We start from the raw sequence: 54,779 nt of genomic DNA, 5'->3' as shown, positions 1-54,779 counted from the left end.
GCGCCAGACCGGAGAGCATTGTCTGAGCGTGCAGAGCACGCGAGTTTTGCTCGCAGGTCTGGCAATAGGCGGCGGAGCGAATGAAGTACAAAATTTCACAGCATCTGCTTATTCTGTATGGTCTGACCGAACCTTCGGACTCTATTGATTATTCATTATATTGCAATTAGAATCCGCTGTTGATGATTTTCCAGTCATCGGACTTGGATTTTCTTGCTATGCTGATGTAGCGGAATGGGTTGCCGTCGCGGCGGTCGAGATTGGTCAGAACCCGGTAGATAATGATGTTGCCGGGACCGTAATCATCTTCGATACCGCTGTTATGGTACTGTGGATCTGAAGAATCTGCGGGGTAAATCTGGTCGACACCCTCAAAGGAGGTAACCTCCTCGGTAAAGTAATATTGTGCCAGTGCTTCTGTGGCGTCAAGTTCCTCCTGGGTAAGAGCTTCCAGATAAGAAGAGTCGGAGGTACTCGTCTCATTTGTGCTCATGCTGTTTCCGGAAATCTGTCCGGCAAATTCGGATGGAATCATGGAAAGGGCATTGCGGTCTGACTCGGAAAGACTGTAATAAAAATTCAGCCATTTCAAGGTGTCAGAAGAAATTTCTTTTTTCTTTTTGCAGACACCCTGGAATTCTACCGTGTCATCGGCCAGAAACAGTTCATAGGTACCAGAGGCTTCATCAGTCATAACAGCAGCAGCACCGTCAGCAAGAATGCAGTAGGCAGCTCCCTGGCAGTCAAAATTTGCTTCTTCATTTTTCTGTGGCCGGGTATTCTGAGAAGCTGTCACAGAATGGATGGTGCCGTTTGTGTGATCGGGAATGCTGAAAACAGTCCGACCTGTATCGTAGTAATAAATGTTATTGATCAGGACGATATTGGCAGGCTCTTCGTCTGTCTGCATATGGGCAGTCTGCGCGCCGGACGTAATGCTGGCCTCTTTTTCAGAGATGCCGCATCCGGTGACGGTGGCTGCAGCGGCCGTCAGAAACAGAAGAGCCAGATATTTTCGGTATTTTTGCATAATAATTCTCCAAACTTAATCGTTCTGTCATTATAGCAAGTACGGGACAAAAAAGCTTTAAGATATTTTTAATTTTAGATTACTTCTTGGATACAGGGATGGGAATTGACGAAAAATAGAAAATACGTTATCATGAAAGGACAGTAATGGGGAGGTTTTTGCAGCATGACAAAAGAAAAATCAAAGGGGAATCAGATCACGGAGGGCATCATCTGGCAGCAGCTGCTGTTCTTTTTCTTTCCGATCCTGTTTGGGACTTTTTTCCAGCAGCTTTATAATGCGGCAGATGCCATGATCGTGGGACGGTTTGTGGGAAAGGAAGCCTTGTCGGCGGTGGGAGGCTCCACCAGTATGCTGACGCAGCTGATCGTAGGCTTTTTCGTAGGCCTGTCATCCGGTGCATCAGTGATCGTTTCCCAGTATTATGGGGCAAAACGGCCGGAAATGGTGGGATATGCGGTTCATACAGCATTGATGTTCAGTATCCTTTCCGGAATTGTGCTCATGTTTGTGGGAATCGGTCTGGCACCGTTTCTGTTGGAGTCTATGGGAACGCCGGAAGATGTGCTGGGGCTTTCGGTAGTATATCTGAGAATTTACTTTGCCGGTATCATTGCCAATCTGGTTTATAATGTGGGGGCAGCCATTCTGCGTGCAGTAGGAGATTCCAAACGACCGCTGTATTTTTTGGCGGCAAGCTGTATGGTCAACATTGCTCTGGACATCGTGCTGGTCGTATTTTTCCGTCTGGGAGTTGTGGGAGCGGCCATTGCCACGATCCTGTCCCAGCTTTTCAGTGCATTTCTGGTAGTAGTCTGTCTGATCCGCACAAGGGATATGCACCGGCTTGTGTTAAGGGAACTCCGCCTGGATGGGCGGATGCTGAAGCGCATCATCCGCATAGGCCTTCCGGCGGGCATGCAGTCTGTGATGTATGGCCTTTCCAATGTCATTATCCAGTCGGGCATCAATTCGCTTGGAACCAATACGGTGGCGGCGTGGGCGGCATACAGTAAGCTGGATTCCATGTTTTGGATGATGATCAATGCCTTTGGCATATCGATTACGACCTTTGTAGGACAGAATTACGGTGCAGGAAAGATGGATCGGGTGCACCGTGGTGTGCGGACCTGCATGGTCATGACGGTACTTGCATCTCTTGGCATGTCATTTTTCATCTACCGATATGGTGTGTATGGGTATGAGCTGTTTACCACAGATCAGGATGTTATTTCTATAGGCATTGCCATGATGCGTTATCTGGCGCCCCTGTATGTGGAGTATGTGGCTATCGAGATTCTGTCAGGTTCCCTGCGTGGTGTGGGAGACTGCTGGTGTCCTATGATCATCAGCCTGCTGGGAGTTTGTGTTCTGCGGGTTGGATGGATTCTGATCGCTGTGCCGTTAAAGCGTGATATTTATACGATCATGTTCAGCTATCCGCTGACCTGGGTTACCACAACAGTACTGTTTGTGATTTACTATCTGTTCTTTGGAAAGCTGAAAAGAGAGAGAGCAGGCATAAGAAAAGCTGCTGGTGCGTAAGTTCACCAGCAGCTTTTGAAGTTTGGAGTGTTTTTTACATATCTGGAACCGGGGTCGGCCTGGATTTGTCGAAGATGTCTTCGGCGTGGAACAGATCCTCCAGCTTGCGGGATCGCCCTTCTGACTCTGCGGTCATATCTTTCCACATTCGGTAGCCATCAAGATTTCTTCGTCCCTGGCGCAGGTAATCATCGCCGAGCTGTATCCAGTACTGGCTGGAATCGACATTGCAGAAGTAGCGGAAGCCTGCGTTGTAAAGATAGCGGAAGCGCTCATTTTCCATGGTGTATGGATGCCAGTCGCCTATATCTGCCCCAAATGGGAAGAGGATGATGTCGGTGGGACCAATCAGAGATTCGACTTCGGATTCCCATTTGTCGGTGTCAGACTGGAAACGCTCCCATTCTACAGTACCGAGATCCAGGTGTCCCCAGCTGTGGGAGGCAAGCTCCCAGCCATGCTCCCGCAGACATTGGGCAACTTCTGCAGCTGCCTGGCGGTCCTGCTCATAAGTTTCAGAACCGGCATAGGAAGAGGATGTACGGTAGCCGAGAATGCCTTCATAGCCGGTAAAGGCCAATACTGCGCGTGCACCTTTGTAGGAAAAATCAGGATGTTGTTCGCAGAATTTTTCAAGGATCGGAACCAGGTCGTAGTCTCCTGTAGTGACGGTGCCGTCATCAAGGACCATCTGGCAGGTTGGCTTTCCGTCTTCACCGATAACAATACGGTCTGCGAAGCCGTCTCCGCTCATGTATGGGTAGTAGCAAAGGTCATCTTGGGACATAACAAACGGGATTTTGCCAGGCGGCAGCATGATGTCTCCTGCCTTCATGACAGTATTGCCGTTTTCATCTGTGGTTTCGTATGCCATATCATGAAGCTTTACGAGAACATATCCTTTTTCGTATAAGGTTTCCAGAATTTTATTAAATTCGTCGATGGTGGTCATGACCTGATTGTAGCCGTTCTCATCCCGGTCACCGTCGAATGATTTGGATGGATCTGCAATCAGCGTGTGAAAAAACACGTGGGTGATTTTGCTGATGGGGGTGCGAACCAGAGTTGTTTTTGTGGTTTCGTATCCGGCAATGGCAGAAACGACCTCCGGATCAGTAGCAAATTCTTCGGAACCTTTTAACAGTTCGATAGCGGCATCATAGTCATAACCGGAAGCCAGCAGATAGGCCTGGTGGAGCAGCTCTGCAGCCGGGGTCTCCGGCATTACGAATCCGTCCCCCTCAGTGGGGGCTTCGCTATTGTCTGGCTCCGTGGAGATGACAATGCCGCTGGTGCTGCCGGGTTCATGGTTTTGATGTTGTTTTTTTAGAAAAAAAAGACCGGTTCCAAGCACGCCGATCAGTACAATGCAGGCGGAAGCCGCCAGAAAGCGCGGCAACCTGGAACGGCGGTGACTGCGCCTGTAAGACTTGCCGGAATAATATAGATTCATATGGTAAACCCCTTTATATTTATGTAAATTTCTTCCTGCTTCCATCATAGCATAGAACTGGAAAAATAGCCATAGATTGCAGTGAAAGAGATTGCTGCTTGCGCAGTGATGAGGGGGGAAAAACTGTGAGAAAATTTGTGAAGCAGGCAGTAATGCCTGTGTGCGTCAGTTTGCTGGTAGATCTGACTGTTTCATCTGCCTGGGCAGGACAAAAAAACCGGGGATACATCACGGTGCAGGAAAGCTGCTGCCAGACGATGGAAAGCCGGACGAAACAGAAAATACGATATGAGACATCGGAAAGCCGAACAGAGCAGAAAATACGATATGAGACAGCGGAAAACCGGGCAGAGCAGAAAATGCGGTATCAGACAGCGGAAAGCCGGACAGAGCAGAAGAATCCGGAAGGCAGCCAGACGTTACAGATTCAGGCGCCCGGCGCGGTCTTGATGGAGGCTTCTACAGGACAGATCATTTACGAAAAGAATGCGGATGAGCGGAGAAGTCCGGCCAGCATTACCAAGATTATGACGCTGATTCTGATCTTTGATGCCATCGATGCAGGAAAAATACGGCTGGATGATGAGGTGGTGACCAGTGCTCACGCAAAATCCATGGGTGGTTCCCAGGTGTTTCTGGAGGAGGGGGAAATTCAGACGGTAGAAACACTGATCAAGTGCATTGTCATTGCTTCAGGCAACGATGCATCTGTAGCTATGGCGGAATACATATCGGGTTCGGAGGCTGCCTTTGTTCAGAGTATGAATGAGCGGGCAAAGGGACTTGGAATGACAGGCACGCACTTTGTAGACTGCTGTGGTCTGACGGAGTCGCCGGAACATCTTACTACGGCCCGGGATATTGCTGTCATGTCGCGGGAGCTGATTACGAAATATCCTCAGATTCATAATTATTCCACTATATGGATGGAGAATATTACTCATGTGACGAAGCAGGGGAGCAGGGAATTTGGGCTTTCCAATACGAACAGACTTTTGAAAATGGCAACGAACTATCGTGTGACCGGCTTAAAAACCGGTTCTACATCCATGGCAAAATACTGTCTGTCCGCTACTGCGGAGAAGGATGGCGTGCGGCTGATCGCAGTGATCATGGCGGCACCGGATTACAAGGCACGCTTCGCGGATGCCCAGATATTGTTAAATTATGGATATGCAAATTGCAGGCTCTATGAGGACCAGGAGATGCCAATGCTCCAGGCTATGGAAGTGAGGGATGGCGTGGAATCTTCAGTGCAGCTTCAGTATGCGGGAGGCTTCTCTTATCTGGGTCTTGGTGGGGAAGATTTTTCTTCGATAGAAAAAAAGCTTCTGCTGCCGGAAGCGCTGCAGGCTCCGGTTACAAAAGGTGAGAAAGCCGGAGTGCTGCGTTATGAACTGGATGGAAAGGCACTGGGCGAAGTGGATATTCTGACTGCGGGTGATGTAGAGCAGGCTGGATTTTCGGACTATCTGCAGGCTGTTTTTCGCGTCTGGAGTCTCAGGTCTGAGTAAAATAACCCGAAAACGGAAACGTGAGATGGCGGCTGTCATACAATGTAGGTATTAAGAACAGTTTCGGGAGGATTTGAAAAGTATGAAAAAAGCAATGCGGGTTCTGCTGGCAGGCTTTCTTGCGTGTGCAGCGCTGTGCGGCTGTGGGAAGGAAACATCCGGCCGGACACCGGTAACGCTGTATGAGGTGGCACATTCGATTTTTTACGCACCGCAGTATGCTGCCATCGAATTGGGATATTTTCAGGAAGAAGGGATCGATCTGACTCTGGTAAACGGGGCAGGGGCAGATAAGGTCATGACAGCCATGCTGGCAGGAGATGCGGATATCGGCTTTATGGGATCGGAAGCCAGCATCTATACCTACGCCCAGGGAGCGGAGGATTATGCAGTCAATTTTGCGCAGCTGACCCAACGGGCCGGAAACTTTCTGGTTGCACGTCAGCCGGATCCGGATTTTACCTGGCAGAAATTAAAGGGCAGCCGGGTGTTGGGCGGACGTGCAGGCGGTATGCCGCAGATGGTCTTTGAGTATATCTTAAAAAAGAACGGAATTGATCCCAAAACAGACCTGACTATGGATCAGAGTATTCAGTTTGGCCTGACAGCAGCAGCCTTTACCAGTGACCAGTCGGATTATACGGTGGAATTTGAGCCATTTGCTACAGGACTGGAATTGGAAGGAAACGGATATGTAGTCGCATCTCTGGGAACGGATTCCGGCTACGTGCCGTATACAGCTTACTGTGCGAAGAAAAGCTATCTTGCCATGCATCCGGATCTCATCCAGAGGTTTACAAGCGCGCTCCAGAAAGGAATGGATTATGTGAATTCCCACACAGCGGAAGAAATCGCAAAGACCATCCAGCCGCAGTTTTCAGATACTCCGCTGGAAAATATCACAAAAATTGTGAAACGGTATCAGGATCAGGATACCTGGAAGGAGAATCTGATCTTTGAGAGGTCCAGTTTCGAATTGCTGGAAAATATTCTGGAGGAAGCGGGAGAGCTGCAGACGCGTGTGCCGTATGAGAATCTGGTAACAACGGAATTCGCAGAGCAGGCAGTAAAATAGCATACGGGTAATTTAATACGCTAAATCACGAAAATGTCTGTGACAAACGGACATTTTCGTGGTATGATGAAAGAAGATTATTTGCATGGAGAGTAAAGATTATGAATTATAAAATGATCGTTCTGGATCTGGATGGAACCTTAACCAACAGGGACAAGGTAATCACTCCGAGAACAAAACAGAGTCTGATGGAAGCGCAGAAGCGGGGAATCAAGGTAGTTCTGGCTTCCGGCAGGCCGACCTACGGCGTAGTGCCTCTGGCGCAGGAACTTGAACTGGAGAACTATGGCGGTTATATCCTGTCATTCAATGGAGGCATGATCACGGACTGCTGCACAAGGAAAGCCATTTTCAAGCAGGAACTTCCGGTGGAGGCCAACCGCCGCATTGTCGAGCTGGCGAAAAAGGAGCAGGTAGATATTCTGACCTATCAGGATACGCAGATCCTTACCAATAATCCGGAAAACCGCTACGCCAAGCTGGAATCCAGGATCAATCATCTGAAACTGAAGCAGGTAGATAATCTGGAAGAGTATCTGGATTTTCCGGTTCCCAAATTCCTTATGCTGGATGACGGGGATTACCTTGCACTGGTAGAGGCTCGTGTGAAAGCGGCACTGGGAAAGAATTTCAGTGTATATCGTTCTGATCCGTTTTTCCTGGAAATTCTGCCGCGGAATATTGACAAGGCCCAGAGCCTGGCACAGCTGTTAAAGCTGCTTGGCATGGAACGGGAGGAGATGATTGCCTGCGGTGACGGTTATAATGATCTTTCCATGATCGAGTTTGCCGGACTTGGCGTAGCCATGGAAAATGCAGTTCGGCCGGTGCGCAGTGCGGCCGATTATGTTACCTTCTCCAACAACGATGACGGCGTGGCCCATGTAGTGGAGAAATTCTTACTGTACACGGATAGGCATTTTCTGAACTAAAAATACCGTTAGAACTATAGACTTTACAATTTTAGTGTGATAAACTGTTAAAAGTAAAACAGCAGAAGGATGCATTTTAAGAAGGGAATTATACAGAATGAACAAGAAAATCAAGACAGAGGCTGTAGATCATCTGTTTGAAGCTATTTTAACATTAAAAACGCCGGAGGAGTGCTATATCTTTTTTGAAGACGTGTGCACAGTCAATGAGCTGTTATCGTTGTCTCAGCGTTATGAGGTGGCAAAGATGCTGCGTGAAAAGCGCACTTATCTTGAAATTGCGGACAAGACCGGAGCATCTACCGCAACCATCAGCCGCGTGAACCGATCCTTAAATTACGGAAATGATGGTTATGATATGGTATTTGCCCGTATTGCAGCGGGACAGGCAGCAGACAACGGACAGACAGAAAATCAGGAAGAAACGCAGAGTGAAAACTAATATCAAAAAGCAATCAAAAAGTGATGCGCATGCGGCATCACTTTTTGATTGCTTTCTTTGTTTTGGAATCAGGGATGCTTTCCTCGCGGAGCTGATCGATCAGCATCTCGATCATGTGCTTTTTTAGATAGACATCGAAGGAAAGCTCGCTGATAAAGGCAAACAGCTGCAGATACTCCTGATCTTCGCTGTCTGTGTTCGTGAAAGTAAGACAGCTGTCTTCAAATTTTGCACGGATATCCTCTTTCAGTCGATCCATCTGAAGGGCTTCGCGGGAGAATACTTCTTCGTAGATATCGCTGAGATTCAGTCCGCTGTCGGTATGGAAATGCTGTTCGGTGACCGGACGGAAGAGCTGCTCAATGTCTCCGATGGAAAGCAGGTTTTTGTAGTAGTAGATGAACAGCAGCAGGAGAATATGCTCCTTGCTGTATTTTTTGCGGACCGGAGCGGGAAGCAGGCGGTTCTTGGCATAGTTATTGATCATGGTTTTGGTGAGGGCCTTGTCCTCCGGGCTGCGCTTGGTCTTCTTTAAGTGCTCCTCCATAAAAGAAGTTACCTGATCCATATATAAATCCACTTCGGGAATCTTCTCTGTTTTGATATAGGAGATGGAATCTAACCAGCTCAGAATATCGGATAGTCTTTCGGAATTGTTTTTCATGATGTCACCTCTTGCACTTTATTATATAGTATTGAAAACCAGATAGCAAGTGGAAAACACGGATCGAGATAAAACGAAAAGTTTTAAAACTAACAAAAAGTAATAATCGTTGCGAAAAGGGATTGAATTTTCTATCCGGAGTGTTTATAATAAGAAATTACAAAGATTAAACAAAGGAGAACGATTTCTTATGAAAAAAGTATTAGCAACAAACAATGCTCCGGCCGCAATCGGACCATACTCTCAGGCAATCCACGCAGACAAATTTGTATTTGTTTCCGGTCAGCTCCCAATCGACCCGGCTACCGGCGAGTTTGCAGGCGCAGACATTGCAGCACAGACGAAGCAGTCCTTAACCAACATCAAGAACATTCTTGAGAGCGACGGACTGAGCATGGCTAACGTAGTAAAGACCACCGTTCTGTTAAATAACATTGCTGATTTCGGCGCCATGAACGAGGTTTATGCTACCTTCTTTGAGGGTGCTTGCCCGGCAAGAGCAGCTTTTGAGGTTGCAGCACTTCCGAAGGGTGCACTGGTTGAGATCGAGGCTATTGCATACGCTGAATAATCTGAAAAGAAAAATAAGACAGGCATCGTGAACAAAGGTTTGCGGTGCCCCTTTTTTTGTGGTAAGATGTAACGAGCATTTATCAATGATTTTGAAAGGATTACAGCACAATGGCAGTTTATGATACCTTAAATGACAGACAGAAGGAGGCCGTGTTCTGCACAGAGGGACCGCTTTTAGTTCTGGCGGGAGCAGGATCCGGAAAGACCAGGGTGCTGACGCACCGCATTGCATATCTGATTGAGGAACAGGGCGTGAATCCATGGAATATCATGGCAATTACCTTTACCAATAAGGCAGCCGGAGAGATGAGGGATCGTGTAGACAATCTGGTAGGATTTGGCTCTGAGAGTGTGTGGGTCTCCACCTTTCATTCCTCCTGTGTGCGGATTCTGAGGCGTTTCATAGATCATCTCGGCTACAATACCAATTTTTCCATCTACGATACAGATGATCAGAAAACACTGATGCGGCAGATTTTAAAGAAGCTGGAGCTGGACCCGAAAGCATTCCGGGACCGTGCCATGCTGACTGCTGTATCCGGTGCGAAGAATGAACTGATGAGTCCGGAGGAATTTCGTCTCAATGCACAGGGGGACTGGCGTGCAAAAAAGATTGCAGAGGTTTACCAGTGTTATCAGGAGGAGCTAAAAAAGAACAATGCACTGGATTTCGATGATCTGATCTTTAAGACGGTTGATCTGTTCCGTACCAATGCCGATGTGCTGGAGTATTATCAGGAGCGGTTTAAGTACATTATGGTAGATGAGTACCAGGATACAAATACGGCCCAGTTCCGCCTCATTGAGCTGCTGGCAGGAAAATATAAGAACCTCTGCGTGGTGGGCGACGATGATCAGTCCATTTATAAGTTCCGAGGTGCGAACATCAGCAATATCCTGGATTTTGAGAGTGCTTTCCCGGGAGCAAAGGTGATCAAGCTGGAGCAGAACTATCGTTCTACAGGTCATATCCTTGACGCAGCTAACGCGGTTATCCGTAACAATCAGGGTCGTAAGGACAAAACACTGTGGACAGCTAACGGTGAAGGTGTTCCGGTCATCTTCCATCAGTATGAGCAGGCTTACGAGGAGGCCGATGGCATCGTGCGGGATATCCTGAAGGATGGACGGGATTATCAGGACTATGCCGTTCTTTACCGTACCAATGCCCAGTCCCGTCTGCTGGAGGAAAAATGTATTGAGCACAACGTGCCATACCGCCTTGTAGGCGGCGTAAATTTCTATCAGAGAAAAGAAATCAAGGACATATTGTCCTATTTAAAGACCGTTGCCAACGGGCAGGATGACCTGGCAGTTCAGCGTATTATCAATGTGCCGAAGCGCGGCATTGGCACGGCATCCATCGGCAAGATCACAGCCTGGGCATCGGAGCAGGGCATGAGCTTTTATGATGCCTGTGCCAGGGCAGCAGCCGTGCCTGGGTTGGGCAAGACAGCCGGCAGGGTAGCTGTGTTTACAGGTCAGATTGAAGATTTCCGGGATGCCTTAGATGGCGGTGCTTCCATTCGCGAGGTGATAGAGCAGATTCTCGCAGACACCGGTTATAAGGAGGAACTCGAGGCTGAGGGCGAAATTGAGTTTCAGACCCGTATGGAAAACATTGAGGAACTCATGAACAAGGCGGTCAGCTACAGTGAAGACGCGGAGCACCCGTCCCTGGATGAATTTCTGGAGCAGGTAGCACTGGTAGCCGATGTGGACCGGATGGATGATTCTGAAAACCGGGTTACGCTTATGACTTTGCACAGTGCTAAGGGACTGGAGTTTCCGGTGGTGTACTTAAGCGGCCTGGAGGATGGACTGTTCCCGAGCCGCATGTCCATTATGTCAGATGACCGGACAGAGCTTGAGGAGGAACGTCGTCTCTGCTATGTCGGCATCACCCGTGCGAAGGAGCGCCTGGTCATTACCGCATCCCGCATGCGCATGATCAACGGCGAGACCCATTATTCTAAAGTGAGCCGTTTTGTGGATGAGATCCCGGAAGAATTGATCCAGATGGAAAAGCTTGAGCCGAGGGTGAGCCGAAGCGTCAATCAGGATGCATATGACGATGACACACTGCCGTGGAATAAGAATCAGAGCCGTCTGGGCGTCAGCAAGTTTGGCATGAAGTCCAATTCCTACGCATCCCGGACGGCATCCTATGTGTCCGGAACCGGAGACAGTGCCTGCTCCGGCTTTGGCGGAGTGGCAGGACAGGATTTAAGCAGTATCTTTGACCGGAAACCGGCGAATGCTTCCTCTGCCGGACAGAGTGCAAAACCGGTAAGTCCGGGCTTTGGAAAGGCCTTTACCGTGCAGAAGCCGGCAGCTCTGGATTACAGTGTGGGCGACCGGGTCCGCCATATCAAGTTTGGAGAGGGGACTGTGCTCAGTGTGAAGGACGGCACGAAGGATTTTGAGGTGTCCGTGAATTTTGACACAGCCGGAGTCAAGAAAATGTTTGCGTCCTTTGCAAAGCTTCAGAAGCTGTAAGGAATACATACAAAATATATTTTTGAATAAAATAGGATAGTAAAAACAGAAAAATAATGATATAATCCAAGTAATGGTATGGCTTTGGAAACAGAGCCAGGAATATGGTAGAAAGGATGTGGCAGTATGAATCGTTTTGATAACATGAGCAAAGACGCAATGGCACGTGTGGAAGAAATCATGAATTCCACCAAATTAAATGAGTTCTTACACAGAAAAGAGGAAGAGGAGAAGAAGAAAACCTGCATTCTCTGGGTCCTTGCCATCATTGGCGTGGTAGCAGCTGTTGCAGCCATCGCATACGGTGTATACCGTTTCTTTACTCCGGATTACCTGGAGGATTTCGAAGATGATTTCGATGACGATTTTGACGATGACTTCTTTGAGGATGAGGATGACGAGAAATAATCAGCAGGATGCTTAAGCCGGCAAAGCCGGAAATCAAATCAGAAAATAATCAGAATCAGGCGTGTCTCGCAGACCGGGATACGCCTTTCTTGTATGATAGGAAATTGCGTCCTATCATACAAAAACGCTCCGCGAGGATGCGCACTCGGCGCAAAGGCAGATGGTTGCTGAAGCAACCGCGCCTCGGCGCGAGAATGTGCCTTGGCACATTCTTTTTCATTTCATAGGAAATTGCGTCCTATGAAACTTCATAAGAAATATCATTTGGGAGATAGAACGTGAAAAAGGGAGATATGTTTGAAGCGGTCGTGGAGACCATTGATTTTCCCAATAAGGGAATGTTATATGTAGATGGCGAGCGGGTCATCGTCAAGAATGCTATTCCGGGGCAGAAGATCCGGTTTGTGATAAATAAAAAGAGAAAAGGCAAATGTGAGGCACGTCTCTTAGAGGTACTGGAAAAGTCACCGCTGGAGAGAACAGAAGATGCCTGCCCGCATTTTGGAGTTTGCGGAGGCTGCCTGTATCAGAGCCTTCCGTATGAGGAACAGTTAAAAATCAAGAAAAGCCAGATAAAAGCCCTGTTAGATGAAGTCTGTGATTCCTACGAGTTTGAGGGCATCAAGGCCAGCCCGATATCCGATGGCTACCGCAATAAGATGGAGTTTTCCTTCGGGGATGAGTATAAGGACGGCCCACTGGCTCTTGGCATGCACCGCCGCGGCAGCTTTTATGATATCGTGAATACGCCGGAGTGCCAGATCGTGCATGAGGATTTCTGTAAGATTTTAACAGCCACCCTGAACTACTTTACAGAAAAGCATATCAGCTATCATAAGAAGATGCAGCACACTGGTTATCTGCGTCATCTGCTGGTGCGCCGGGCGGTAAAGACCGGGGAAATCCTGGTGGCACTGGTTACTTCCGGTCAGACAGACGATCTGGGCGTGACAGAGGAGTGTACCACGCCGCTGTCTGAGCAGGAGCTGCTGGCCGGCTGGCTCTCCTGTATGCAGGCACTAAAGCTTACGGGAACCTTTGCCGGGATCCTGCATATCCGCAATGACAGTCTGGCCGATGTGGTCCGGAGCGATGAGACCACCATCCTTTACGGACAGGATTTCTTTTATGAGGAACTGCTGGGCTTAAAATTCCGCATTACCCCGTTTTCCTTCTTCCAGACAAACTCTCTGGGAGCAGAGGTGCTTTATGAGACGGCCCGCAGCTATGTGGGTGAGACAAAAGACAAGGTGGTCTTTGATCTATACAGCGGAACAGGAACCATTGCCCAGATCATCGCGCCGGTGGCCGATAAGGTTGTAGGTGTGGAAATCGTGGAGGAGGCTGTCGAGGCAGCAAAAGAAAACGCAGCTGGAAACGGACTGGACAACTGCGAATTCATTGCCGGAGATGTGCTGAAGGTCATCGGAGAACTAAAGGATAAGCCAGATCTGATCATCCTGGACCCGCCGCGTGACGGGATTCACCCAAAGGCTCTGGAGAAGATCATTGACTTTGGCGTAGACCGCATGGTCTATATTTCCTGTAAGCCGACCAGCCTGACCAGAGATCTGGTGGTCCTGCAGGAGCATGGATATAAGCTGGAAAAGGCCTGTGCTGTGGATATGTTTCCTGCAACCGCAAACTGCGAAACAATCGGGCTTCTGACCCGCGTAAAATAAAAAAACAATGAAAAACACAGTCCCGGGTCCAAAGTCCGGGGCTGTATTTTTGCGCTGTTTTGCTTGATATTTTTTCTAAAATATGGTATTCTCTCACGTATACTATGGCAGTGTAATGCGTCGTATTTTTTTTACGCTGACGCTTTGCCACTTTAAACTGATAGAAACGAGAGTATAAGTATGAATCAGGCGGAAACATTACTGGAAATCAAAGATCTTTGTGTGGAATTTAAGACCATGGCGGGAACTGTGCGGGCGGTGGATCATTTAAGCTATAGCCTGAAAAAGGGTGAGAAGCTTGGCATTGTGGGTGAGAGCGGAAGCGGAAAGAGTGTTTCTTCCCTGGCTATGATGCAGCTGATTCCCAATCCTCCGGGAAAGGTGACAGGAGGACGGATCCTTTATCGCGGAAACGATCTGGTGCAGCTTTCTGAACGGGAAATGCAGAAAATCCGCGGAAATGAGATTTCTATGATCTTTCAGGAGCCGATGACTTCTTTAAATCCCATTATTCGCTGTGGAAAGCAGATCGCAGAATCTTTGCGTCTGCACCGGGGCATGAAAAAGAAAGAAGCCATGGAGGAAGCAATCCGCATGATGGAGGCAGTCGGCATTGCCAATCCGGCAGCTCGTGCTTATGAATATCCGCACCAGATGTCCGGCGGTATGCGTCAGAGGGTGATGATCGCAATGGCATTGGCCTGTCAGCCGCAGATCCTGATCGCAGATGAGCCGACCACGGCGCTGGATGTGACGATCCAGGCACAGATTCTGGATCTGATTCGTGATCTGAACCAGAGCATGAATACCTCTGTGGTGTTTATTACGCATGATCTGGGCGTAGTGAGTGAATTATGTGATACCGTGATGGTCATGTACAACGGCCGCATGGTTGAAAAAGCCTCTGCAGAGGATATTTTTGAAGAACCTCTGCATCCGTATACCCAGGGACTTTTAAGTGCGATCCCGCGCATCACAAAGGAGCGGGCACCGCTTTCTACCATTGAAGGCATGGTACCGAACCCAACGGAGTATATTGAGGGCTGCCGTTTCTGTCCACGCTGCCCGAAGGCGACAGAGCGCTGCAGACAGCAGGAGCCGCCGGTGTTTGAACATGGTGCGCGGCAGGTGCGCTGCTGGCTGTGCGAGACGGAAACAGCGAAAGCTGCTTCTGAAACAGAAACAATGGGAGGTGACGGCAATGGCAGATGAGAATCGCAGTGCAGGAACCGGTGCAGAGAATCCGGAAAACAAAAGGGTGCTGGTCCATGCCGACCATGTAAAAGTTTATTTTAAAGGAAAAGAAAAGAAAGCGAACGCAGTACGTGCGGTAGATGATGTTTCTTTTGATATTATGAAGGGAGAAACCTTTGGCGTGGTAGGTGAGTCTGGATGCGGGAAGAGTACTCTGGGCCGCACCCTGATCCGGCTGATCCCGGCTACAGCCGGACACATTTATCTGGACGGGGAAGATATTTCAGGCTTAAAGGGCGGAGCTCTAAAGCAGATGCGAAAGAAAGCACAGATCATCTTTCAGGATCCGTCAGCCTGCTTAAATCCGCGGCGCACAGTTCGCCAGATTTTGATGGAACCGTTTGAAATCCACCATATGACCGGGAAGCTGGATGTGAATGCCAGAATTGAGGAGCTTTTGCATCTGGTAGGGCTGGATACTTATCATTTAAGCCGTTATCCACACGAGCTTTCCGGCGGACAGAAGCAGCGGATCGGTATTGCCCGGGCCCTTGCCCTGGAGCCAGAGCTGATCATCTGTGACGAGGCGGTATCCGCACTGGACGTATCGGTGCAGGCCCAGGTGCTGAATCTTTTGCAGGAATTAAAAGAACGGCTGGGACTGACCTATTTCTTCATTTCCCATAACTTAAATGTGGTATATCAGGTCAGTGACCGGGTTGGTGTGATGTATCTGGGAAAAATGGTGGAGATCGCAGCATATGACCAGCTTTACGCAAAGCGGTACCATCCTTATACGGAAGCGTTGCTTTCCGCTATCCCACAGGTAGATGCGGCAGACCGCCGGGAGCGTATCCGGTTAACCGGTGAGGTCCCGAGTCCGTCCGATCCGCCGTCCGGATGCCGGTTCCACACCCGGTGCCCAAAGGCCTGCGACCGGTGTTCCAAAGAAGTGCCGGAGTTAAAAGAGGTAGAACCAGGACACTATGTGGCCTGTCTTTTATATGAATAAGAGGAGGAAAATATTATGAAAAAGAAAAGAATTGCAGCCATTGCCCTTTCCATGGCAGTCGCAGCAGGCCTTGTGGCATGCGGCGGCGGACAGGCAGCAGATGGCACCACTGCAGCAGGAACAACAGGAAGTGCTGAGGCAGGAACCGGCACAGACGGAAACGGCAATACCGTGATCGTAGCCATGGGCTCCGGATTTTCCACTCTTGATCCGGGACATGTGTACGAGAAATATCCACAGCTTATTGCCAATGCCTGCTATGAAAATCTTTTTAAGTTTTATGAGAACAACGGAACCCCGCAGCCATGTCTGGCTGATTCTTATGAGTTTTCTGATGGCGGTCTGACCCTGACAGTCACTTTAAAAGACGGATTGAATTTCGCCAGCGGAAACCCGATCACTTCTGCCGATGTTGCATTCAGCATCAACCGTACCAAGAACTTAAAGGGAAACCCGTCCTTTATCTGTGATACGATTGAGAGCGTTGAAACTCCGGATGACAAAACGGTAGTATTCCACTTAAATCAGCCGGACAGCGCCATCCTTTCTAAGCTGACCTACTCTTCCATGGCTGTCCTGGACAGCGCAGTGGTAAAAGAAAACGGAGGAACGGATGCGGAGGATGCTTCCAGCACCGATACCGCACAGAGCTTCCTTGACAGCACCAGCGCCGGAAGCGGCATGTATGTGCTGTCAAGCTATACTCCGGATGAGGAAGTAGTTCTGGAGAAGAATCCGAATTACTGGGGTGAGGCAACGAATGTAGACAAATATATCTTAAAGATCCAGCCGGATGCAAATACACAGATGATGACGCTGTCCACCGGCGATATCGATGTGGCATTAAACCTGACGGATGACACCATGGAGGAATTAAAGTCTGCCGATAACGTAGAGGTGGTTGACGGCACTACCAAAATGATCGGCTTCGTTATGATGAACATGGATGAGCAGTATGGCGGTCCGGTTTCTGACCCGGATGTGCAGAAAGCAATCCGCAAGGCACTGGATTACTCCGGTATCCGCATGATATGCGGCGATGGTACACTGACTCCGTATTCCATCATTCAGGATGGTTTTATGGGAAGCAAGGGTCAGCGCCCGGATGATTATACCAATTTAGATGAGGCAAAACAGCTTCTGGCAGACGCAGGTTACCCGGATGGCTTTGATGTAGATATGACCGTTTCTGACCTGGACATGGAAGGTATTCTGCTGACCGATCTGGCTCAGAAGGTAAAAGATGATTTGTCCCAGATCGGCATTAATGTGAATATCAAGACCGAGGCCTGGGCCGCAGGCTACGGTGATGAATACCGTAACGGAACCCTTGGATTTACAGTGATGTACTGGGGCGTTGACTACAGCGATCCGAACGTACAGCTCGAGTTCTTACCGGGCGGTGTGGTTGGCCAGCGTGCCGGCTGGACAGCTGAGAAGGATCCGGAGCTTGCGGCAATGTATCAGGAGGCAATGGAAGCGACAGATGATACGGCACGTGCAGACGTTCTTGGAAAAATCCAGGATGCCATGTATGAGGATGGGCCGTTCATTGTCATCGCACAGGCACCGGCTCACATTGCACACAGCACCCGTCTGGCAGGCGTAGATATCTTCGATTCCTATACCATCGACCTGACTGAAATCAATGTAAAATAACAAAGGAAAGATACCAAATGGGAGAGTTGAAATTTATTGGAAAACGCGTGGTGAATCTGATCGTCATGCTGCTTGGGGTGGCTACGCTGGTATTCATCTTGACCAAGATGATTCCCGGTGACCCGGTGGTGGCGAACTTAAGCCAGAGAGCCTTAAATGACCCGGAGATCGTAGCGGCTTACCGGGCAAGACATGGACTGGATCAGCCTCTGATCGTGCAGTATTTTTATTATATCCGCAATTTACTGCATTTTGATCTTGGTACATCCATCCGCACCAGCCGACCGGTTCTGGATGATCTGGCCCGGTGTTATCCGGCAACTCTGGAGCTTGCCCTGTTCTCCATCGTGATAGCGTCCCTGTTCGGCATCCTGTTTGGCATCATTTCTGCCATTCGCCGAAACAGCGTTATCGACCAGGCCGTCCGTGCTGTCTCCGTCACGGGTGTCAGCATTCCGGCGTTCTGGTTTGCCCTGCTGATGCTGTATTTCTTTTATTACAAATTAAAGATCTTTCCGGGGCCGGGACGCTTAAGCAACAGTTTTTCCGCGCCGCAGACCGTGACCGGTATGTATGTGCTGGACAGTCTGTTGGAGGGAAATACGGCCAAAGCTATGGATGCACTGCGCCATCTGATCCTGCCGAGTATTGTGCTGGCAGCCTTCACCATGGGCCTGATCACCAGAACGACCCGTTCCAATCTGCTGGATGCGCTTTCTACTGACTATATCCGCACGGCAAAGGCAAAGGGGTTAAGCGGTTTGGGGCTGATCATGCGCCATGCTCTGGGAAATGCCCTGATTCCGGTTATGACTGTCATTGGTCTTGGCCTCGGAAATCTTCTGGGCGGCATGGTGCTGGTTGAGACAATTTTCAAATGGCCTGGTGTGGGCCAGTTTGCCTATGAGTCCGTGATGGCGGCAGATTATCCGGCCATCATCGGCGTAGCGCTTTTGATCGCGCTGAATTATATGATCATTAATACGGTGGTAGATATTCTTTATGGAATCATCGATCCAAGAGTGAGGTGCAGCTGATGATATATTCCCTGAAAAAATTATTAAAATCCAATTATCTGTTCACGCTGGGAATTGTGATCTGCCTGGGATGGATCCTTGCAGCTGTCTTTGCTCCGGTGATCGCGCCATACGATCCGATCACCCAGGATCTGACCCTGCGTTTGAACGCACCGTCTGCCAGCCATTGGTTCGGAACGGATAATTTCGGCCGCGATATCTTCAGCCGTGTGATCTACGGTGGACGATATTCCCTGCTTGCCGGATGCCTTTCTGTGACGATCGCCGGCGTCATCGGTACTTTTTACGGAGCACTGGCTGGCTATGTGGGAGGGTGGCTGGACAATGTCATGATGCGTTTCTCGGAAATGATCCTGTCTTTCCCATCTCTGATCCTGGCAATGATCATCAATGCGGTGATGGGCTCCAATCTGTTCAACACCATGTTTGCTCTGGTCATCGTATCCTGGCCGACTTACGCAAGGCTTATGCGAAGCGTGGTTTTGAGTGTGAAGGAGAATGAGTATGTCAATGCGGCAGAAGCCCTCGGTGCTTCCCGCATGCGCATTCTGATGAAGGAAATCATACCGAACAGTGTCAGTTCCGTACTGATCATGGCAACCACAGACATCGGAAACAAGATTCTGATGTTCTCAACCCTAAGCTTTTTGGGGCTGGGTTCTGCACCGCCTACTCCGGAATGGGGCATGATGGTTTCTGACGGTGTAGACTATTTTAACAAATTCTGGGTATCCGGTTTTCCGGGACTAGCAATCTTTACCATGGCAGTGGGAGCCAATTTCATTGGTGATGGCCTGCGTGATCTGCTGGATCCGAAGCTGCGTACACAGTTTTAAAAAAGCGGCGTCGAGGACCGGAGGGTCTGCGGCGCCCCTTTTGGCAGATAGGGATTTTTGAGAAAAAACTGTCGATAGCAAAGAAAAAATGAGGAGGATTTTACCATGAACGAAGCAAGAGCAAAACGAATTCTGGATGAATTACAGAAACAGGGGGTCAGCCAGATGCTGCTGACAGATCCTATGTCTATTTACTATCTGACCGGTGTGTCCATGGCACCGATCGAGCGGTTTTATGCACTGCTGTTGCGGGCTGACGGACATCATGCTTATTTTTTAAATCATCTGTTCCATGTGCCGCAGGAGGTTGGTGTAGAGAAGGTCTGGTATTCTGATACAGATCCGGTGGCTGAGATTGTAGCAGCACATCTGGATAAGAATGCCGTGCTTGGCGTGGATAAGGACTTAAAGGCCCGGTTTCTGCTTCCGCTTATGGAGATGAACGCAGCGGCCGGTTTTGTGAATGCTTCTGCAGCGGTGGATATTACCCGCGGTGTGAAGGATGCTGAGGAACAGGAAAAGATGCGTGTGGCTTCAGACATCAATGACCAGGCCATGGCCCGGTTTAAAAGCCTGATCCATGAGGGTGTGACGGAGCAGGAGGTTGCGGACCAGATGCTTGGGATTTATCTGAGCCTTGGCGCGGACGGATATTCCTTCCCGCCTTTAGTTGCTTTCGGCGCGAATGCGGCAGATCCGCATCATGCCCCGGATGATACTGCTGTCAAACCGGGAGACTGTGTCCTGTTCGATGTGGGCTGTATCAAGGATGGCTACTGCTCCGACATGACCCGTACCTTCTATTTCAAAACGGTCAGTGAGGAGCACAGGAAGGTTTATGAGACGACAAGGGCAGCCAATGAGGCGGCCATCAGCAAAATCCGGCCGGGTGTACCGCTTCGGAATTTGGATGCGGCTGCAAGAAATCTGATTACCGAAGCAGGATGGGGACCGAATTTTAATCATCGTCTGGGTCATTTCATCGGGCTGTCCGAGCATGAGTTTGGCGATGTTTCCTCGGCAAATAACTGGGAAGCAAAGCCTGGTATGATCTTTTCGATCGAACCTGGCATCTACTTAACCGGAGATACCGGTGTCCGTGTGGAGGATCTGGTACTGGTTACTGAGGACGGAGTAGAAGTCCTCAATCATTACCCGAAGAATCTGCAGATCATTGAATAAGGGAGGAGCCGAAATATGAGACATCCCATAGCAACGCTTCATATGGAAAACGGAGCAGATATCGTGATCGAGCTTTTACCGGAATCCGCGCCGAACACGGTAAACAGCTTTCTTTTTACAGCGTCTCACGGTTACCTGGATCACCATGCCATTGAGCGCATTGTGCCGGGAAACTGGGTGGATATGAGCTACACTGCATTTGGGCACAAGGAAACTCAGTATCTGATCCCAAATGAATTTTCCTTAAATCCGGAAGTTGAGCCGCTGGATTCGCATCCGGGCTGTGTCTGCATGGGCGGCTACGGGGAGGCAGGACTGGCCAGCTGTGAATTTTTCTTCCCGCTTCGCGACTGTCCGGATCACAAGGGAGTCTATCCGGTATTCGGAAAAGTGATATCCGGCATGGACGAGATTCGGCGGATCGCCAAGGTGCCTACGGTTCCGGTGGATTTCCCAATTCCGGGCGTGGAGGTGAACTGTCCGGTAGAGCCGGAGATCCTGGATCATGTAGAACTGGAACTGTTCGGCCGGGAGTACCCGGAACCGGTACGGGTGGAAAATCCGAAACTGCCGAAATGCTGGCCGAAGCTGTAAGAAAGCGAGATATTTTTATGGAAAAACATGATATCCGAATCCGCATAGCCACAGAGGATGATGCAGAAGCATTGTTAGCTGTTTATGCGCCGTATGTGATTAAAACGGCCATCACCTTTGAGTATGAAGTTCCAACGCTGGAAGAATTCCGCGGACGGATCCGTCACACTTTACAGAAATACCCGTATCTGGTCGCAGAGCGGGACGGAACGATTCTGGGCTATGCTTATGTCGGACCGTTTCATGAGAGGGCAGCTTATGACTGGGCTGTGGAGACTTCCATTTATGTAGAGGAAAATCTGCGCCGCTGTGGTGTGGGAGGAAAACTGAACCGCGCGCTGGAGACTGTGTGCGGGGCTATGGGAATCCTGAATATGGAGGCATGCATCGGTGTGCCGGAGGTGGAAGATGAGTATCTGACCCGCAACAGCGAGAATTACCATGCACATATCGGGTATCGTCTGGTCGGTGAATTTTATAAGTGCGGTTACAAATTCGGACGCTGGTATAATATGGTCTGGATGGAAAAGATGATCGGAGAGCATCAGGACAGGATGGATATGCCGACCTGGTTTCCGGAGCTTTCTGGTGTGCAGACACTTTTAGATAATCTGTAATTGCGAGGTGGACAGTCTGAAAAATTCGGAGTATACTGAATATTAGAGTCAGGGCATAACAGAGAAAAATATGCAGTTATGTCCGGAAAGAATTCAGACGGAGGAAGAACACCATGAGTACAAAAGCAGAATACGCAATTTCATTGCATGACCAGGGGTATAATTGCGCACAGGCGGTAGCGTGTACCTTCTGTAAAGAGTTTGGGGTAGACGAGCAGGAGATGTTTCGGATTGCCGAAGGCTTTGGCCTTGGCATGGGCATGATGGAGATGTGCGGCGCCCTGTCCGGCATGATGATGGTGATCGGGCTTGCCAACAGCGTAGGAGATTTAGAGAAAGGCATGCCGACGAAAGGAAGCACCTACAAGCAGGTAAAGGAGCAGGTACAGAAATTCAAAGAAAAAAACGGTTCCTACCTGTGCCGTGAGTTAAAGGGTGTTGAGACCGGCAAGGTACTCTGCAGCTGTCCGCAGTGCATTATGGATGCAGTGGCACTGACCGAGGAATACTTAAAAAAACATCAGGCGGATAAATAAGAGGTATAAACGTGTTGGGGAAACAGACAGATCTGATTGAGGGGAATATTTTTAAGGCCCTTCTGGTTTTTGCCGTGCCGCTGCTGATCGGAAATCTTTTTCAACAGCTTTATAATACGGCAGACTCTTATGTGGTCGGAAACTTTGTGGATACGAATGCGCTGGCGGCAGTCGGCGCATCGGCATCGGTCATCCAGATGCTGGTAGGCTTTTTCATGGGACTGTCGGTTGGTGCCGGTGTAGTCATTGCCCAGTATTTTGGCGCCGGTCAGAAAGAAAAGATGAGTCAGGCTGTGCACAGTGCGCTGGCATTAACTGTGCTGCTGAGCGCCCTGTTTACCGTTGCCGGTATTGCGTTGACACGCCCGCTTCTGCGGGCTATTGGTGTACCGCAGGAGGTGCTGCCGCATTCTACCCTCTATCTGACCATTTACTTTGCCGGCATTACGTTCCTTCTGTTTTATAACATGGGCTCCGGCATTCTCAGAGCAATCGGAAATTCCAGGGATCCGCTGATCTATTTGGCAGTTGCCAGTGTTTTAAATGTGATCCTGGATGTGCTTCTGGTATGTGTGGCCCGTCTTGGCGTAGCCGGAGTGGCATTGGGAACCATGATCGCCCAGGCGGTCAGCGCTTATCTGGTCATGCGTCAGCTGATCCGGACCAGCGAGGCTTATCGCGTAGAGATGAAGAAGATACGGTTTCACCGGGAAATGATAAGACAGATCCTTATGGTCGGACTTCCGGCGGCGCTGCAGCAGAGCATTACGGCTTTTTCAAACGTTGTGGTGCAGTCATATATCAACAGCTTTGGAACGGCGGCCATTGCAGGCTACTCTACTACGATCCGGATCGATGGTTTTTTACAGCTTGTACTGCAGAGCTTTAACATGACGATCACCACCTTTGTCGGACAGAATATCGGCGCACGAAAGACTGAGCGGGTAAAACAGGGAATTTTTATTGCATGGGTCATGTGCTCGGCCATTATTCTGGCCGGAAGCGTCTGGATGAATCGGGAAGGTGCTCTGCTTGTGAGCCTGTTTACAGACGATGCGGCAGTTATTACCAATGGCGCTGCAATGCTGAAGATGTTTTCTTATGCCTACTGGAGTCTTCCGGTGGTCCAGATCCTGAGCGGTGCCCTGCGCGGGGCCGGAAAATCCAGCATTCCCATGTTCTTTATGCTTAGCTGCTTTGTTGTGATCCGGCAGATTTATCTGGCCATTACCGTACCGATGACGCACAATCTTCTTGTGGTGATCGCGGGATGGCCGTTGACCTGGGTGCTTTGCGCAGCCGGCATGGCGGTGTATTTCTTCCGCGCAGACTGGATGAAGAATGCGGAAAAGCTGGTTCAGGGACAATAGGTTTTTTATAAAATTTCATAAGTCTGGTATACAGAGTCCATTTCTCACAAAGACTAGAAACGAGTTCATGACTGTTGAAGACGGTTTGTACATGTCCGGTGCGGATTGTCATTCAGGAAAGAGAGGGTCTTATGAGTAATGTGATGAAGCCCAGAAAAGCCGCAGTCATTGGCTGCGGCTTTGTTGGTTCTGCGACAGCGTTTACGCTGATGCAGAGCAAACTGTTTTCAGAACTGGTGCTTTTGGATGTAAATGCTGACAAAGCAGACGGGGAAGCGAAGGACATTTCCCATGGTATTCCGTTTGCGGCGCCCATGAAGGTATATGCGGGTGATTATGATGATGTGGCAGACGCGGCGGTCATCATTGTGACAGCCGGAGCAAACCAGAAACCGGATGAGAGCAGACTGGATCTGGTTCATCGGAATGTGGAGATTTACAAAAGCATCATCCCCAGGATCGCATCCCGGAATTTCGCGGGCATTCTTCTCATCGTGTCAAATCCGGTGGATATTCTGACCTATGCGGCGCTTAAGCTCAGCGGGCTGCCGGAAAACCGCGTGATCGGCTCCGGCACGGTGCTGGACACGGCACGGATGAAATATGCCCTGGGGGAGCATCTGCGGGTGGACAGCCGCAGCGTGCATTCTTATATTGTAGGGGAACACGGTGACAGCGAGATCGCAGTATTAAGCAGCACCAACATTTCCGGCATTCCGCTGGATGCTTTTTGTGCGATGCGCGGCTATGACAATCCGAAAATGAAGCTGGATGAGATTGCTGAGTCCGTGAAAAACAGCGCCTACGATATCATTGAAAAAAAACAGGCCACCTACTACGGCATTGCCATGTCTGTGCGGCGCATCTGTGCCTGTATTATCCGCAATGAACGGTCAATCCTTCCGGTGTCTTCGATGATGCACGGGGAATATGGAATCTGTGATATTGCAATGAGCATGCCTGTGGTGCTGGGAGCGGAGGGCGTGGAAACTCACGTACCAATCTCATTGAATGAGGATGAAACGACAAGGCTGATCCAGTCCGCAGAGACCCTGAGGAGGATTGCGGAGGGGCTGGAGCTGTAGACTGGAGTCTCCTTCTGTGGTATAATTTTTCATTATGCGATCACAGAAGGAGGCTTTTTTCATGGCACAGCAGGATTCGAAAAAGGCGGAATGCTATCGCTGCATAGGGCTTCTGGCCCATGTAGATGCAGGGAAAACAACCCTGTCGGAAGCGATTTTATATACAACAGGAACGACAAGAAAGCTGGGGCGCGTGGACAACCGGGATGCCTATCTGGACACTTATACCCTGGAACGGGAGCGTGGCATCACGATCTTTTCCAAGCAGGCTGTATGCCGGCTTGGCGATGTCACTGTGACACTTCTGGACACGCCTGGGCATGTGGATTTCTCTGCAGAGATGGAGCGGACACTGAATGTGCTGGATTATGCAGTACTGGTCATCAGCGGAGCGGATGGTGTGCAGGGGCACACGGAAACGCTGTGGAGCCTGCTAAAGCGATACCGGGTTCCGACGTTTCTTTTCATCAATAAAATGGATCAGCCAGGCACGGTGCAGGAAGTGCTGCTTTCTGAGCTGCAAAAGCGGCTGAGTGAGTCCTGTGTGGATTTTGCGCTTCTGGACGGACAAAAAGAAAATGTGCCGGAAGAGGTCTGGGAGACCATCGCCATGTCGGAGGAGGAGCTTCTGGAGCAGTATCTGGAAAATGGCAGCATTCCGGAGCAGGAGATCCGCAGGCTGATCCGGCAGCGGAAGCTGTTTCCGTGCTATTTTGGCTCAGCGTTAAAGCTTAAGGGAGTGGAGGAACTGCTGAACGGGCTGGAACGCTGGATGGGCGAAATAAACAGCGATCAGGACGCGGCATTTGGCGCAAAGGTCTTTAAGATTTCCCGTGATGAGCAGGGAAGCCGCCTGACGCATTTGAAAATCACCTCCGGACGCCTGAAGGTCAAAGATTTTTTGCAGGAAAAAGGAAAAGAGCCGGAGAAGGTGAATCAGATCCGCATCTATTCCGGAATGAAATATGAGACTGTAAATGAAGCCATGCCGGGTATGATCTGCGCGGTGACAGGACCTTTGAACACGTATCCGGGACAGGGCATCGGGGCGGAAGCGGAGTCCGAGCTTCCGGTTCTGGAGCCGGTTCTGACTTACCGGGTGGAACTGCCGGAGGAATGCGATGCCCATAAGATGCTGGCAGATTTAAAGCAGCTGGAGGAAGAGGAACCGGAGCTTCATATCACCTGGAATGAGCAGGCACAGGAAATTCAGGTGCAGGTTATGGGTGAGGTGCAGATCGAGGTGTTAAAAAGCCTGGTGGCAGAGCGCTTTGGTGTGGATATCCGCCTGGATGCGGGCAGCATTGTGTATAAAGAGACGATTACTGCTGCCGTTGAGGGCGTGGGACACTTTGAACCGCTGCGTCACTATGCGGAGGTACATCTTTTGATGGAACCGGGAGAGCCGGGAAGCGGACTGCAGTTTTTTGCGCAGTGCAGTGAAGACTTTCTGGACCGGAACTGGCAGCGTCTGATCTTAACTCATCTGGAGGAAAAGCACCATCGCGGTGTTCTGACCGGATCTGAAATTACCGATATGCAGATTACATTGATCGCGGGTCGTGCGCATCAGAAACATACGGAGGGCGGAGATTTCCGGCAGGCAACCTACCGCGCGGTGCGGCAGGGGCTTTGTGAGGCGGCCGCGGAGGGCTGTGTGCAGCTTTTGGAGCCGTATTACGCGTTTAAGCTGGAGGTTCCGTCCGAATATGCCGGCCGTGCCATGACAGACTTAGAGCGTATGAAGGGAACATTTGAGCCGCCGGAAGTGGACGGGGAGAATATGGTCCTAAGCGGTGTTGTTCCGGTGGCCACCATGCAGAACTATCAGCGGGAAGTCGTGTCCTACACGAAAGGACGCGGCCGTGTAAGCTGTGTGCTGCAGGGGTATTTCCCCTGCCATAATGCAGTGGAGGTGGTGCAGAATACCCGTTATGAGGCAGAACTGGATCTGGCAGATCCGACCGGCTCTGTATTCTGCGCCCACGGAGCCGGATTCGTGGTGCCGTGGTATGAAGTGAAGCATTACATGCACATTCAGACCGGACTTCCGGTACTTGGGCAGGAAGCATGCGCAGCACCGGAACCGGACAGGAGTGGATGGAATGCGCACAGTGGTGGTGGAAGTACATCCGCACCTTTTGGAGCTGATGACAAGGAACTGGAGGCTATCTTTACCCGTACCTACGGCGAGAGCAAGCGTAAACTCTCCTATGACAGCGGCCCGCGCCAGGTGGTATACGATGCCGGAACATATAACCGTACAAAAAAGGAAGAACCGGTGGAAGAATATCTTCTGGTGGATGGTTATAACATTCTCTATGCCTGGGATGAACTGCGGGAGCTGATGAAGGTCACGCTGGATGGTGCCCGCCACCGCCTGATGGACATGCTCTGCAACTACCAGGGCTACAGGAGGTGCAACCTGATCGTGGTATTTGATGCCTACAAGGTTGCGGGAGGAACAGGAAGCGTACAGGATTACCACAATATTCATGTGGTCTACACGAAAGAAGCGGAGACCGCGGACCAGTATATTGAGAAATTTGCCCATGAGATGGGCAGAAAATACCGGGTAACGGTGGCAACGTCTGACGGTCTGGAACAGGTCATCATCCGGAGTCAGGGCTGTCTGCTTATGTCAGCCAGTGATCTGGCAGAAGACATGGAGCGTGTCAGCCGCCAGATAGAGGAAGACCGAGGCAATCTGGTAAAGCCGGGCAAGCATTATCTGTTTGCCGGAGTGGAGAAAGATCTGGCTGAATATCTGGAGCAGGTGAGGCTTGGAAAGATCGCGCCACCATCGGAGCAGGCTTTCCCGGAGAAATCTGAGAAAAAATCCGGGATATCAGGGAAGAAGGCATGAACGAAAAAGCTGCCTGGAAAAACTTGATGAGAATCCTTTGCAGAATCAGAATTGCACCTTGAAAAATTGTTCTGTGTGAAGTACAATGTATATGATTCGTCAATTTTTAGACAAACCCTGTCGGGATTGCAGGGAAAGAGAAGGAGATCTTATCATGGAAAAAAGACCAGTGGTATTAATGATCCTGGATGGATATGGACTGAATGACAACTGTGAGGCTAACGCAGTCTGCGAGGGCAAAACCCCGATCATGGACCAGCTTATGAGCCAGTGCCCGTTTGTAAAGGGACAGGCAAGCGGTCTGGCAGTCGGACTGCCTGACGGACAGATGGGAAACTCTGAGGTTGGTCATTTAAATATGGGTGCAGGCCGCATTGTATACCAGGAGCTGACACGTATCACCAAGTCCATCGAGGACGGAGATTTCTTCTCCAACGAGGCGCTGATGGCCGCAGTTGAGAACTGTAAGAAAAACGATTCTGCCCTCCATATGTTCGGCCTTGTTTCGGATGGAGGTGTGCACAGTCACATCACCCACATTTACGGACTGCTGGAGCTGGCCAAGAGAAACGGTCTCTCCAAAGTTTATGTACACTGCTTCCTGGATGGCCGCGATACTCCGCCGACTTCCGGCAAGGAGTTTGTAGAGGCTCTGGAGTCAAAGATGAAAGAGCTTGGCGTTGGTAAGGTGGCAGTAGTCTCCGGCCGTTACTACGCAATGGATCGTGATAAAAACTGGGATCGCGTAGAGAAGGCTTACAATGCTCTGACAAAAGGTGAGGGTAATCATGCAGAGCATGCCGCAGAGGCAATCCAGGCATCTTACGATGACGGCAAGACTGATGAGTTCATGCTGCCGACCGTGATCACGGAGAACGGCACTCCGGTGGGAACCATCAAGACCGGTGATTCCGTGATCTTCTTCAACTTCCGTCCTGATCGTGCCCGCCAGCTGACCCGTGCCTTCTGTGATGAGGAGTTTACCGGCTTTGACCGCGGTGAGCGTGTCAAGACTACATTTGTCTGCTTCACCGATTACGATGAAACAATTCAGAATAAGTTGGTAGCATTTAAGAAAGAGAGCATCACGAACACCTTCGGTGAGTTCCTGGCAGCTCATAACTTAAAGCAGGCCCGCATTGCCGAGACCGAGAAGTACGCGCATGTAACCTTCTTCTTTAACGGCGGCGTAGAAGAACCGAATCCGGGCGAGGACCGCATCCTGGTTCCGTCTCCGAAGGAAGTTGCTACCTACGATTTAAAACCGGAGATGAGTGCTCCGGCTGTCTGTGACAAGCTGGTAGACTGCATTAAGTCCGGCAAATACGATGTCATCATCACCAATTTTGCAAACCCGGATATGGTCGGCCATACCGGCGTGGAGAGCGCGGCTATCAAGGCCATTGAGGCGGTAGATGTCTGCGTGGGCAGAGCTGTAGATGCAATCAAGGAGGTCAATGGCGTTCTGTTTATCTGTGCTGATCACGGAAATGCAGAGCAGCTGGTAGACTACACCACCGGCGAACCGTGGACTGCGCACACCACTAACCCGGTACCGTTTATTCTGGTCAATGCAGATCCGTCTTACAAATTAAGAGAAGGTGGCTGCCTGGCAGACATTGCACCGACCCTGATTGAGTTAATGGGTATGGAGCAGCCGAAGGAGATGACCGGAAAGTCACTGCTCGTAAAATAAAAATTGAGTTATAAATAAGAGACTTCTGGAAAAGCCGATTATTTAACGCTTTTGGACAGCCGGTATCTGTGTCAGCAGATAACATACCGGTACCAGGTACAGGAAAAAGGCCGCGAAGAGGCTGGTCATCGGTGCGCCGACGGTGGAAAGCGGAACAGCTCCGGCAATGGACCAGGGAATGAGCGGCGCTACGACAACGGCGGAATTTTCAAGATCCAGCGCCATGCGTCCGGCATCAGGTTCTAGCTCACGGCCAAGCTGGTCTGTCAGCATGATGGATAAAGTCTGGTTGCAGGAGATCATGGAGGTGCCGACAGAAGCCAGCAAAATAGCGCCAAACGGCGTGATATGTGCGCCCAGCCTTACAAGCCCTGCTTTCAGCCCATCCAACAGCCCTGTGCGCTGGAAGATTCCGGCGTAGGAAGAAGAAATACACACAATGGCTGCAACTTTTACCATAGAACAGATGCCGCCTCCGTTTAAAAATGCTGCGGCCTCTGCATCAGCAGCATGGTAACCGGTCAGAAGCAGAGCCGGCAGCTTGCCGGGCGTGAAATGCTGGATCGAAGATCCAACCAAAAGAGAGGTTATAATACTGGCCAGCATGGCATATTTGACTGGAATCCGCATCATGGCCAGGATCAGGATCACGGCAGCTGGCAGAAGCGCTGCCGGGTGGAGCGTGACTTCTCTGGAAAACAGAGCAGTCAAATCTGTCTGGTCAGCCTGACTGTGAAACTGAAAGCCTAAAACGCCGTACAGCATGCAGGTGATCAGGAAGGGCAGCCAGGCGGAGCGGAGCATGTTTTTGATATTGTCGAAGATACTGGTTTTTGTCAGCTCGCTGACTAAGAGCGCACTGGTGGAAAAAGGGGAACAGCGGTCTCCGAAGAATGCGCCGGACAGGATGGCGCCTCCAAGGAGCAGAGGGCTTGTACCTGCGGAGATTCCCATGCTCATGCAGATGACGCCAATGGTGGCAGAGGTGCCGAAGGAGGTCCCGGTCAGCACGGAAATTCCGCAGCAGAGCAGAAAGGAAACCAGCAGAATGACCTCTGGACGCAGCAGCTTTGCCGCATGGCAGATGATATAGGGAATCGTGCCGCAGGCACGCCACAGTGCTGTCATCATGCCGATCAGGACAAATACGATCAGAATGTTTTTAGCGGTGAGGACACCGGTGCAGAGCATTGAAACGATCTGTTTTGGAGAATTTCCTTTTTTGAGTGCATAGGCGCAAAAGAGGATGAGTCCGGCAAACAGAGCATACAGGGTCGGCAGCTTCAACAGAAGGCAGGCTGTCAGAATTAGGGCAAAAAGAATAAGGGTTATGGTTTCCATATGGGGTGATCTTCCTTTGCATCATGATATCTGCGGGCCGGTCTGCAGTGGTGAGTACCGGCCCTGCTTTTTGTAATCACAGGTATTCTAACACATATTTATTTCTCTTCCAATCTTATTTTCCAATCCATTTTCCAATCCGCTGAAATAGCACTTCCCTTTCCTCTTAAAATGAGATAGAATGGAGTGTAATAATTTTGAAGCATAACCGGTACACACCGGATCAGATACCCGTGGAAGGAGAATAACATGAAAATCGCAATCGTTACGGACAGCAACAGCGGAATTACCCAGGCACAGGCGGGGGAGCTGGGAATCTTTGTGCTGCCGATGCCGTTTATGATCAATGAGGCAACCTTTGAGGAGGATATCAACCTGACTCACGAAGAATTTTACAAGCGCCAGGCAGAGGATGCTGATATTACCACTTCCCAGCCATCCCCGCAGGATGTCACCGATCTCTGGGATAAACTGTTTTCCGAAGGTTATGACCAGATCGTTCATATTCCGATGTCCAGCGGCTTAAGCGGCTCCTGCCAGACAGCGCGTATGCTGGCCGAGGATTACGAGGGAAAGGTATTTGTTGTGAACAACCAGCGTATTTCCGTGACCCAGCGCCAGTCCGTACTGGATGCGAAGGAGCTTGCGGAGGCGGGACTGAATGGAGAACAGATCTTTGAGGTCCTGGAGCGTGTAAAGATGGAATCCAGCATTTACATTACGGTTGATACGCTGAAATTCTTAAAGAAGGGCGGGCGTATCACCCCGGCGGCGGCGGCCCTTGGTACACTTTTGCGTATTAAGCCGGTGCTGCAGATCCAGGGCGAGAAGCTCGACTCTTTTTCCAAGGCTCGCACCATGAAGCAGGCCCGCACCACCATGCTGGCTGCTGTGGAGAAGGATCTGAAAGAGCGTTTTGCAGATCCGGAGGCAGAGAATACCTGGCTGTTTGTGGCCCACTCCCAGAATGATGAGATGGCAGCTGAGTTTGCAAAAGAGATCGAAGAACATTATCCGAAGGCCAAACCTGTATACGGTGCGCCGCTTTCCCTGAGTATTGCCTGCCATATCGGACCGGGTTCCCTGGCTGTGGCTATGTCAAGGAAGATTGACGCAGAGTCAGAACGGAAGCGCTATGGCTTATAAAATGAAAAAGCTGCAGATTCCCTGGCTGAAAAAGCGGGTAGTCAGCTTAAAGGTACCCATTGCCATCTGCCTGGTCCTGTTTGGTATTGTCCCCATGTTTCTGTGCACCCAGACCATCCTGAGTTCGGTGAAGCAGAACCAGATCGATGAGCGGATGGTGGAAGTGCAGAATCAGTGTCAGATCCTGAGCAGCAAGATTGCCCGTACCGGATATCTGAGCGGGGAAGATAAGAGCAGCTTAAACAGTGAGATCGAGACCATTGCGGATGTCTATAACGGACGTATTGTGGTGGTAAACCAGGATTTTAAGATCGTGCAGGATACGTTCCACATTTCGGAAAGCCGCCTGCATATTGCGGAGACCGTGATACGCAGCTTTCAGGGGGAGACCGTGAGCCGCTACAACCGGGACAAGCATTATTTTGCCCAGGCGATGCCCATATACAGTCTTTCCCCGGATAAGCACGTCGAGGGTGTTCTTGTCATGACTGCTTCTACGGAGGCCATGGCACGGCTTACAGAATCAGTAGGAGACCGTCTGGTGCTGTTCCAGGTAATTTTGGTGCTGGTCCTGGTGCTTGCTGCAGTGCTTGCTGCTGCCATGATGGTGCGACCGTTTAAAGAGTTTCAGGCAAAGCTCCACCACGTGGAGCAGGGAGCACTGGACACGGACATCAGCTCAGAGGCGTACCGTGAGACACGGGATATTTCCAACTCGGTGGCCCAGACTATCACAAAGCTGCAGGAGGCAGACCAGTCCCGCCAGGAGTTCGTATCGAATGTCTCTCATGAGTTAAAGACACCGATCACGTCTATCCGCGTGCTGGCCGATTCCCTGATGGGCATGGGGGAGGTACCGGTAGAATTGTACCGGGAGTTCATGGAGGATATTTCCAACGAGATCGATCGGGAGAGCAAGATCATAGATGATCTGTTGTCTCTGGTCAAGATGGATAAATCTGAGGCAGAGTTAAATATCAGCCAGGTCAATTTAAACGTGCTGGTGGAGCAGATCCTGAAGCGGCTCAGACCCATTGCCAACCGGCGCAAGGTGGAGCTGATCTTTGAAAGCATCCGGGAAGTAACAGCCGATGTAGATGAGATGAAGCTGTCGCTTGCCATCACAAACCTGGTGGAGAATGCCATCAAGTACAATATGGAAGAGGGATGGGTGCGGGTAACTCTGGATGCAGACCATAAATTCTTCTACTTGAAGGTACAGGATTCCGGCATTGGTATCCCGGAGGATGTCCAGGACCGTATTTTTGAGCGTTTCTACCGTGTAGATAAAGCCCGTTCCCGGGAAACCGGCGGAAGCGGACTCGGCCTTGCCATCACCCGGAATGTGGTGCTGATGCACAAGGGTGCCATCAAGCTGAGCAGCAAAGAAGGAGAGGGCAGTACCTTTACGCTGCGGATTCCGTTAAACTACATTGCCTAGCAGGAGGAACTATGAAACAAATCAGGCATAACTGCAGAGGCTTTGCATGGAGCCTTTGCGCAAAAAAACTGCTTTTTGCGGTGCTCCTGCTTTCCGGACTTTTGCTGGCCGGATGTCAGAAGCGGGAAACTCCACTGCAGGAGGGCGAATCGGAGTACCAGGTTTATTATATGAACCAGGCAGTGACAAAACTCATTGCACAGCCTTACCGTACCAGGACAACAGGCACAGAGGAACTGATTGGAGAACTGATGAAAAGTCTGATTCATGTTCCGGCAGATCTCGAGGCACAGAGTGTCTTATCTGACAAAGTTGTTTACCAGGGCTGCCGGCAGGATGACACGGTGCTCTATCTGTTTTTTGACAACAACTACACCAGTATGAATGCATGTCAGGAGATTCTCTGTCGCGCGGCCCTGGCCAGAACGCTGACTCAGGTGCCAGGAATCGAGTATATCAGCATTTATTCCGGAGACCAGCCGTTGCTGGAACGGAGCGGCATGCCGGCCGGTCCCATCTCAGCCGCAGATTTCGTGGACAGCATCACAGATGTCAATGCCTACGAGCGCACGGAGCTGATATTGTATTTTACTGATGCAAGCGGAACTGCGCTGCATCCGGAAAAGCGGAGCGTCATGCACAATGTCAATACTTCGGTAGAGCGTGTGATCGTTGAGGAACTTATCAGTGGACCGGAACAGCCTGGATTGATGCCAACATTAAATCCTGATATCAAGATCCTGAATATTTCGGTCAATGAAAACGTTTGCTACGTGAATTTTGACGCGGCGTTTTTGAACAATTCCCTGGAAGTGAAGGATTACATCCCGATTTACTCCATTGTCAATTCCCTGTCAGAGCTTTCGAATGTGAACCGTGTTCAGATTACGGTAAATGGCTCTCAGGAGGTGACATTTAGGGAAACCATTTCACTTAATACCCTGTTTGAGAGAGATCTCGATTATATAGGAGGCAACTAAAATCAAACATCCATTGCTGCTTTTGACAGGGGGATTCGTACTTGGAGAGGTCGTGATCCTGCATCAGAGCACAATGAAGGAACTGGCGCCGCTTTTTGCGGCGGCACTTATGCTGTGTGTGGCTGCTGTGTGTGCAGACCGGCGCAGACAGGTGTTTTGGGGCAGGAGCCTGGGAGTCAGGCTTCTGCCCTTTATGATTATTTTGGGGCTGGTGCGGGGACTTTGTGAGGAACAGACTGTGCTTGCGGAGCAGGGCCTGCTGTTGGAAGAGTCTGGTACTTATGCGGTTGGGACGGTCTGCGGAATGACAGAAAAGGAAAGCTGGACGGTGCTGCTGCTTAAGAATGTGCAGACTGAGAAGGGAAAGCTCAGATATCTGCAGGTGTATACGGAGCGGTCAGAAAAGGATTATCTGGCGGAGAAGAGAGACAGCCGGGCAGCAGATCATCCGCAGCAGCCGGAACAGAATGGATGCCGGATCGGTGAAGTGGTCCGGGTCTGGGGTGAGTTTACACCGTTTCAGACGGCTTCCAATCCGGGCGAGTTTGACTATGCCGCATATTACCGGGGGCAGAAGCTGGTCTGGCGGGTATTTGCGCGTACAGTACAGAGGATAGATGAAAATGGACTCAGAATCCTGTATGCACCTGCCAATATGATCCGGTATTTTCGTGCCTGGGCAGCAGAGCGTTTGAAGCTTCTGACCGGAGAGACGGATGGCAGTATCTTTGCGGCCATGCTTCTCGGAGATCGAACCGGCATGCCGGAAGAAATCCGGGAACTCTATCAGAAAAATGGGATTGCCCATCTTCTGGCAGTGAGCGGCCTGCATCTGTCGCTGGTGAGTATGGCGGCTTACGGTCTTCTGCGAAAAGCAGGAGCCGGATATGGAAAATCTGCTGTTGCAGGCAGCCTGATCCTGATGATCTACAGTGTTCTGACCGGAGCTTCTCCCTCTGTGATCCGCGCTTTTATTATGACCTTGTGCGGATTTCTGGCAGCTTATCTGGGACGTACCTATGATCTTCTGTCGGCCATGGGGCTGGCGGCTCTGATGCTTTTGTGGCATAGCCCGTATCTGATCGACCAGGCCGGCGTGCAGCTTTCGTTTGCGGCCATTGGAGGAATCGGACTGGCAAAAGAAATGGAGGAATCAGCTGTAAGCTCATCAATGGCCGAACCTTCGCCAGAAACAGAGTGCGGCGAAATCCATACGTGGGGACAGACGCTGCGCCTCTCACTTTGTATGCAGCTGCTTTCCCTTCCCATCATCCTGTGGCATTTCTTTTCCTATCCGCTTTATGGAATTGCTTTAAATCTTGTGGTGCTCCCGCTGACCGGAGTAATTGTGGGAACCGGTGCCGGAGGTATTCTTGGCAGTCTGTTTTCGATTCGTGCGGGTACATGGATAATCGGAGGCGGCCGTGCCGTGCTTGCATGGTACGAATTCTGCTGCAGGTGCTTTATGAAGCTTCCGGGCAGCAGCTTGTTGTGCGGGAGGCCAAAGCTGTGGCAGATCCTGGTATATTATATGGTGCTGGGAGTTGTCATAACATTTGTTGTCAATGGATACAGAAAGTCCGCACCGGTATGCCGGGTGCCGGGGTGGTCAGAACCGGCGGTAAAAGCTGGTTTGGGGATTCTCAGGAGCCTGTACGGAAAATCGGAGACAGTCATGGTTTTCCTTCTGCTTGCGGCCTTGACTTTTTTGCGTCCACCTGCAGTCTGCGGTCTGGAAGTGACCATTCTGGACACCGGACAGGGGGATGGTATCTGCATCCGGACAAAGAGCGAGGTGATTCTGGTGGATGGCGGCAGTACCGATCAGAAAGAACTGGGCCGATATCGTCTGGAACCGTTTTTAAAAAGCATGGGCATCCGTCAGGTTGATCTGGCTATTGTCACGCATGGGGACTGGGATCATATCAGTGGGATAAGCTGGCTGATGGAGCAGAAAGCAGCGGAGAAGGCGAGAGGAGCTTCCGATGCTGTTTTGATCAGAAAGCTGGCCATGCCGGAAATCGGAAAGGGAGAGGATGTGTATGGGCGCCTTGAACAGTTGTGCGTGCAGCAGGGGGGAGAGGTGTTGTGGATCGCGCGGGGCTATGAAGAAAGCAGGGATGCCGGGCTTCATCTTACATGCCTGTACCCGGAGTCTGCTTCCGGGCGAGGCCAATCGGCATCCGGTACGGACCGCAATGAGCATTCTCTGGTATTCTGTCTGGATTATGGAGTGTTTCATATGCTCTTAACAGGTGATATGAGTGCAGACGGAGAGAAAAAGCTGATTGCGCTGGAGTCGGAGGATGCGCAGAATGCAGGCCAGATTTGGGACAGATGGAGGGCAGCCATGCCGGAAGCAAATGAAATCCGGATATTAAAAGTCGCGCATCATGGCTCAGGATATTCCAGCAGCGAAGCTTTCCTTGGCTGGATGCATCCGGATTATGCCGTGATCTCCTGCGGAGAAAAAAACCGCTACGGCCATCCGCATCCGGATGCGCTGAAGCGTCTTTCGGACTGTGGAAGTGAGATCCTGCAGACAAAAGAAAGCGGCGCTATCATCTGGAAAACAGACGGGCACCATATAACCTGGAAAAGCTGGAAAAGATAGGAGGAGAACGATGATCGTAATGGTATGTGTAGATGATAAAAATGGAATGATGTTCAACAAACGCCGTCAGAGTCAGGATCGTGTGCTGCGTCAGCACATGCTGGAGCTGGCAGGCGATAAGAAATTGTGGATGAATGCGTACAGCCGAAAGCAGTTTCCTAAAGAAGATGAGAGCCGCATTGCAGTGGCGGAAAACGGATTTCAGAATATCCGGTCAGGCGAATACTGTTTTCTGGAGGATAAGGATCCGGCGCAGTACAAAGAACAGATTGAGGAGCTGATCCTGTTTCACTGGAACCGAACCTATCCTGCAGATCTTTGCTGTACTCTGGATCTGTCGGAGTGGAAACAGAAGACAACAGAAGAGTTCGCAGGCAGCTCTCATGAGAAGATCACACAGGAGTGGTATGTAAAGGGCTGATAAAAAGGAGGAAATCTGCAGGCGCAGGCTTCCTCCTTTTTGATACGGCAATGGATTTTTTAGAACAGAATTTCTTTTCCTTCCAGTCTCCACTGTCTGAACTCCGCAGATGCGGACAGAAGAAGATCGGATGAAGAGTTCAGTGCGGTTTCTACGGAATCCTGGATCACTCCGATGATGAATCCGACACCAACAACCTGCATGGCGATGTCATTCGGAATTCCGAATAAGGAGCAGGCCATCGGGATCAGCAGCAGGGAGCCGCCGGCTACACCGGATGCGCCGCAGGCAGACAGGGCAGCCAGAACACTTAAGATGATGGCACTTGGGATATCCACGGAAATACCGAGGGTATGCGCAGTTGCCAGAGTCATAACGGTAATGGTGATCGCGGCACCATCCATATTGATGGTCGCACCTAACGGGATGGTTACGGAGTAGGTATCCTTATCCAGTCCCATTTCCTCGCAGGTCTCCATGTTGATCGGGATGTTTGCTGCGGAGCTTCTGGTGAAGAAGGCGGTGATGGCACTTTTCTTTAAGCATTTAAAGATCAGCGGATACGGATTCCTGCGGATGCACCAGAATACCAGGATCGGGTTTGTGACAAAATAAATGAACAGCATGGAGCCGACCAGAACAGCCAGCAGCTTTCCGTATTCGGTAAAGATGGCAAGTCCGTTTTCGGAAACGGTGTTGAAGACCAGGCCCAGGATACCGAACGGAGCAAAGCTGATGATCCAGGTAACTACTCTTGCAAGTCCGTTTGAAATCTCACCAAACAGGTTCTTGGTGGTTTCGCTGGCACCGCGCAGGCCAATGCCGAAGAGTACAGCCCAAACCAGGACACCGATATAGTTGGCGCTTGCGATGGACTGAACCGGATTGCTTACCATATTCAGGAGCAGAGAACTTAATACCTCCACAATACCTTCTGGGGCAGCCAGGTCAGATGCGCCCTCGGCAAGCGTCAGGGTGATCGGGAACATCATGCTGGCAATCACGGCGATCACTGCGGCAAGGAAGGTGCTGAACATATACAGAATGATCACGGTGCGGATAACGCCGCCGTGGCTCTTACCGGAGTGGCACAGGGAACTGATGACCAGGAAGAATACCAGAAGCGGCGCGACCGCTTTTAAGGCACCTACAAAGACACTGCCGAGAATGGCGATGGCGGAGAACTGCGGAAGCGCAAGACCCAGGACAGCACCAATGATCAGGCCGGCAACGATCCGTTTGACAAGACTGATGCCGCACCAGGTTTCAAATAGCTTTTTCATAATCTTTCCTCTTTCTTTCATTGGATAGTGGATAAAAGTTCAAAGGCTATTATACACAATGTGTGTAAGTAATACAAATGTTTTTTATACACGGACATTTTGGAGAGAGTGTATTACCGCAGGATGCGTATCCTTACATCAGGCACTTGACATTTTTACACATCCCCTTTATAATGCGGTATAAGTATGTATGCAATTACACATATATCCCAGGCATAGAAGGGAACAAGTAACAGTCCGAGGTACCGCACAGAAAGCAGCCGGCAGATGAGAGGCGCGCGGGAGACGCACTGCGAATACATCCCGGAGCCGCGCATCGAACAAAACCTTTGTGGTTTTCAGTAGGCTGCGCCGGAGCACAGCATCCGTTATCAGGCTGGAACAAAGATGCGGCAGTCGGCATTCTTTCAGGGAAATCCGGCACAGCAGGCAGTTTGTTCACTGAGGCAGGCAGTGTGAGCTGTCTGTGAAGTAAGGTGGTAACACGAGACGTCCCTCGTCCTTTCTGGCTCCGGCCGGGAGGACGAGTTTTTTATTTCATAGGAAATTGCATCCTGTGAAACAATAAAAAGTAATGAAAAAAGGAGAATCAGCTATGAACTGTTACGAAGAGCTGGTAGCCCGCGGTCTTATCGCCCAGGTTACAAATGAAGAAGAAATCAAAAAAATGGTAAATGAAGGCAAAGCAACCTTTTATATCGGCTTTGACCCGACTGCGGACAGCCTGCACGTTGGTCACTTCATGGCACTTTGCCTGATGAAACGTCTGCAGATGGCAGGCAACAAGCCGATCGCCCTCATCGGTGGCGGTACCGGTATGATCGGCGATCCGTCCGGACGTACCGACATGAGAAAGATGATGACCCCGGAGATGATCCAGCATAACTGCGACTGCTTCAAAGAGCAGATGAGCCGCTTCATTGATTTCTCTGATGGAAAGGCACTCATGGTAAATAATGCAGAATGGCTGTTGAAGTTAAATTATGTGGAGCTGCTGCGTGAGGTTGGCGCATGCTTCTCCGTCAACAATATGCTGCGCGCAGAGTGCTATAAGCAGCGCATGGAGAAAGGCTTAAGCTTCTTAGAGTTCAACTACATGATCATGCAGAGCTATGATTTCTATATGTTATACCAGAAATATGGCTGCAACATGCAGTTCGGCGGCGATGACCAGTGGAGCAACATGTTAGGAGGTACTGAGCTGATCCGCCGTAAATTAGGTAAGGATGCGCATGCGATGACCATCACCCTGCTGTTAAACTCTGAAGGCAAGAAGATGGGCAAGACCCAGTCCGGAGCTGTATGGTTAGATCCGAATAAGACCACCCCGTTTGAATTCTACCAGTACTGGAGAAATGTGGCAGACGCCGATGTATTAAAGTGCCTGCGCATGCTGACCTTCCTGCCGCTTGAGCAGATCGATGAGATGGACAAATGGGAAGGCAGCCAGTTAAATACCGCAAAAGAAATCCTGGCATACGAGCTGACCAAGCTGGTTCATGGAGAGGAAGAGGCAGAGAAGGCGCAGACCGCAGCACGCGCACTGTTCAGCGGTCAGGGCAGCCTGGAAAACATGCCGAGCTACAACTTAACCGCTGAGGACTTTATCGACGGCAGCATCGATATTCTGGCAGTCCTGCAGAAATCCGGCCTGGCTCCGACCCGTTCTGAGGCAAGAAGAAACGTAGAGCAGGGCGGTGTATCGGTAAACGGTGAGCAGGTGAAGGATATCAAGGCATCCTACACCAGAGAAGATTTTGCCGGCGAAGGCATGGTCGTAAAACGCGGCAAGAAGAAATTCATGAAGGTAACTGCTGAATAAAAAAGGAAAACAGGCCGGAATATTGGCCTGACATCGCAAAAGCAGAAACAGACAAAAGATCCTCTGCGGCAGGAGGATGCGAACCATTCGCACGAAACTGCCACAGGGGATTTTTGCAACCATTTGCAAATTTTATATATGAGGATTTTATGACAACATTTACAGATAAATATCAGGTGTTAAAGCAGGTATTCGGCTACGATAGCTTCCGGCCGGGCCAGGAGCACCTGATCAACGCCATCCTTGCGGGAAAGGATGTGCTTGGCATTATGCCGACCGGCGCGGGAAAATCCATCGTCTATCAGGTTCCGGCGCTGTTATTTCCGGGCATCACCCTGGTGATTTCGCCCCTGATTTCCCTGATGAAGGACCAGGTGGAGGGCTTAAATCAGGCAGGTGTCCATGCGGCCTATTTAAATAGCTCCCTGACCCAGAACCAGTATTTTAAGGCACTGGATTTCGCGAGAGCGGGGCGTTATCCTATTATTTATGTGGCACCGGAGCGGCTTTTAACGGACAGCTTCCTGTCCTTCGCCTTGAACGCCAATATCTCCATGGTGGCGGTGGATGAGTCTCACTGCGTCTCCCAGTGGGGACAGGATTTCCGCCCCAGCTACTTAAAAATCACAGAATTTATCGACCGTCTGCCGACGCGCCCGGTGGTCAGCGCGTTCACCGCCACCGCCACAAAAGAGGTGCGGGACGATATCATCGACATTTTGCAGCTTCGGGAACCGGCGGTGGAGACCACCGGCTTTGACCGGAAAAACTTATACTTTGGGGTTATGACGCCCAAGGACCGTTACGGCGCCATTCATCATTACCTGGAAACACATCCGGGAGAGAGCGGCATCATTTACTGCCTGACCCGCAAAAACGTGGAAGAAATCTGCGAGCGCCTGCGCGCGGATGGCTTTGCGGCTACCCGGTATCATGCGGGACTCAGCGACGCAGAGCGGCGGCAGAACCAGGATGATTTCCTCTATGACCGTTCGCCCATCATGGTAGCCAGCAACGCGTTTGGCATGGGCATTGACAAATCCAACGTGCGGTTTGTTCTGCACTGCGGCATGCCGAAGAACGTGGAATCCTACTATCAGGAGGCTGGAAGAGCCGGGCGTGACGGGGAACCGGCAGAGTGCATTCTCTATTACAGTGGCCAGGATGTCATCACCAACCAGTTTTTCATCGAGAACAGCCAGGAAAACCAGGAGCTGGATCCTTACACAGCTCAGATCGTAAAAGAGCGGGACCGCGACCGTCTGCGGAAGATGACCTATTACTGTTATACCAACGAATGTCTGCGGGAGTACATCCTGAAGTATTTTGGCGAGTACGGTTCCTCCTGTTACTGCGGCAACTGCCAGAACTGCCTGACGCAGTTTGAAGAGGTGGATGTGACCGAGTATGCCATCGGACTCATCGGCTGCGTGGCTGCCTGCCGGCAGCGCTATGGCGTGAATGTGGTTCTGGATACCCTGCGCGGCGCAAAGACGGCGAAAATCCGTCAGTACCGCATGGATGAGGTGCCGCAGTATGGCCAGTTCGCCAAGGTTCCTGCTTACCGCATGCGCCAGGTATTAAACTATCTGCTGATGCACGATTACTTAAGTGTAACCGATGACACTTACGCCATCCTGCAGCTGACGAAAAAATCCGTGCAGCTTCTGGATCCGGAACAGCAGGCAGAACATGGCCCGCTTCTTATGAAAATGGCAAAGGAGCAGGACAAGGCACCGAAGGAATCTGCCGATACAAAGGGTAAAAAGAAGAAACTCAAAACAGCGGCTTCCGTGGTTCTCACGGAGGAGGAAGAACTCCTTTTCGAGGCGCTGCGCGGCCTGCGAACCGAGATCGCAAGGGAAGAGAGTGTGCCGCCTTACATTGTATTTTCTGATAAGACCCTGGTGCTTATGTGCCGCCTGCGTCCGGAGAACAAGGCAGAAATGCTGGAGGTATCCGGCGTGGGAGAGCATAAATTTGAGAAGTATGGCGCACGGTTTCTGCAGCGGATTGCGGAGCATGTGTGAGCAGAAAGGAGTTATCAATATATATGGAAGAAAAGAATCAGAACAGGAATCAAAACCCGGAACAGCAGCAGACACCGCACAAACGCCGCGTCCGCTACAAAGGAACTCATCCGAGAAGATTCGAAGAAAAATACAAAGAGCTGAACCCGGAAAAATATGCAGATACCATTGAGCATGTCATTCAGAAGGGCGGAACACCGGCCGGGATGCATATCTCGATCATGGTAAAGGAAATTCTGGATTTTCTACAGATCCGGCCGGGACAAAAAGGCCTGGATGCAACTCTGGGTTATGGCGGCCATACGCGTGCAATGTTAGAGCAGCTGCAGGGCGAGGGCCATATCTACGGCCTGGATGTAGATCCGATCGAGTCTGTAAAGACAAAGAAACGACTGGAAGATCTGGGATTTGGCGAGGACATTATGACTGTGCGCCAGATGAATTTTGCAGATATCGACCAGATCGCGGAGGAGGCTGGTCCGTTCGATTTTATTCTGGCGGACCTTGGCGTATCCTCTATGCAGATCGATAATCCGGAACGCGGTTTTTCCTACAAATTTGACGGCCCGCTGGATCTGCGTTTAAATCCGCAGGCCGGCATTTCTGCCGCAGAACGGTTAAAAGAAGTAGATCGGGAAGAACTGGCCGGGATGCTGGTGGAAAACTCTGATGAGCCATATGCGGAGGAGATTGCCCGCTGCATCACCGGTGCGGTCCGCCGCGGTGAGAAGGTGGACACTACCACAAAAGTGAGGGAACTCATTGAAGAGGCTCTCAGCTTTATCCCGGAAAAAGAGCGCAAAGAAGCGGTAAAGAAAGCCTGCGCAAGAACCTTTCAGGCGCTGCGCATTGACGTAAACAGTGAGTTTGAGGTGTTATATGCCTTCCTCGACAAGCTTCCGCATGTTCTGGCGCCGGGCGGCCGGGTGGCTGTTCTTACTTTCCATTCCGGCGAAGACCGCATGGTAAAGAAATCCTTTAAACAGTACCGGAAAGCCGGACTTTACTCTGAGATTTCAGACGATGTCATCCGCCCGTCTGCAGAAGAATGTGTCCGCAACAGCCGCGCAAGATCTACAAAGCTGCGCTGGGCTGTGCGGGCAAAATAAGAAATAGCAGAAATCACATCCGGATCAGTTCATAGTCACGGCTGCCGAGTCCGATCTTCTCTGCATGCTCCAGGCAGGAACGCCATTCAGATTCCGGGGTAGAGTTTGTGAAATGGTCATGGTGATCATGAAAGTCAGGATCTGCCAGATGCTTTGCCAGCTGGCTTCCCGGCATTGGCTGTGCGGCCATGCAGGCATCTACGCAGGCCTGGTCAAGGGCAAGCGGGTCGAAGGACGCGAACATGCCGATATTTGGCAGGATCGGGACATCGTTTTCACCATGGCAGTCACAGTTTGGAGAAACATCCACGATCAGGGAAATATGGAAGTTCGGTCTGCCATCTACGACAGCTTTGGCATATTCTGCCATGCGGCAGTTTAACAGTTCGTTTGCGTTATTATTATCGAAACGGATGGCATCAAAGTTGCAGGCTCCAAGGCAGCGTCCGCAGCCGACGCAGTTCTCCTGGTTTACGTGCATTTTTCCGGCTGCTTCGTCGAAAATCAGACCGCCGTTGGCACATTCCTTCTGGCAGCGTCTGCAGCCGCGGCACTTACGTTCCTTGATATGTGGTTTTCCGCTGCAATGCTGCTCGGTTTTTCCGGCACGGGAACCGCAGCCCATGCCAATGTTTTTGATGGTGCCGCCGAAGCCGGTCATCTCATGGCCCTTGAAATGGGTCAGGCTGATGAAAATATCTGCATCCATGACAGCACGTCCGATCTTGGCTGCTTTTACATATTCACCGCCTTTTACCGGAATTTCGATATCATCGGTGCCCTTTAATCCATCACCGATAATGACAGGGCAGCCAACAGAAAGCGGAGTAAATCCGTTCTCCCAGGCACATTCCAGGTGCTCCAGGGCGTTTTTCCGGCTGCCAGGATACATGGTGTTGCAGTCTGTGAGGAATGGCTTGCCGCCAAATTCTTTTACCACATCTGCAACGGCCTTGGCATAGTTCGGCCGGAGATAGCTGATATTTCCAAGTTCACCAAAATGCATTTTGATCGCTACAAATTTGCCGTCCATATCCAGCTCGGATATGCCGGCTTTTTTAATGAGTTTTTTCAGCTTTGTGGGAAGACCGTCACCAAATGCAATCGTGTGAAAGTCGGTAAAGTATACTTTTGATCGTTCCATGTCAGATAAATTCCTCCTGTCAGTTCTGTTATGTAAATCCTAAAATATATTTTATTATAATCGAAAAAAATTTTCAACAATCCCCTAGGATCGCTTGATAATTATTTTACATTTGCATTGCTTTTTCCTTTTAGAACGTGTACTATTATAAAGACAATTTGTGTAAATGATGATACGGAACAAAGTATAAGAGAAAAGGACAGGTGACTTGCGTGGAAAGACAGAATGAAATAGAGTCAGATAAAATTTATGTTCAGATGTTCGGAAGCTTTCGTATGACATATCAGGGACAGCAGATTCAGTTGGGAAAATGGCTGAGTGCCAAAATGATCCATCTGCTGCTGCTGCTGATCTGCAGGAGAGAAGAGGGGGTTACCAGGAGTGAACTGATCCAACGTCTGTACGGAGCAGACGAAAATGACAGTCAGTCCAGCAATTCCCTGCGCGCCATGATCTTCCGGCTGCGCCGAAGCATCCAGGAATCCGGGCTTCCGGAGGGAGAATACATTTCTACCAAGGGCGGACGTTATACATGGAATAACCAGCCATTGGAGACAGAGCTGGATGTGGAGATATTTCAGAAACTGGTCAAGGCCGCCTTTGAAGAAATTGATCCGGTGCACAGAGTGGAGCTTCTGACAGCTGCCTGTAGAACCTGCAGTGGAGATTTTATGCCGGATATGGTTTCGGATGAGTGGGTCGGAAAAACCAGCTGGCGTTTCCGGGAATTATACATGAGGGCACTGAGGGAACTGACAAGCCAGTTAAAAAGCCAGAAACGTTATACCGAGCTGCTAGAGGACTGCGAGCTGGTATTAAAACGCTACCCGTCTGAAGAATGGCAGTGTATGAAGTTAGAGTCCCTCAATGATCTGAAACGCTACCGGGAAGCAGTGGAGTATTATGAAGCTCTGGAGACGGAGGCCCGGCAGACCTGTACTCCGTTTCTGTCACAGGACTTAAAGGAGCAGTATCTGAAGGCCAAAAATATGATGCAGTATGAAGTGGTGGATATGGAGCAGATCCAGAGAGAACTGATGCCGGGGATTCCTAGGCTTGGGGCAACTTCATGCGAGTATCTGGAATTTGTTGATATTTACCAGTTTATGATGCGGGTTTTTGCCCGGGAGGGAATTTCGTCCCAGCTGCTTTTACTGACTCTGGCCGGTCCGCAGGGAGCGGAGCTGGAATCCTCAGGGATGCTGGAGGGTGCCCGTTCCAGCCTGGAAAGTGCGATCCAGAAAACAATCCGCTGCTCTGATCTGTACACACGCTATGGCAGCGACCAGTTTTTGGTACTCCTGGCAAGCACCGGGCAGCAGGGCGGTGAAGAAGCCAGAGAGCGTATTCTGGAACGCTATCGTGCGATCAACCGGAATCCGCAGATCACATTGCGCTGTGAACTGCGCGATATCTGTTCGGATGAGCTGTAATGTGGCTCATGGATATTGTCATGCGGTAATAAATCCTTAAGAGAAACGTTCATAATAATCAATGGTAATTAAGAGATCTCTCTGTTATACTGTGGGTGTGTTAAGGAAACAGCTGAAAACTGTAACCAATACGATACGGAGGCAGGAAAAAGGTACCCCGGGGTATCTTCCGGCACCGAACCATGATTACGGATAAGGAGATAGAAATTATGAGCAGAAAAACAAATAAGACCATTACCGCTGTCGGCATGGCAGCACTGATGACAGCAGCCGGTGTCCTCACCGCCATGGCAGCACAGTCCCCGACCATTATAGCAGGAAACGGCATGAGCCAGATTGAGGCAGCCGGACCGGGTGTACAGAGTCCTGACGCAGAACAGGAGCAGGCACCGATCTGGGGAAGCATCATCAGCGCAGATAACGGCAGCATTGACATGGATTGTCCGTCCGGCAATATCTATGAGGGCGAGGTGATCGTGAATATTTCCGGTGATACGCTGATTCTGGACGGCGAGAACGGCTATCCGCTGGAGGCAGAGGAGCTTCAGGCAGGCGAGACAGTATATGCCTACATTGGACCGGCCATGACCATGAGCCTGCCGCCGCAGACAACCGGCGAGGTTATCATTGGTAAGATCCCGGCAGACCAAAAGGCACCGGAGTATATCACCGCAGTGTCTATGACAGCCAACGCAGACGGAAGCTGGACTCTCATGTCTGCGGCGGGTAAGGAGTATGCAGTTTCCGCAGACTGCCGCATCATGCCGTATCTGACCAGACAGATCGTTTCTCTGGAGGACGTGGAGCAGGGCAGCAATCTGCTGGTATGGAGTGATGACCAGAACCAGGCACAGAAGCTGGTATTATTTGCAAGATAAAAATTCAGCAGCACAGTCTGGCTGACAAAATAATCAGGGAATGTCCTGTCCGCATGAAAGAGATTGCGGCAGGGCATTTTTCTGCATCACTGCGATGAAAATGATATGGTGAGGGCTGGATGATGAAAACAAACCGCAGATTTCTATTCAGGAAAACTCTGCTGCGCTTTTTCTGGAAATTACAGCAGAATATGACAGCGACTGGCAGGATGAACACAGCCTGATCAGCACAAAAACATCCCAGATCCATATTCTGGATGAAGACCACGCGGAGCTTCAGAAGGCGCTGGATGCCCTGAACCAGAAAAATCTTGACAGTCAGAGTACGTTTATGGCAGACAACCAGGCTGATGCAAGACAGATGCTGGTGTCTGTCCGTGATCTGAAGGTGACTGTTTTAAAAGCCGGTTCACAGGAACAGGAGATCATACCGTCCGGAACATCATTTAAGATTACCGCAACCGATGGAAAAAGCTTTGTGGAGGCAAAATGGATGATGGACGCAGCTGCCGCATTCCGGTTGTCAAAGACGCAGACGCATGGGAATGGAAGATCAACGGTGTCAGCGAGTATGAATGTTTTGAAATAAGGGCTACCGCAATCCCACTGGCGTTAGACGGTGGGTTAAGTTAGCCTAAAGCGGAGTTTACATGTTATACTTATGATATGGGAACATGGAAATCTAAAAACAGGCATAAATATTTACTGCAGTATCATGTGATTTTTGTATGCAAATACAGGAAAAAATTATTAGTATCAAAATAAATATCGGAAGACATAAAACAAGTTTCGTGTGAGATATGTAAAAAGCATCATGTAATCATCAGATATATGGAAACGGATAAAGATCATATTCATTATATGATAGAAACAGAACCAACGATATCTATTAGTAAAATTGTAAATCTGATGAAGAGCTATACAACGTATCATATATGGGAGCGATATCCAAATTATTTACGGAAGCATTTTTGGAAAGAGCATACGTTTTGGACAGATGGATATTTTGTCTGCAGTGTGGGAAATGTTTCAGAAAAAATGTTGCGAGAATATATAGAAAACCAGGGATAGAAGGCGGTGACAGTCGTGTTAAAAGCATACAAGTTTAGAGTATATCCAAATACGGAGCAAAAAACACAGATTGCAAAAACATTTGGCTGTTGTCGTTTTGTTTATAACCAGACGCTGGCATACAGAAAAGAATTGTACGAGAAAGAAAAGAAAACAGCTGGAAAAATTGCCTGTAATAATTATTGTAACCAAGAATTAAAGAAAAAATACGAATGGCTGAAAGAAGTAGATAAATTTGCTTTGACAAATGCCATATATAACATGGATGCAGCATATCGGAAGTTTTTCAGGGAACATGCAGGATATCCGAAATATAAAAGCAAACACGACAATCATAAAACCTATACAACCAATTTCACAAATGGAAATATTGCAGTAGATTTTGAGACAGGTACGATAAAGCTGCCAAAACTGAGAAACGTAAAGGGAAAATTGCATCGAAAATTCATTGGAAAAATAAAATCGGCCACAATTTCCCGAGTTCCAAGCGGAAAGTATTATGTTTCAATCCTTGTAGAAACCGAGCTTATTTCATTACCGGAAAAAGAAGGCTGTATAGGATTGGATTTGGGTATTAAGAATTTATGCATTACGTCGGCTGGAAAGAAATACGACAATCAAAAAACATTGACAAAACAGGAAAGAAAGCTAAAAAAGCTGCAGCGCCAGTTAGCGCATAAAGAGAAAAGAAGTAAAAACTACTATAAAGCAAAGAAAAAAATCGCATTATGCCATGAGAAAATCGTAAATACCAGAAAAGATTATCTGCATAAGATATCACATGAAATAATCAGCGAAAACCAAGTGATCGTTTCGGAAAATCTGCAGATAAAAAATATGGTAAAGAATCATCATTTGGCAAAATCAATAACAGATGCGTCCTGGTATGAGCTGACAAGGCAATTAGAGTATAAAGCGGAATGGAATAAAAGAAAATATGTTAAAATAGATCCGTTTTATGCCAGTAGCCAGTTGTGTTCTGCCTGTGGCTATCAAAATAAAAATACAAAAGATTTGTCAGTAAGGAGTTGGATCTGCCCAAGTTGTGGTGCAGAACATGACAGAGATATCAATGCAGCAAAAAACATATTGGCAGAAGGATTACGGCAAATAGCGTAAAGAAATATCATATATATAGGGCAGAAACTGCCCGAATTAACGCCTGTGGAGATAGTAGATTACGAGGTCGATGAAGCAGGAAGCCCATTGGCTTTAGACGATGGGTGGTTTACATGCTGCCTTATGCAGGATAAAAAAGGGGATTAAGAAAATGAGAAAACTTTGTGCGGATTTTCACACACACACAACCTACTGTGACGGCAAAAGCACGCCACGCCAGATGGTGGAGGCGGCATACAGCATGGGCCTGACAGATTTCGGTATTTCCGGCCATGCGGATTATTCCATGTGGGAGCCGGGATTTGGCATGTCGGATGCGATCTTGTCGGCCTACAAGCAGGAACTGGAGATACTCAGAGAAGAGTATGCCGGGAAGATGAATATTTACATCGGAATTGAACTGGATACGCTGGGGCCGGTGCAACAGGCAGAGTATGCCATCGGCTCTACCCACAGCGTATTAAAAGACGGGCATCTGGTCACGGTGGATGACACGGAGGAAAAGCTGGTGCAGGCTGTGGAAACACTCTGGAACGGCGACTGGTATGCCATGGCACGGGATTATTTCGAACTGGAGGCCACGGTTTACGATAAGCTTCACTGCGACTGGGTGGGACATTTTGACCTGCTTACGAAGTTTAATGAAGGATATAAGCATTTTGATGAGACGAAGGATGCGTATCTGGAACCGGCACTCGCAGCGATGAAAAAGCTTCACGGGCAGGGACTCCCGTTTGAGATCAATACCGGCGCCATGTCCCGCGGCTACCGTACTGCTCCATATCCGAATCCGATTCTCTTAAGAGAACTCCATGCCATGGGCGGCCGCATCATGATCAATTCCGACAGTCACAGCGCGGGCACGATTGCCTACGCTTTCGATCAGGCAGAAAAAATTGCGTATGAGTGCGGCTTTCGGAAGGTAACAGTATGGAGCAAAGACGGTTTCCGGGAAATTCCGTTAGGATAAAAACGGGTCCTTTCCTTCCGTTTCAAAATATTCCCTGGTCAGCTTAAATACCGTTTTGGACAGCAAAAATACACCGATCAGGTTTGGGATGGCCATGAGACCGTTGAAGGTATCTGCAATGCTCCATAGCAGGCCCAGATCTACCGTGGCACCCAGGATGGCTACCAGAGAGTAGGCGACCATGAAGGGCTTGATGATCTTTTCATCGAAGATAAATTCAATACAGCGTGCGCCGTACAGTCCCCATCCGATGATGGTGGAGAAGGCAAAGCAACACATGGATATGGCGGTGAAGATGGATACCCAGCTTCCGTAGGTGGAGGTAAAGCCGGAAATGGTCAGCTCTGCGCCGGCTGCCTGTCCATAGTTGACAGTAACACCGCTGCACAGGATAACCAGCGCGGTTAATGTGCAGATGACAATAGTATCGGTAAATACCTCAAAGATACCGAAGAATCCCTGCTTCACCGGCTTTTTGGTATCGGCACATGCATGGGCAATGGAACCGGTACCGAGGCCGGCCTCATTGGAGAAGATACCTCGGGATACGCCGCGTTTCATGCTGGTGAAGAAGCTTCCGATGACGCCGCCGGTTACTGCCTGCGGATGGAAGGCACCCTCAAAGATCATGGAAAATACCAGTGGAATGCGGTTTGCGTGAAGCAGGATTACGCCAAGGGCCAGCAGGATGTAAAACAGTGCCATGAAGGGAACCAGCTTTTCTGCTACGTTTCCGATTCTTTTTACGCCACCTAAGAGCACCAGGGCTACCAGAGCAGCCAGCACAATGCCGGTCACGAGGCAGACAACAGGTTTTGACTGGTCTGAGATCAGGCTGTAGTTTTCCAGGGCAGAGTTGATGGCGGTGGTGATGGTATTGACCTGGGTGGCATTTCCGGTTCCGAATACCGTCAGCACTCCAAAGGTGGAGAAGAGGACTGCCAGCCAGTGCCATTTCGGGCCAAGACCGTTTTTGATGTAGTACATAGGACCACCTACCAGATCACCGTTTTTATTGGTCTCCCGGAAATGGACGGCCAGGGTTACTTCGGAGAATTTGGTGCACATGCCCAGGGCTGCGGAAACCCACATCCAGAAGACAGCGCCCGGTCCGCCGATGGCAATAGCGCCTGCTACACCGGCAATATTTCCGGTGCCTACGGTCGCTGCCAGAGCCGTGCAGACCGCCTGGAACGGTGTCATGGCACCGTCTGAGGCATTGCGCTTACGGAAGATGCGTCCGATGGTCACGCGGATTGCGTAAGGGAATTTGCAGATCTGCAAAAAGTGCAGGCCAAAGCTTAAATAAAGGCCGACACCGATGATGCAGATCATAGCAGGAACTCCCCAGATGAAATTGTTGATCACGTTGTTGATGGATTCGATGGTGTTTAACATAGGGATACCTTTCTTTTATAGTAAAAATACCAGAAGATGATATCATAATCGGGAAAAAATGTATAGCAAAATGTGGCGCGGTAAGGCAAAAAAACGTTGCCGGGCACATATGTGTGAGCAGTAACAGTAAAACGAAAAAAATAAAGCTCCGGTTCTTTAAAAGAACAGATGCCCGATCAGAATTTTGAGACCGATCAGAATCAGGATGATGCCGCCGGTCTGTTCTGCTTTGGACTTGTAGAGGACTCCGAATACGGTGCCGACTTTAACGCCGATCACGGAAAGTATGAACGTGGTGCAGCCGATAAAGCTGACTGCCTGCAGGATCCGGACATCCAGAAATGCGAAGGTGACACCGACGGCCAGTGCGTCAATGCTGGTGGCTATGGCCAGAAGCAGCATGGTTTTGACATCGATGGAGGCATCACAGGACTCAGTCTCATTGTCCATGGATTCCTTCACCATATTAAAACCGATGATGCCAAGCAGGATAAACGCGATCCAGTGATCGTAGGCTTTGATGGCACCCTGGAAACGGATACCAAGCATATAGCCGATCCAGGGCATGAGGGCCTGGAAACCGCCAAAATACAGGCCGATGATGAGCGCGTGCTTCGCGCGCATCTTCTGCATGGAAAGACCCTTACAGACGGAAACGGCAAAGGCGTCCATGGAAAGGCCTACTGCCAGAAGAAATAATTCGATCAGCGACATAAGAAAATCCTCCTGTTTCTTTCATACATCTTATGTGGAATGCCGCATGATAAAACGCAATTTCCGAATGATACAAAAAGAGACCTGTCTGCAGAAAAAAGCCTGCAGACAAGTCTCATCATTTGCCATATCTTTATGCATTAAGCAGAACCAGATGCGTATGCATCAGTGTGTTGGCTCTGCTCCAGGCTGCTGCCTGGCGACTACTCCCTTATCTTCTGCTTATTCTACTCAATAGAACAGGAGTTGGTCAATGCTAACATTCCTGAAGGGAATATTTTAATACGAAATTTGAATTTATAATACATATTGACATGGTAGGTTAATTGCCATATAATTTCGTTCAAACACACGAAAGCTGAGGAACCTGCCGATGGACCGAGAATTGAAATACGCACTGGGAAAGACTATTCCGATCATGTTCAGTTATTTATTCTTAAGCATGGCATTCGGGATCATGATGAACCAGGCCGGATTCCCCTTTTACTGGGCCTATCTGGTCAGCCTCACGGTCTATACCGGTGCGTTTCAGTTTGTCATGGTATCGTTCCTTTCCGCGGCAACAGGGATTGCCACTATTGCGCTCACAGCTCTGGCCATGAACTGCCGCCATATGTTTTATGGAGTAACCTTTTTAAAAGAATTCAAGAGTATGGGAAAGCGTTATCCGTACATGATCTTTTCCCTGACAGATGAGACGTATGCATTATACTGTTCCCTGGAGTATCCGGAGAATCTGGACCGACATCAGATTATGTTTGACATTGCGTGGCTCAGCCGGGCATACTGGCTGATCGGGACTTTGGTGGGCGCGCTTTTGGGGCAGATGATTCCTTTTGATTTTGAGGGAGTAGATTTCTGCATGACAGCGCTGTTTGTTACGATTCTGATCGATCAGTGGAAAAAGTGCAGGAACCATGCTCCGGCAGTTATTGGCGGGACAAGTGCAGCAGCATTTCTTCTGCTCTTTGGTGCATCGCGGTTTATGCTGCCATCGCTGCTTGTAACAACAGCGCTCCTGCTGATCTTTACACCAGGAAAAGAGGAACAAGTACAATGAGACCGATTCATATTTTATTGTCGATTCTGGTTCCGGCCGCGCTGACCTTTGGTCTGCGCGCATTGCCGTTTCTTCTATTGAATAAGAGCGAGCTTCCGAAACGGATGGAATATTTGGGTAAGGTATTTCCTATGGCAATTATGGCTACTCTTGTGGTATACTGCCTAAAGAGTATTCCGGAGTCCGCGCTTCAGGACAATCTGATTCTGCTTGCAGGTGTTGCGGTGACAGCAATGGTTCATCTCTGGAAGAAGAGTTCCATTTTGAGCATCACCGTAGGAACGGTGGTGTACATGGCGTTGGTACATATGATTTAGAGAAAGGGAAATACGATGTTAAATCAGTTTTCAAGAACAGAATTATTATTTGGGAAAGAAGCCATGGAGCGGCTGGCGCAGTCCAGAGTCGCCGTGTTTGGTGTCGGTGGAGTAGGCGGTTATGCTGTGGAGGCACTGGTGCGCAGTGGTGTGGGAGCCATAGATATCATCGATGACGATAAGGTGTGCCTGACCAACTTAAACCGTCAGATCATAGCCACCAGAAAAACCGTTGGAAGATATAAGGTAGACGTGATGGAAGAGCGCATCCATGATATCAACCCGGACTGCAAGGTCACCACTCACAAATGCTTTTATCTGCCGGAGACGAAAGATGATTTTGATTTTTCCAAGTATTCCTATGTGATTGATGCAGTGGATACGGTAACGGCAAAGCTTCAGCTTGTCATGGAAGCACAGGAGAAACAGGTGCCGGTCATCAGCAGCATGGGAGCCGGAAATAAATTGAATCCGGCTATGTTTGAAGTGGCGGATATCTATAAAACTTCTGTCTGTCCGCTGGCAAAGGTCATGCGTCGGGAACTGAAAAAGCGCGGTGTCAAAAAACTGAAGGTCGTGTACTCCAAAGAACAGCCGATCAGACCAATTGAGGACATGTCCATCAGCTGCAAAAATCACTGCATCTGTCCGCCTGGAGCCGAGCATAAATGCACCGAGCGCCGGGCTATCCCGGGTTCCACTGCATTTGTTCCGTCCGTAGTGGGGCTGATCATTGCGTCAGAAGTCATCAAAGATCTGGCAAAATAAAAATTTGAGTTACAAAGCTGAATAAAGGTCCGGAAGTGAAAGAGACTGCCTTCCTCTATTTTCACATATCGTTGTTTGCTTGCTCTCGCTAACACGCGTTCGCCTGTGTCGGATTAACATCCGCCACATTCGGACGTGTGTGCTCAAGATGCAAACACCTGATATGTTGAAAATCCCGGAAGGCGGTCTCATTCACTTCCTGCTGTATTGGCTTCGCTA

The 54,779-nt window shown here is 49.8% G+C and carries 46 protein-coding genes and 1 pseudogene; 39 read left to right on the top strand and 8 right to left on the bottom strand.

Features of this window, described 5'->3' with window-relative positions:
* Positions 1–166 precede the first annotated feature (166 nt).
* Positions 167–1,030, bottom strand: coding sequence for a hypothetical protein (locus tag ACMP1L_RS07875; RefSeq protein WP_418452574.1), 864 nt, complete (start codon positions 1,028–1,030; stop codon positions 167–169).
* Positions 1,031–1,195: 165 nt separating this feature from the next.
* Here ACMP1L_RS07875 and ACMP1L_RS07870 point away from each other — a divergent pair, with 165 nt between their 5' ends.
* Positions 1,196–2,575 carry an MATE family efflux transporter gene (locus tag ACMP1L_RS07870; RefSeq protein WP_418452573.1) on the top strand — a complete coding sequence of 460 codons (1,380 nt, stop codon included), beginning with the start codon at positions 1,196–1,198 and terminating at the stop codon, positions 2,573–2,575.
* Positions 2,576–2,609: 34 nt separating this feature from the next.
* Here the strand turns inward: ACMP1L_RS07870 and ACMP1L_RS07865 are convergent, their stop codons facing one another.
* On the bottom strand, positions 2,610–4,028 hold the full coding sequence (locus ACMP1L_RS07865; protein ID WP_418452572.1) for a polysaccharide deacetylase family protein: 1,419 nt from the start codon (positions 4,026–4,028) through the stop codon (positions 2,610–2,612).
* Between the two features lie 125 nt (positions 4,029–4,153).
* Between ACMP1L_RS07865 and ACMP1L_RS07860 the strand changes: the two genes are divergently transcribed.
* From ACMP1L_RS07860 to ACMP1L_RS07845, 4 genes are all read left to right on the top strand, one after another.
* A complete protein-coding gene (locus ACMP1L_RS07860; RefSeq protein ID WP_418452571.1) occupies positions 4,154–5,542 on the top strand; it encodes a D-alanyl-D-alanine carboxypeptidase family protein in 1,389 nt (462 codons plus the stop codon).
* Positions 5,543–5,624: 82 nt separating this feature from the next.
* Positions 5,625–6,617 carry an ABC transporter substrate-binding protein gene (locus tag ACMP1L_RS07855; protein WP_178275741.1) on the top strand — a complete coding sequence of 331 codons (993 nt, stop codon included), beginning with the start codon at positions 5,625–5,627 and terminating at the stop codon, positions 6,615–6,617.
* Positions 6,618–6,718: 101 nt separating this feature from the next.
* On the top strand, positions 6,719–7,549 hold the full coding sequence (locus ACMP1L_RS07850) for a Cof-type HAD-IIB family hydrolase (RefSeq protein WP_418452570.1): 831 nt from the start codon (positions 6,719–6,721) through the stop codon (positions 7,547–7,549).
* Between the two features lie 97 nt (positions 7,550–7,646).
* Entirely contained in the window at positions 7,647–7,991 is a 345-nt protein-coding gene (locus ACMP1L_RS07845; protein WP_418452568.1) for a YerC/YecD family TrpR-related protein, read from the top strand.
* Positions 7,992–8,028: 37 nt separating this feature from the next.
* On the opposite strand, the gene ACMP1L_RS07840 is transcribed toward ACMP1L_RS07845, so the two are convergent.
* A complete protein-coding gene (locus tag ACMP1L_RS07840; protein WP_418452566.1) occupies positions 8,029–8,655 on the bottom strand; it encodes a DUF1836 domain-containing protein in 627 nt (208 codons plus the stop codon).
* 190 nt (positions 8,656–8,845) lie between these two features.
* Between ACMP1L_RS07840 and ACMP1L_RS07835 the strand changes: the two genes are divergently transcribed.
* The 17 genes from ACMP1L_RS07835 (at position 8,846) to gpmI (ending at position 29,501) form a co-directional block, all read left to right on the top strand.
* Positions 8,846–9,226, top strand: a complete 381-nt coding sequence (locus ACMP1L_RS07835) for a RidA family protein (protein ID WP_118530959.1) — start codon at positions 8,846–8,848, stop codon at positions 9,224–9,226.
* Positions 9,227–9,336: 110 nt separating this feature from the next.
* Positions 9,337–11,727 (top strand): UvrD-helicase domain-containing protein, encoded by a 2,391-nt coding sequence (locus ACMP1L_RS07830; protein WP_418452565.1) that lies wholly within the window; start codon positions 9,337–9,339, stop codon positions 11,725–11,727.
* Between the two features lie 126 nt (positions 11,728–11,853).
* Complete coding sequence (locus tag ACMP1L_RS07825; RefSeq protein WP_118732917.1) at positions 11,854–12,135, top strand: DUF4366 domain-containing protein; 282 nt, start codon at positions 11,854–11,856, stop codon at positions 12,133–12,135.
* Positions 12,136–12,413: 278 nt separating this feature from the next.
* Positions 12,414–13,817, top strand: a complete 1,404-nt coding sequence (gene rlmD / locus ACMP1L_RS07820; protein WP_418452563.1) for a 23S rRNA (uracil(1939)-C(5))-methyltransferase RlmD — start codon at positions 12,414–12,416, stop codon at positions 13,815–13,817.
* Between the two features lie 180 nt (positions 13,818–13,997).
* Entirely contained in the window at positions 13,998–15,029 is a 1,032-nt protein-coding gene (locus ACMP1L_RS07815; protein ID WP_418452562.1) for an ABC transporter ATP-binding protein, read from the top strand.
* Complete coding sequence (locus ACMP1L_RS07810) at positions 15,019–16,023, top strand: ABC transporter ATP-binding protein (protein WP_418452561.1); 1,005 nt, start codon at positions 15,019–15,021, stop codon at positions 16,021–16,023. The genes ACMP1L_RS07815 and ACMP1L_RS07810 overlap by 11 nt, the downstream gene beginning before the upstream one ends.
* A gap of 51 nt (positions 16,024–16,074) precedes the next feature.
* Positions 16,075–17,682 carry an ABC transporter substrate-binding protein gene (locus ACMP1L_RS07805; RefSeq protein ID WP_475544528.1) on the top strand — a complete coding sequence of 536 codons (1,608 nt, stop codon included), beginning with the start codon at positions 16,075–16,077 and terminating at the stop codon, positions 17,680–17,682.
* 17 nt (positions 17,683–17,699) lie between these two features.
* Positions 17,700–18,719 carry an ABC transporter permease gene (locus tag ACMP1L_RS07800; RefSeq protein WP_373244445.1) on the top strand — a complete coding sequence of 340 codons (1,020 nt, stop codon included), beginning with the start codon at positions 17,700–17,702 and terminating at the stop codon, positions 18,717–18,719.
* Positions 18,719–19,555, top strand: a complete 837-nt coding sequence (locus ACMP1L_RS07795) for an ABC transporter permease (RefSeq protein ID WP_418452559.1) — start codon at positions 18,719–18,721, stop codon at positions 19,553–19,555. Before ACMP1L_RS07800 ends, ACMP1L_RS07795 begins: the two co-directional genes overlap by 1 nt.
* Before the next feature lie 105 nt (positions 19,556–19,660).
* Entirely contained in the window at positions 19,661–20,737 is a 1,077-nt protein-coding gene (locus tag ACMP1L_RS07790) for a M24 family metallopeptidase (protein ID WP_373244450.1), read from the top strand.
* A gap of 15 nt (positions 20,738–20,752) precedes the next feature.
* On the top strand, positions 20,753–21,331 hold the full coding sequence (locus ACMP1L_RS07785) for a peptidylprolyl isomerase (protein WP_418452557.1): 579 nt from the start codon (positions 20,753–20,755) through the stop codon (positions 21,329–21,331).
* Between the two features lie 17 nt (positions 21,332–21,348).
* Positions 21,349–21,948: a GNAT family N-acetyltransferase gene (locus tag ACMP1L_RS07780; protein WP_418452556.1), complete on the top strand. Its 600-nt coding sequence runs from the start codon at positions 21,349–21,351 to the stop codon at positions 21,946–21,948.
* Between the two features lie 113 nt (positions 21,949–22,061).
* Positions 22,062–22,484, top strand: coding sequence for a C-GCAxxG-C-C family protein (locus ACMP1L_RS07775; protein WP_418452554.1), 423 nt, complete (start codon positions 22,062–22,064; stop codon positions 22,482–22,484).
* A 14-nt stretch (positions 22,485–22,498) separates the two neighbouring features.
* Complete coding sequence (locus ACMP1L_RS07770; protein WP_418452553.1) at positions 22,499–23,854, top strand: MATE family efflux transporter; 1,356 nt, start codon at positions 22,499–22,501, stop codon at positions 23,852–23,854.
* Positions 23,855–23,985: 131 nt separating this feature from the next.
* Positions 23,986–24,939 carry an L-lactate dehydrogenase gene (locus ACMP1L_RS07765; RefSeq protein ID WP_418452552.1) on the top strand — a complete coding sequence of 318 codons (954 nt, stop codon included), beginning with the start codon at positions 23,986–23,988 and terminating at the stop codon, positions 24,937–24,939.
* Positions 24,940–25,000: 61 nt separating this feature from the next.
* On the top strand, positions 25,001–27,805 hold the full coding sequence (locus tag ACMP1L_RS07760) for an NYN domain-containing protein (protein ID WP_418452551.1): 2,805 nt from the start codon (positions 25,001–25,003) through the stop codon (positions 27,803–27,805).
* Between the two features lie 154 nt (positions 27,806–27,959).
* The gene (gene gpmI / locus ACMP1L_RS07755; RefSeq protein WP_418452550.1) at positions 27,960–29,501 is read left to right on the top strand and encodes a 2,3-bisphosphoglycerate-independent phosphoglycerate mutase; all 1,542 of its coding nucleotides are present in this window, start codon (positions 27,960–27,962) and stop codon (positions 29,499–29,501) included.
* Between the two features lie 42 nt (positions 29,502–29,543).
* Here gpmI and ACMP1L_RS07750 read toward each other — a convergent pair whose 3' ends face one another.
* Complete coding sequence (locus ACMP1L_RS07750) at positions 29,544–30,842, bottom strand: Na+/H+ antiporter NhaC family protein (RefSeq protein WP_418452549.1); 1,299 nt, start codon at positions 30,840–30,842, stop codon at positions 29,544–29,546.
* A 249-nt stretch (positions 30,843–31,091) separates the two neighbouring features.
* Here ACMP1L_RS07750 and ACMP1L_RS07745 point away from each other — a divergent pair, with 249 nt between their 5' ends.
* Genes ACMP1L_RS07745 through ACMP1L_RS07725 form a run of 5 tightly spaced genes read left to right on the top strand, consistent with a single transcriptional unit; the run spans position 31,092 to position 37,444 of the window.
* Positions 31,092–31,988, top strand: a complete 897-nt coding sequence (locus ACMP1L_RS07745) for a DegV family protein (protein ID WP_418452548.1) — start codon at positions 31,092–31,094, stop codon at positions 31,986–31,988.
* Positions 31,978–33,429: a sensor histidine kinase gene (locus ACMP1L_RS07740; RefSeq protein ID WP_118732988.1), complete on the top strand. Its 1,452-nt coding sequence runs from the start codon at positions 31,978–31,980 to the stop codon at positions 33,427–33,429. Before ACMP1L_RS07745 ends, ACMP1L_RS07740 begins: the two co-directional genes overlap by 11 nt.
* Positions 33,430–33,440: 11 nt before the next feature.
* A complete protein-coding gene (locus ACMP1L_RS07735) occupies positions 33,441–34,409 on the top strand; it encodes a GerMN domain-containing protein (RefSeq protein WP_418452546.1) in 969 nt (322 codons plus the stop codon).
* Positions 34,410–34,461: 52 nt separating this feature from the next.
* Positions 34,462–37,023 (top strand): DNA internalization-related competence protein ComEC/Rec2, encoded by a 2,562-nt coding sequence (locus tag ACMP1L_RS07730; RefSeq protein ID WP_418452545.1) that lies wholly within the window; start codon positions 34,462–34,464, stop codon positions 37,021–37,023.
* Between the two features lie 10 nt (positions 37,024–37,033).
* Entirely contained in the window at positions 37,034–37,444 is a 411-nt protein-coding gene (locus ACMP1L_RS07725) for a ribonuclease Z (protein ID WP_118733240.1), read from the top strand.
* A 59-nt stretch (positions 37,445–37,503) separates the two neighbouring features.
* Here the strand turns inward: ACMP1L_RS07725 and sstT are convergent, their stop codons facing one another.
* On the bottom strand, positions 37,504–38,727 hold the full coding sequence (gene sstT / locus ACMP1L_RS07720) for a serine/threonine transporter SstT (protein ID WP_418452544.1): 1,224 nt from the start codon (positions 38,725–38,727) through the stop codon (positions 37,504–37,506).
* Positions 38,728–39,322: 595 nt separating this feature from the next.
* On the opposite strand from sstT, the gene tyrS reads away from it, so the two are divergent.
* The 3 genes from tyrS to rsmH all read left to right on the top strand — a co-directional run bounded on the left by tyrS (position 39,323) and on the right by rsmH (position 43,688).
* Positions 39,323–40,549 carry a tyrosine--tRNA ligase gene (gene tyrS / locus ACMP1L_RS07715; RefSeq protein ID WP_418452543.1) on the top strand — a complete coding sequence of 409 codons (1,227 nt, stop codon included), beginning with the start codon at positions 39,323–39,325 and terminating at the stop codon, positions 40,547–40,549.
* Between the two features lie 149 nt (positions 40,550–40,698).
* Positions 40,699–42,579: a DNA helicase RecQ gene (gene recQ / locus ACMP1L_RS07710; protein ID WP_418452542.1), complete on the top strand. Its 1,881-nt coding sequence runs from the start codon at positions 40,699–40,701 to the stop codon at positions 42,577–42,579.
* A 23-nt stretch (positions 42,580–42,602) separates the two neighbouring features.
* Positions 42,603–43,688, top strand: a complete 1,086-nt coding sequence (gene rsmH, locus ACMP1L_RS07705; RefSeq protein ID WP_418452540.1) for a 16S rRNA (cytosine(1402)-N(4))-methyltransferase RsmH — start codon at positions 42,603–42,605, stop codon at positions 43,686–43,688.
* Positions 43,689–43,701: 13 nt separating this feature from the next.
* On the opposite strand, the gene ACMP1L_RS07700 is transcribed toward rsmH, so the two are convergent.
* Positions 43,702–44,832, bottom strand: coding sequence for a DUF362 domain-containing protein (locus tag ACMP1L_RS07700; RefSeq protein WP_418452538.1), 1,131 nt, complete (start codon positions 44,830–44,832; stop codon positions 43,702–43,704).
* 275 nt (positions 44,833–45,107) lie between these two features.
* Here ACMP1L_RS07700 and ACMP1L_RS07695 point away from each other — a divergent pair, with 275 nt between their 5' ends.
* From ACMP1L_RS07695 to ACMP1L_RS07670, 6 genes and pseudogenes are all read left to right on the top strand, one after another.
* Complete coding sequence (locus tag ACMP1L_RS07695; RefSeq protein ID WP_418452536.1) at positions 45,108–46,265, top strand: AfsR/SARP family transcriptional regulator; 1,158 nt, start codon at positions 45,108–45,110, stop codon at positions 46,263–46,265.
* A gap of 209 nt (positions 46,266–46,474) precedes the next feature.
* Entirely contained in the window at positions 46,475–47,143 is a 669-nt protein-coding gene (locus ACMP1L_RS07690; protein ID WP_418452535.1) for a hypothetical protein, read from the top strand.
* A 331-nt stretch (positions 47,144–47,474) separates the two neighbouring features.
* Positions 47,475–47,732 carry a hypothetical protein gene (locus tag ACMP1L_RS07685; protein ID WP_418452533.1) on the top strand — a complete coding sequence of 86 codons (258 nt, stop codon included), beginning with the start codon at positions 47,475–47,477 and terminating at the stop codon, positions 47,730–47,732.
* A gap of 77 nt (positions 47,733–47,809) precedes the next feature.
* Positions 47,810–48,214: pseudogene (gene tnpA, locus ACMP1L_RS07680) on the top strand (IS200/IS605 family transposase).
* A 15-nt stretch (positions 48,215–48,229) separates the two neighbouring features.
* Positions 48,230–49,333 (top strand): IS200/IS605 family element RNA-guided endonuclease TnpB, encoded by a 1,104-nt coding sequence (gene tnpB / locus ACMP1L_RS07675; RefSeq protein WP_418452532.1) that lies wholly within the window; start codon positions 48,230–48,232, stop codon positions 49,331–49,333.
* A 151-nt stretch (positions 49,334–49,484) separates the two neighbouring features.
* Positions 49,485–50,303 carry a histidinol-phosphatase HisJ family protein gene (locus ACMP1L_RS07670; RefSeq protein ID WP_418452531.1) on the top strand — a complete coding sequence of 273 codons (819 nt, stop codon included), beginning with the start codon at positions 49,485–49,487 and terminating at the stop codon, positions 50,301–50,303.
* On the opposite strand, the gene ACMP1L_RS07665 is transcribed toward ACMP1L_RS07670, so the two are convergent.
* Together ACMP1L_RS07665 and ACMP1L_RS07660 are read right to left on the bottom strand one after the other, a co-directional pair.
* Positions 50,295–51,701 (bottom strand): alanine/glycine:cation symporter family protein, encoded by a 1,407-nt coding sequence (locus ACMP1L_RS07665; RefSeq protein ID WP_373244491.1) that lies wholly within the window; start codon positions 51,699–51,701, stop codon positions 50,295–50,297. The two genes, ACMP1L_RS07670 and ACMP1L_RS07665, sit on opposite strands and share 9 nt — an antisense overlap.
* A gap of 156 nt (positions 51,702–51,857) precedes the next feature.
* Complete coding sequence (locus tag ACMP1L_RS07660; protein ID WP_418452530.1) at positions 51,858–52,415, bottom strand: manganese efflux pump MntP; 558 nt, start codon at positions 52,413–52,415, stop codon at positions 51,858–51,860.
* 373 nt (positions 52,416–52,788) lie between these two features.
* Here ACMP1L_RS07660 and ACMP1L_RS07655 point away from each other — a divergent pair, with 373 nt between their 5' ends.
* The 3 genes from ACMP1L_RS07655 to ACMP1L_RS07645 are packed head-to-tail and all read left to right on the top strand — an operon-like array spanning position 52,789 to position 54,560.
* Positions 52,789–53,475 (top strand): AzlC family ABC transporter permease, encoded by a 687-nt coding sequence (locus tag ACMP1L_RS07655; RefSeq protein WP_418452528.1) that lies wholly within the window; start codon positions 52,789–52,791, stop codon positions 53,473–53,475.
* Entirely contained in the window at positions 53,472–53,792 is a 321-nt protein-coding gene (locus tag ACMP1L_RS07650; RefSeq protein WP_418452527.1) for a branched-chain amino acid transporter permease, read from the top strand. Before ACMP1L_RS07655 ends, ACMP1L_RS07650 begins: the two co-directional genes overlap by 4 nt.
* Before the next feature lie 15 nt (positions 53,793–53,807).
* Positions 53,808–54,560: a tRNA threonylcarbamoyladenosine dehydratase gene (locus tag ACMP1L_RS07645; RefSeq protein WP_418452526.1), complete on the top strand. Its 753-nt coding sequence runs from the start codon at positions 53,808–53,810 to the stop codon at positions 54,558–54,560.
* The last annotated feature ends 219 nt before the right edge of the window (positions 54,561–54,779 follow it).

The organism is Ventrimonas sp., assembly GCF_048380235.1.
Taxonomy (GTDB): Bacteria; Bacillota; Clostridia; order Lachnospirales; family Lachnospiraceae; genus Brotaphodocola.
This window is presented reverse-complemented; position numbering and strand designations above follow the sequence as displayed.

What these genes read in the sequence shown, in the direction of transcription:
- ACMP1L_RS07835 (WP_118530959.1), top strand. Translation starts at nt 8,846, where the DNA reads ATGAAAAAAGTATTAGCAACAAACAATGCTCCGGCCGCAATCGGACCA.
- ACMP1L_RS07685 (WP_418452533.1), top strand. Translation starts at nt 47,475, where the DNA reads ATGGCAGACAACCAGGCTGATGCAAGACAGATGCTGGTGTCTGTCCGT.
- ACMP1L_RS07785 (WP_418452557.1), top strand. Translation starts at nt 20,753, where the DNA reads ATGAGACATCCCATAGCAACGCTTCATATGGAAAACGGAGCAGATATC.
- tyrS (WP_418452543.1), top strand. Translation starts at nt 39,323, where the DNA reads ATGAACTGTTACGAAGAGCTGGTAGCCCGCGGTCTTATCGCCCAGGTT.
- ACMP1L_RS07750 (WP_418452549.1), bottom strand. Translation starts at nt 30,842, where the DNA reads ATGGAAACCATAACCCTTATTCTTTTTGCCCTAATTCTGACAGCCTGC.
- ACMP1L_RS07695 (WP_418452536.1), top strand. Translation starts at nt 45,108, where the DNA reads ATGACATATCAGGGACAGCAGATTCAGTTGGGAAAATGGCTGAGTGCC.
- ACMP1L_RS07645 (WP_418452526.1), top strand. Translation starts at nt 53,808, where the DNA reads ATGTTAAATCAGTTTTCAAGAACAGAATTATTATTTGGGAAAGAAGCC.
- ACMP1L_RS07690 (WP_418452535.1), top strand. Translation starts at nt 46,475, where the DNA reads ATGAGCAGAAAAACAAATAAGACCATTACCGCTGTCGGCATGGCAGCA.
- ACMP1L_RS07810 (WP_418452561.1), top strand. Translation starts at nt 15,019, where the DNA reads ATGGCAGATGAGAATCGCAGTGCAGGAACCGGTGCAGAGAATCCGGAA.
- ACMP1L_RS07670 (WP_418452531.1), top strand. Translation starts at nt 49,485, where the DNA reads ATGAGAAAACTTTGTGCGGATTTTCACACACACACAACCTACTGTGAC.
- ACMP1L_RS07655 (WP_418452528.1), top strand. Translation starts at nt 52,789, where the DNA reads ATGGACCGAGAATTGAAATACGCACTGGGAAAGACTATTCCGATCATG.
- ACMP1L_RS07735 (WP_418452546.1), top strand. Translation starts at nt 33,441, where the DNA reads ATGAAACAAATCAGGCATAACTGCAGAGGCTTTGCATGGAGCCTTTGC.
- ACMP1L_RS07760 (WP_418452551.1), top strand. Translation starts at nt 25,001, where the DNA reads ATGGCACAGCAGGATTCGAAAAAGGCGGAATGCTATCGCTGCATAGGG.
- ACMP1L_RS07775 (WP_418452554.1), top strand. Translation starts at nt 22,062, where the DNA reads ATGAGTACAAAAGCAGAATACGCAATTTCATTGCATGACCAGGGGTAT.
- ACMP1L_RS07700 (WP_418452538.1), bottom strand. Translation starts at nt 44,832, where the DNA reads ATGGAACGATCAAAAGTATACTTTACCGACTTTCACACGATTGCATTT.
- ACMP1L_RS07795 (WP_418452559.1), top strand. Translation starts at nt 18,719, where the DNA reads ATGATATATTCCCTGAAAAAATTATTAAAATCCAATTATCTGTTCACG.
- recQ (WP_418452542.1), top strand. Translation starts at nt 40,699, where the DNA reads ATGACAACATTTACAGATAAATATCAGGTGTTAAAGCAGGTATTCGGC.
- ACMP1L_RS07740 (WP_118732988.1), top strand. Translation starts at nt 31,978, where the DNA reads ATGGCTTATAAAATGAAAAAGCTGCAGATTCCCTGGCTGAAAAAGCGG.
- ACMP1L_RS07815 (WP_418452562.1), top strand. Translation starts at nt 13,998, where the DNA reads ATGAATCAGGCGGAAACATTACTGGAAATCAAAGATCTTTGTGTGGAA.
- ACMP1L_RS07660 (WP_418452530.1), bottom strand. Translation starts at nt 52,415, where the DNA reads ATGTCGCTGATCGAATTATTTCTTCTGGCAGTAGGCCTTTCCATGGAC.
- ACMP1L_RS07800 (WP_373244445.1), top strand. Translation starts at nt 17,700, where the DNA reads ATGGGAGAGTTGAAATTTATTGGAAAACGCGTGGTGAATCTGATCGTC.
- ACMP1L_RS07665 (WP_373244491.1), bottom strand. Translation starts at nt 51,701, where the DNA reads ATGTTAAACACCATCGAATCCATCAACAACGTGATCAACAATTTCATC.
- ACMP1L_RS07765 (WP_418452552.1), top strand. Translation starts at nt 23,986, where the DNA reads ATGAGTAATGTGATGAAGCCCAGAAAAGCCGCAGTCATTGGCTGCGGC.
- ACMP1L_RS07650 (WP_418452527.1), top strand. Translation starts at nt 53,472, where the DNA reads ATGAGACCGATTCATATTTTATTGTCGATTCTGGTTCCGGCCGCGCTG.
- ACMP1L_RS07845 (WP_418452568.1), top strand. Translation starts at nt 7,647, where the DNA reads ATGAACAAGAAAATCAAGACAGAGGCTGTAGATCATCTGTTTGAAGCT.
- ACMP1L_RS07875 (WP_418452574.1), bottom strand. Translation starts at nt 1,030, where the DNA reads ATGCAAAAATACCGAAAATATCTGGCTCTTCTGTTTCTGACGGCCGCT.
- ACMP1L_RS07745 (WP_418452548.1), top strand. Translation starts at nt 31,092, where the DNA reads ATGAAAATCGCAATCGTTACGGACAGCAACAGCGGAATTACCCAGGCA.
- sstT (WP_418452544.1), bottom strand. Translation starts at nt 38,727, where the DNA reads ATGAAAAAGCTATTTGAAACCTGGTGCGGCATCAGTCTTGTCAAACGG.
- ACMP1L_RS07805 (WP_475544528.1), top strand. Translation starts at nt 16,075, where the DNA reads ATGGCAGTCGCAGCAGGCCTTGTGGCATGCGGCGGCGGACAGGCAGCA.
- ACMP1L_RS07850 (WP_418452570.1), top strand. Translation starts at nt 6,719, where the DNA reads ATGAATTATAAAATGATCGTTCTGGATCTGGATGGAACCTTAACCAAC.
- ACMP1L_RS07830 (WP_418452565.1), top strand. Translation starts at nt 9,337, where the DNA reads ATGGCAGTTTATGATACCTTAAATGACAGACAGAAGGAGGCCGTGTTC.
- ACMP1L_RS07840 (WP_418452566.1), bottom strand. Translation starts at nt 8,655, where the DNA reads ATGAAAAACAATTCCGAAAGACTATCCGATATTCTGAGCTGGTTAGAT.
- ACMP1L_RS07790 (WP_373244450.1), top strand. Translation starts at nt 19,661, where the DNA reads ATGAACGAAGCAAGAGCAAAACGAATTCTGGATGAATTACAGAAACAG.
- ACMP1L_RS07780 (WP_418452556.1), top strand. Translation starts at nt 21,349, where the DNA reads ATGGAAAAACATGATATCCGAATCCGCATAGCCACAGAGGATGATGCA.
- ACMP1L_RS07870 (WP_418452573.1), top strand. Translation starts at nt 1,196, where the DNA reads ATGACAAAAGAAAAATCAAAGGGGAATCAGATCACGGAGGGCATCATC.
- gpmI (WP_418452550.1), top strand. Translation starts at nt 27,960, where the DNA reads ATGGAAAAAAGACCAGTGGTATTAATGATCCTGGATGGATATGGACTG.
- ACMP1L_RS07725 (WP_118733240.1), top strand. Translation starts at nt 37,034, where the DNA reads ATGATCGTAATGGTATGTGTAGATGATAAAAATGGAATGATGTTCAAC.
- ACMP1L_RS07865 (WP_418452572.1), bottom strand. Translation starts at nt 4,028, where the DNA reads ATGAATCTATATTATTCCGGCAAGTCTTACAGGCGCAGTCACCGCCGT.
- ACMP1L_RS07855 (WP_178275741.1), top strand. Translation starts at nt 5,625, where the DNA reads ATGAAAAAAGCAATGCGGGTTCTGCTGGCAGGCTTTCTTGCGTGTGCA.
- rsmH (WP_418452540.1), top strand. Translation starts at nt 42,603, where the DNA reads ATGGAAGAAAAGAATCAGAACAGGAATCAAAACCCGGAACAGCAGCAG.
- ACMP1L_RS07825 (WP_118732917.1), top strand. Translation starts at nt 11,854, where the DNA reads ATGAATCGTTTTGATAACATGAGCAAAGACGCAATGGCACGTGTGGAA.